Source organism: Bifidobacterium sp. 2450 (assembly GCF_041900695.1).
GTDB lineage: Bacteria > Actinomycetota > Actinomycetes > Actinomycetales > Bifidobacteriaceae > Bifidobacterium > Bifidobacterium longum.
Window position 1 is genome coordinate 1 of the sequence record NZ_JBHEEA010000015.1, and the last position, 57,671, is coordinate 57,671.

The window sequence follows — 57,671 nt, forward strand, 5'->3', positions numbered from 1 at the left end:
GGTAGTGCCCGAACTCTTGCGCACTTTGGTCTTCGCCCGTCCCTGTGGCGGTGATCAGTTCGCTGCTGGTACGGTCTCACCGAGCCTTGACATGTCGAGGTAGCGGCGCGTCGACCACTCGTCGGATGTCACGTAGCGGACCCTCGCGCAGACGAGCATCAACGCGCTGCGTCCGTCGGGGAACGAGCCGACCACGCGGGTCCTGCGCCTGATCTCGCGGTTGAGCCGTTCGATCATGTTGTTGGTGCGGATCCGACGCCTATGCTCGCGCGGGTAGTCGTCGAGCAGGTAGGTCGTGGTCTCGCCGATGCCCTCGCGCAGGCATTTGGCGGCCTCCTTGAGTTTCCTGGATTCCATGTCCCGGGCGACGGATTCGGCCTTCTCCAACGCCTTGTCGCGTGATTCCATGGAGAACACGGCCTTCAGTGCGTCGGCCGCCCAGTCGCGGTTCCCGGGGTTGACCCTGGCGAGTATGTTGCGCTCGAAATGCACCATGCACCGCTGGTAGCGGGCATCGGGCAGCAGCTCGCCCGCGGCGGCGACCAGCCCCGCGCACCGATCTCCCGTCACCAGTCTCACGCCCTTGAGGCCTCGTGCGAGCATGCCTTTGATGAATTCGCGCCAGCTTTCCGCGTCCTCCTTCATGCCCTCGGCCACCGAAAGCACCTCGCGCCGCCCGTCCATGCCGACGCCGATGGCCACCAGGATGCTCACGTTCTCCACGGACCCGCCCCAGCACCTTTTGTGCCACACGCCGTCCATGAACAGGTACGGGTAATCCTGTTCGAGGGGCCTGCCCCGCCATGCGTCGATATCCGCATAGACGCGCTTGAGCTTGTCGCTCAGGGTCTGCGAGGGCATGCGGTCGCCCCACAGGAGCCGGCTGACATCATCGACCTGGCGGGTGGAGACGCCGGCCAGGTACATGTCGATCAAGGCCTCCTCGACGCTCTCCTCACGCCGACGGTATCGTTCGATCACGGCCGACTCGAACACCGCGCCCTTGAGTTTCGGCACTTTCAGGCTCATTTTGCCGGCCTTGACGGTCAGGTCGCGCTCGTAGTGGCCGGCCCGGTACGCCTTGCGGTCCCCGCTGCGCTCGTAGCGCGCGGCGCCGGTGATCTCGTCGGCCTCGGCGTCGAGCATCGCGTTCAGGGTCTCCTCGACGCTTTTGCGGACCATCCGGTCCAGGGTGGTTTCCAACATGGCCTGGTCGACCTGTAGAATCTGCTGTGACATGGCTTCGTGCCCTCGTTTCCAATCGCGGTTTTCTAATGTCTGGCGACTGAAAATCGTACACAGGACACGGGCCATGCCCCTATCTCAAGCCCAAACCAAAGTGCGCAAAATCTCGGGCGTTATCTTCTCACAGCTTGCTTGGTACGTTACCTGCGGTTTATTGATATCTGGAGTATTCGCTGGCCTGTACAGTCCAGCGGTCACTGCTGTTCGGAGAACTGGAAGAACTGGTCTCCGATACGCACCGTGGCAGGCGCGCTGAGCTTGAGCGGTGTGCCCTTGGTGACTTGTGTCTCCTGGCCATTGGTGATGATGTAGGTACCGTTCAACGAGCCGTAGTCCTCGATCCACAGCGCGCCATCGGTGTCGATGCTGATGGCGGCATGGTTGCGGGACGTGGTGCGGGTCGGGTCTTCGATACGCTCCGCCTTGGCACCCTGCGGCACATCCATGGAAGGCTTGCGGCCCAGCAACGTGCTCTTGTCGATCACAATGGTCTGGCCGGTGACATCGTTATGCAGCAGGTACGTCTTCTTTGGTGCCTTGGACGTGAACGAGGAGGAGAGCACGGTGCTGTCCCAATCCTCGATGTCGTTTTCGGCGGCGTGCGGTGTGGTGTCTACCGGAGCGGCAGTGGGCTCAGCGGCGGCAGTGGCGGCGGGCTCTGCGGTAAAAGCGGCATTGGTTGCCGCTTCCGCGGTGCTGGGCTGCCCGTAGTCGTTCTGCGGTTCGGCTGTGCCAACTGCGGAATCCGGGGTGCCTTCCACCGGATCGTCAGAATACCAACCCAGTTCAGGTGCTGGAGGGTAGGGAAGTTTGGCCATGATGATGCCGTCCTTTCACTGACGGGAAGCCAAAGCGGCGTTGATCGCCGGGTCGCCGAGCTGGCCCAGCCATCCGATCAGTGCCGGATAGGTGTTGGGATTACGGGCGATGCAGGCGCGTAGTTCAGGCGCGTACTGGGCAATCTGGGCGATTTGCATCTGGTCGGTGGTGGTCAGGGCCTGTTCGGCGGTGAAGCCATAAGGATTGGTGGCCACAGGCTCCTCGAATGCCGCTTGAGCTGCGGGCTGCTGGGCTGCGTACTGGTTGGCCGCATACTGGTCAGTCGTGGGCTGGGCTGCGTACTGGTTGGCAGCGGGCTGAACTGCGGCGTACTGGTCGGCGGCGTAAGCGTCTGCAGGCTGCTGCTCGGCAGCCTGCAGGGCCGCCTGTGCCGGGGCTTCCTGATCCTGAACCGGGCCGCCGAATGTCTCGGCAGTGAACCCGTATTGCGCTAGGGTCTCGCGGGCACGCTCATCGCCGAACTCGGCAATCCAACGCTTCAAGCCGGGGTAGCAACGCGGATTTACTGCGACGTTTGCGCCGAATTCCGGATTCTCGTAGGCGATTTTTGCCAACAGAATCGGGTCCGCGTTCGGATCCTGTACGGCAGCGACCGCAGCATCATAATCAACCATGGGATTACCTCCTTATGTTCGCTCGGTTATGCCGAACGTATGGTCCGTAGTGTTTGTAGTGTTGCGTCTTCAATGGCGCCAATGTCCTCGCCCTCGTCCAGTTTAAAAGCGCTGAACGCGTGATGTTCGGGTTCGGTCAGTGGCATATCGGCCACAATCACAGTGATATTGTCGGTTCCGCCCGCATCGAGCGCGGCCGCCACCAAGGCGTCCACGGCTTCCTGCGGACTGGAATGCGCTGCGGCAATGGCCGCAATCTGTTCGTCTGACACTTCACCGTGCAACCCATCCGAACAGATGATGAAACGGCCGGTCAGATCGGCAACATATACGTCGGGCACTATGCCATCCGGGTCGCCCAGGCATTGGGTGATGATATTGCGTGGAATGGTCGCCTCCGCCTCTTCCGGCAGCATCTGACCGGAATCGATGGCTTCTTGGCGCTGGGAATGATCCCGCGTGATGCGGGTCAGCGAGGAGGCGTCCCACACGGGGATGGTATCCGTGGCGGGGGCATCGGCATCCGGCAGCGGGCTGAGATGGTAGGTTCGGGAATCGCCGACATTGACCACATAGGTCTGGTCCGAGAAGTCCTGATCATCGGCGTCGCCAAACAAAGCTGCGCTGTGGGCATTGATGGCATCTGCGTAAGGCTGGGGCAAAACCAGTCCGGAGCAGGTCGTACCGGCCACGCCGCCGAGACGGTCTCCCAAATCGAGAATGTCGTGCTGAGCCTGTGCCAGGGTGTCGTCGATGTCATGGCGGGTGCGCGAGGGCATGGAAGCCAGCTGCGCGAAATGCTGGGCAGCCAACTGGCTTGCTTGCTCGCCGCCTTTGCCGCCGCCCATGCCGTCGCAGACCATGAACACGCCCTGTTGGGCGAATCCGGTGTCTTGGTTGTTCTTGCGCCTAAGGCCCACGTCACTGGTCATCGCGATACGGATGGAGCCTGTGGTCATGACGCCTTCCCCTTCTTACGCGCGCGCTTGACATGCGTCGTGTGCGGCTTGGCTGCGTGTCTATTTGACAGTATAGCCACGCTTTTCAGGGAAAGTCGTGTACGTATCCTCCTGAAACGCGGCAAAGAAGCGAGCATTGCCTTGCGTAATTGGTCGACTCCTGTCCAATATGTGGTGGCTTGGCCCGATTCAATGTCTTGCCCCGAGAACGTGGCGTAGTCGGCTTCCCGGCCAAGCTGGATCAAAGCCTGGTCATCTGTGCCGAGTTGACGGGCGATGGCACCGGCCTGATCTCGACGAGTGCCCTTGGCTGTGATGCCGCTTTGCTCGGCAAGCATGCGTATGGCATTCCAACCTGCTGCCACACGGGCTTTCGGACTGCCATGCCGCCGCGCTCGCGCCAGCAGCATGGCCTTGAACATCAGAATCAGACCGCAGACGATGAGTAGGGTCCACAATGGGCTGCCGTACAGGGCCACCTTGCGGGTCACTCGCCAGAACCGCACCCAGAACAGGTTGGTCGGCGAATCATCGGCGTCGGCGCCGGCCAATGAGCTTTGGCCCCTGGCTTGCGTCTGATCGCGCAGCGGATCGGTCAACGGCACTGGTGGTTGCCGGACCAGCGTCTGCGGATTCGGCGGCGTCAGGTTCTGGTTTTCATCAGGCACCTTGGTCTCCTTGGGCGTCGGATAGAACGCCACCCATCCCAGGCCCTGCAATTTGATTTCCACCCAAGCGGTGACATCGTTGCCGGTGAATTCGATTTTGGTGCCATTGCCCGAGGTCTTCTCCGTGCGGGCATCGGTGATTTCGCCATCCTCGTTTTTCGGCAGGAAGCCCAGGACCACACGGGAGGGCAGTCCCAGCTCACGAGCCATCAGTGCCATGGCGGAGGCATATTGCTCGGAGTCGCCCACCATGGCTGTGCCTGCCAGCAGCTTGTTGATGCGGTAGTTGCCATGGCCGGCATCGGAGGGATAATCGCCTTCGAGTCCATGAGAGAACCATCCGGAGTCTTTCAATGTGTCGGCCAACGCCGTGGCTGCGGCACCGCCCGAGGACTGTCCGCCGGCAATGGACGTGGCCAGTTTGCTGGCCGAATCGGGAACATCCTGGGCTTCCGGTTGGGTGATGCGGGCCGCGGCCGCACTGCTGATCTGCTTATCGGTGGGCTTGCGGGCGATAATGCCGGATTCGGTATAGGTGAGGCTTTTACGCGTGCCGGCGGGAATAATGGCGGAATCGGTATCCGTGTTGTAGTAGAACGTGTCATTGCCGTTGTCGGCATCGTTGGCGGAGCTCACGCCAGTGGCCGCTCCCGCCAGCGGCAGCCAGGTGTCGGTCAATCCCTGATCGACGGTGAAGGTCGCAGTGAAGGATTCACCCTGCTCATCCGCCTTGATCGTGGTGCCCACGCGATGATAATTCGAGGAGTCCGTGGCTTCGGAAGAATCGGACAGGTTCCATACTGTGCCGTCGAATCGATCCATCACCGCAAGTTTGACCGGTGTTCCGGCCGGCAGATTATGGACGGTCAGCAACACGTCTTTTTTGTGGTCCTTGATATAGGATCGCATGCCGCTGAGCGGGCTGGTGTAATCGTAGGGGCTTAACGGCGGATCGTAGCGGTCACGCAGCACGAAACGGTCCTGCGGCACCAGCAACGCGCCTCCGAAAGCAAGGCCGGCAGCGAGCACGACGATGATCAGCGCGGATATCCAGCGCCCCCATTCCAGCAGTTCAAGACGCCAAGACAGCCAGATAATCAGCAACAAGGCAAAGGCAATGCCGCAGATGTCACGTTGCCAGCCGCTGTCCGTACCCAGCAAAGCACATACGGCCACGGCCGCCGCAAGGGGCAGCACTCCCACCAGCGACAACCAGGCGTTGGCATTAATGGCAAACACGCCGGTGAGGAACGTAAGCCACAGGCCGATGGTCCATACCGCCATCAGCACGCCGTCTTGCGTGCCCAGAGGCGGATCGACGGAAATAATGTACTTGAACGAGCCAAACGTCATTTCCCAACCTGAACTCAAGGTCTTCAAGGTGGGAATCACGTAATGGGACGTGGTGGAACTCAGCGTTACTACCGGGCCGATGATGAATTGGGCGAACGCCAGAAACACGATTTGCCACCACAACCGTAACGCCGGCAACATGCCCGCCAGAGCGATGATCGCGCCCAGCAAGGTGGCCGGTACGGCGGCAATCGCCCAAGTGGCCACGCCGCCGTACACGTCGATGAGATTGGCTTGCGCCAGCAACATCATCGCCGCTATGAGTACGAGGCTGGCGATTCGTTTGCCCCACGGCTGGCGACTGAGGCCCATGCCGCGAAGCACATTGCCTCTGGTCATCCAGATAACCGAATGTGTGGAGTCGGCCCAGGAGCCGGTGGTGGCGGAGGTTCCGGTGTGCGTGCCGGAGGAAGTGCCGGTGTATGTGCCGCTCGATCCGGCGTACGCAGCGGTATTGGTATTGGTGATACTGGACTGGTCGAAGGTCATGCGAGCACCCCCATGATCAGTGGGAGATCATCGAGTTCGCCGATGGTGGCCAATGTGAAGTTGGCGAATCTTCTGATGCCGCGATTGGCGCCGGCGCTGGCCTGCAATACCACGCAGCTGGCCGATCGGGGCAAGGCCAAGGTCATGCGCTTGATTTGCTCGATGTCTTTCAGCGATCCAACAGTGAAAAAATAGAACGAAGCATCAGGACTGTGCTTCAGCGTGCCCTCGGCGAGATTCGGATTGTCCTCACGATCAGGCTCTATGGCACTGGCGTTGTCGAGGAACTCCATGGCGTTGCGCGGCTGGCCGTGCGCGTTGCCCGCGTGACAGAACAGCGGGCGATCCTGCAGCAGGCATTTGACGCCGATGGAGGAGTGGATGGACACCGCCATCTCGAATTCCTCGCCGTTGACGTACTCATCCGGGTTCACGCTGATGGTCACCGAGGTGTCGGTGCGGCGCGTGGCTTCATATTGGCGAATCATCAACGTGCCGGTTTTCGCGGAGCTCAGCCAGTGGACGTTACGCACGTCGTCGCCCGGCTCGTATTCGCGCAATCCGTAGAAGTCGAGATCATCATCCACGATCTGGCCGGATGGTTGGCCTTCCAGATCGCGGGGCACGCCGGCATTCAGGGTATCGAGACGCACGGTACGAGGGTGGATGAATACGATGATGCGGTCGGCCAGCTCCTTTTCGTGACGCACCAGGCCGAACGGGTCTCCCTTGCGGATGCGCAATGGTCCGATGGGCAGTATTGCGCGCGATACCGTACGGAACTCCACATCGGTTTGCTTGGATTGCCCGGGAGCCAGCATGGGGATGTTGAATCGTTCATGCGCATCGCCGATTGGCAGATATCCGCGTGCCGTGGTTGTCGGCGTTCTGCCGGTGTTGTCGATGCCGACGATAACGGATATGTTGTCTCCCACGGTCACGCGATGATTGGATACGGCGATGGACGCGTGGAAGCGTGTGTTGCCGAGGGAAAGCGCGATTGCCGCGAGCATCATCACCATCGCCACGATGCCGAATACGAGCAGCTCATACCAGCCCAGAGGTAGGAACGCAATAAGACATGCGATGCCTGCGCCCGTTACCGCCCAGCCCAAGGGCGAGACGTAGGATGCGAAGAACCGTCTGATGCGTCTTACCGCGCGCTTGAACATGCGTTCAGCGCGCCGGCGACGGCGTAATGCGGCGGATGTAGATGCCATGGTCGGATACCTTTCCAGGCCCTATCAGGAACCGATGGTGGGGGAGGGAACGTCTTCGAGCACCTGTGCGATCAGGCTTTCCGGAGTCGCCCCATCGAAGGTGGCTTCCGGAGTCAGCGTGATACGGTGTGCGAGCACGGCCACTGCAAGGTCCTTGACGTCATCCGGCACCACGTAGGCACGGCCATCGGCCGCGGCCCAGATACGGGCGCATCGAGTCAGCGCCAAAGCGCCACGCATGGAGGAGCCGACTGTGATCTTCTCGTTGTGGCGGGTCGCCTCGACGAGCCTGACGATGTATTCACGAATCGCATCATCCACATAGATTTCGGTGGCCACCTGACGCAGCCGCATGACATCGTCACCGCTCAGCACCGGGGAAATGGTCTGCGCACGGTCGGTGATATCGACCTGCTTGAGGATATCGACGGACACATCATGGCCCGGGTGGCCGATTGACGTCTTGATAAGGAATCGGTCCATCTGCGCCTCAGGCAGCTTATAGGTACCGAGCTGCTCGATGGGGTTCTGGGTTGCAATCACGATAAACGGCTGTGGCACATCATGGGTGACGCCGTCAACGGTGACTTTCTGCTCTTCCATAACCTCCAGAAGTGCGGACTGCGTCTTCGGCGATGCACGGTTGATCTCATCGGCCAGCACGATGGAGGCGAAAATCGGGCCTTCGCGGAACTCAAATTCTCCGCGCTTCTGATCGTAGAAAGTCACACCCACCACATCCGAAGGCAGCAGATCGGGCGTGAACTGAATACGCTTGAAACCGGTGGAAATGGAATTGGCCAAGCCTCGGGCCAACTGGGTCTTACCGGTGCCGGGGTTGTCTTCAAGCAGAATATGGCCACCGACCATCAGTGCGGTGACGCATTGCTTGATAGGGATGGTCTTGCCGATAACCACCTTGGAGACATTTTCGACCAGCGCATTGAAGGACTGCTGGAAATCCAGGACCTGAGCCGTGGGCTGGGGCAGTAGTCCGGAATTGATGCTGGCGGGCAGTACCGATGCGGCTGCTTGCGCGGCTTTGCTCGACTGACGCTGCGGCTGGGATTGCGGCTGTGATTGCGCGGCGGCCTGCTGCGGGATGGCTGGCGTCGATCCCTTGCGCGGCTTGAGCACGGTGCTGTCATCGCCCGCAGGGATGGAGGCGGCGTCAGTAGTAGGAGACGGCTTTTCTGACGGCGCTTGTGACGGCCGCTGCGGCAGGTTAGGCGGCGCAACGGACTGCGGCGCCGACTCGGTGCTTGGGGTCGTGCCGGTGTGTGGTGCGGATGCCAGGTGCGTGGCGTCGGACAAGTGCGTGGCGTCGGATAGCTGCGTGCTGTCGGACAGACGGGTCGTGTCAGACAACTGCGTCGCGTCATCGATGTTCTCGCTCATGGATGTTCTCCTACTGCTTGTGAATGGTGGTTGACGATATTGGGGTATTGCCGAAACCAAGAATCCAAGGGTTCTTGGCCAAAGTAGTGACATCGGTACCGGATTTAAGCGACTCGGTCCTCTCCGAGGAGTCAGAGGGGCGTGCGCCCGCGACGCTGCCTCCGTCCGCAGTGTTGTCGAGACCGGAGTATCCCGGCCCGCCGGTGACTTTGACGCTCCACGCGTAGTTGCCATCGGCGGCCACGGCCAAGTCGGTGACGTCCAATGGCTGGCCGGAGTTCCACGTGAACGGTTGACCATTGATGATGATTTGTACAGTGGCCGACTTGCCATAGACATCAACCGAACCGCCGGTGACGTTAATGACGTGAGCGTTGACTGACCAGCGCAGCTCCTGCGGTTTGTTGATTACAGCCTTCTTCTCATAGGTGTAAGGAGCGCCATTGTGCGGGCCTCCGATGGCGGCATCGCTGGTAGCGCCGTTGAACACCTGTTGCACCGATGCGGTGTTGCATTTGGCCCAAGGACTCATTCGGAAGTCGAGTGAGTTCCGGTTAGTAGCTGTACCAGAATCGATGCCATCGGCAGTCACGCCGTAGGACTGCGCATGTCCCTGCTTGGTCCAATGCACGGTGCATGTACTGCCGGATCCGGTGGTGTAGACGTCAGTGGGCGGCTGGACCTTGTACTGCGGGACAAAGCTGCTCTTGCCCGTGCCGGCGGAAGCATCGCGCTGCGGCACCACGGTGGCTGTTACGGTGATTTCCCGGGTGTTCAAATCGTTCTCATTGATATCGAACGTAGCGCCACTGTCACTGCAATCGATGGTGTCCTTGACATCTCCTCCCAAGGAAATTCGCCGGCAGCCGGCATTGCGGTTGTTGCCGAGAGTGACTTTCGCCGTTACTGTGGTGTCGTTGTTCGACAACGCAATGTTCGGCGCATCCGGGTCTCCCCAGATCTTCTCTGACGGCGATGCGGCGGACTCGGCGCTCCAATTGATTTTGTTATGGGCTTTGACGGTCGCCGTAATGGCGGTGCCATCGGAAATGTCGTTGTTGTTGAACGTAAACGACAGCTCGGTGGCCGTATTGCCGGTTTCCTTGGTCTGCGGAGCACCTGCACCGGTGACGGTCACCGAATAGTTGTCGACGGCGCTGAAATCACCGCTCGGTGCCTTCCATGTCACCTTGGCGGTTTTATTGCCACCCGTGACCGTAACATCAGTGGGAGCGGACGGCACCTTGTCCGGTGTGGCTTCGACGGCGGTGGACGGCTTGGACCAACCGACGTCATTTCGCGCGGCGACGGTGAAGGAATAGGTTTTGCCGTTCTTCAGACCAGTGACCTGGCATGAGGTGACGGCACCGCAATCCTTCTCTCCGGTGGCGGCACCGGTCCAACTGACCTTGTAGTTGGTGATCGGGCTGCCATTGGCGGCACCGGGCGTCCATGTGAGGCTGACCGCGCTGTCCTGCGGTTCCCCGGCTACGGGGGAGAGCAGTGGCGGCTCGGGCTTGTCGATCACGGACACGGTAATCGATGCGGTGACCTCACGATCCTTGGACTTGGTGCCGTCTTGCACGGTGACGAGCACGGTGTTCGTGGAAGCACCCACATCGGATGCGACGGCGATGGCGACGTTTCCGGAGGCATCACATCCGGCGATGGTGAGTTTGGCGGCGTCATCCGCCTTGCAGCTGATGACGGTCAGCGAGGAATCGGGGAACGGATTGTACGCGCCGGTAAGCACGTTCACGGCATCGCTGGCACCGGCCTTGATCTTCAACGTCTTGTCGCCGACGCGTGCCAGCGGACGGGTCGAAGACACTACGCGCACGGTCACACCGGCATTCACGGTGCCCGCGCCGTATGCGATTTGCACGGGAATGGACGCGGTGGTGCCAGGAGCGGCATCCTTGGTGGCGGAAACCTGCAAGCTGCCGGAACGGGACAGGTTAGCGGTGATTCGCCCGGACGATGAGCTTCCGCCGGAATACGTGTATTGCTTCTCGTCGTCATACACGCCGGACGGTGCATGGGTGAGCGCCGTCAGATCAACGGTCTTGGGGTCCGCGCCCGCCTCGACATCAATAGTGGAGGACGAGAACGTGGGCGGCGGCACATCGCGGCCTATCACCGTGATCTGGAGAGTGATCACTGCGGAATTGATGATCTTGGTCTTATCCGATCCCTGCTTGCCATCCACAGCGGTAAAGGTAATGGAGGCGGGGCCTGCGTAGTCTTTTGCCGCAGTGAACTTCAGGGTCTTGTCGTTCACGTAGAAATCGGAGTTGGAAGCCTTGGTGGCGCTGACGGAATCAGCGCTTTCGATATACGGTTCTTTGCCGGCGCCGACGCGGACATAGTCATTGATGTTGATTTCAATGGTCTCACGCGAATTGACCTTCAATTCCGGTGCCTTGGGACGCAACGTGGGCGGAAAGACACCATAGGCCGGTACCTGGATGAACGCGGTGGAGGTGATGTTGTATTTCGTATTGGTCACCGTGTAAGGCACGGCTCGCGCCTGTGACGTCAGGTCGACGGTGATGGTGGTCGAATGCTCGCCGCCCTTGACGTGAGCGTGAGCGCTGGCGGAGGGATGCACGCCGACCTTGAGCTCATTGGCTGTGCCGGAAGGATTGGCGATCCACTGGGAAACATCCACATCCACGGACTTCTTATCGATGGTGGCGGCGGACGGCACACGATAGTCGTAGGCGGTAGGCGGCTCGATGGCGGCATTCGGATCCACGTTTACCGTGAGGGTGGCCGTATCGGACAAGCCGGCCTTGTCTTTGACCGTGTAGGCGATATAGGCGGTGGTGGCGCTGCCGGGCGTGGTGAAGGAGATCATGTTGTCTTTCACGCTCACCCCGTCGAGACCTTGGACCTCGACATGCTTGTCGACGGTCAGATTGGTGTTGTCGCCGGAGATGTCGTTCTGCGCGGCCGGCACGGTTGCGGCCGTATTGGGCCTCAACGTGATTTCGTCATCCCTGGCGTATACGCCGGAGTCGGACGATCCTTGGAATACGCCCACGCGGATCTGCGCCTGTGCGCGCTGACCGGTCCAATCCTCCACGGCATAGGAGAAGGTGTCGGTGCCGGACGAATCCGGATACGCTTCATAGACCAAGTAGTCGGAACCGACTTCGGATATGCGGCCCAGCGTGGGTGCCTTGTTGCCCAGACCCAACAGCTGATCGTCGTCGCCATCCGTGTCTATGCCGGTCAGTGTGATGGGGATGCGGACCTTCTGCCCAGCGGCAACCTGCGCTTCGGCGTCATGCGGGGTTGGCGCGGCCTTGCTCGCTGCGTCGCTCTTATGCACGGTAATGGTGATATTGGCGGAAGCCACATTGCCCAGATTGTCTTCAACCGTATAGGTGATGGGGAAGTTGCCGGTCTCGCTGGATGCTTGGTAGCGGACCGTGTCTCCAGAGACGAAGGCCAGACCCTTGAACGTCTCCTTGTCGTATTGCAGGTTGTTCTTGAGTTTGACCGTGGTGCCATCCGAGTAGGCCACATGGTCAAGCACATCCACGGACACGATGCCGCCGGTGCGCACTTGGGCATTGATATTGCTGGCCTTGGGCACTGAATTCGAGGTGGTCAGAGCCGGTGGCTGCAACACGATGGTGCCCTTGGCGGTTCCGGAGGCGTTGGCCACGGTGTAGGTAAGGGCGACGGGTTTCGTGGGCACCTGACGCGCGGTGATATACACGCGCTTATGGCTGACGAGACCAACCTTGATGCCGGAGTCGGCTGGTGCGCTCACCGTGGTGACGGATAGCACGCCGCCCATCGGATCGACGTCATTGGTGAGCGGCTCCACAATGGCGGTATTATCCGCGCCAAGCAGGGCGACATCGTTGGCGGCAACCGGTTTGGCGGCCTCGCCGGTGGCGGGCTGTACCTCGACGCGAGCCAATCCGGTGGCCGGAATCGAGCCTTGAGTAATGGTGTAGGGCACATAATAGGTGCCGGGATTGGTGGCCTTGAACGTCAACGACATATCCGCCGCATTGGTGGTCGTCGAAGCGCCGTTGGGCGTATCCACCTGAGTCAGTTGTGCCGGCTGCAAGGAAGTGCCATGCACGTAAGAGGACAGCTTGACGACGGTATCCGTGTTGGGAACGGTGGTTTTCGCTACCGGGTCGATGACTGCGGCCAAGGTGTTCGCGGGCTTGACCGAGAAATACACCATGCCGGTGCCGGTCGCCGTGCCGTCGGAGACGGTGACCTCGACGCCCACGCGTCCCGACGCCAGCGCACCGGTGTTGAACGTAAGCTGGCCGTCGGCTCGGGTGGACACCTGCACCTGGTCGGTGTTCTGGGCCACAGCGGAGACCAGAGTGAGCGGGTCTCCATCCGGATCGTTGAAGCTGCTCAGCGCATTGGCGGTATAACTGGCTCCCTGCTCCACATCGATCTCGGGAGGAGTGTCGAACTGTACGGGAGCGTGGTTGCCTCCATCATTCAGGGTTACGGTCACCGTGGCGGAAGAGGTCTGGCCGCGGCCATCGGAAATATCGTAAGTAAAGGTAACGGTGCCTGCGGATGCGGCGGAGGCATCGAGTTGCAGATACCGGCCGTCGTAAATCGGTGAAATGGTGACGTCTTTGTTGTTTGGTGCGCCAACCTTGGTGATTTTCAGTACGGAACAATCGGTCTGCTCGTCATTGCGCAGCACGTCGAGAATCTGTTCCGAACCGGCTCGTGCGCCGATTTCATCATCCTCGGCTTTGATTTGGCCGGATTGTGCGGAACAGGTCTTGGAGAAGTCGTGGTGGTTGTTGGCCGAGTCGTTGTTCTGCTGTTCTTTCTCGGTCTGCTCGGTCTGTATTTTGTTCCACTGTATTTTGATGACTTTGGTGGAATCCTCAGGTTTCCACACATTGCCGTTAACCGTGTCGTTGAGCACCACAAGGCGATGGTTGGTGCGGAACACCAATTCGGAAGTAGTATTGACGGATTCGAGGGTTTGCGGCTTGACGCTGGTATCCGCGGGGGAGCAGGCGCGAATGTAGTTGCTGGCCTTCTGGCTCCAAGCCGAGTACACGCAGCCCTTGGACGATACCGGTCGTGCCGGATTCGCCTTGCCCCCGTTGGCTATGAAATTCGCCTTGGCATTGGACTTCAACGGGATAAGCGCAAGGCCTCTCGGTGATGCCGCGGCCACCCAATCGGACTGTACGTCATCAGTGGGAGGCTCCTGAAGGGTGAGGGTGCCGGTCGTGTCGACATCGACGCGGCCGCCCTTGAATATGACGGTTTTGCCGGTTGCGATTACCGGCGTGCTCCCGATGACGGTAAAGCTTTCAACGGTCTGCTGCTTGCCGTCGGTCAGCGATTCGAGGGTTTTGGCCTTGGCGCTGCTGGGATTGTCAAGACGCAGCACCATACCGTCGGATGGACGGTATCCGTAGACCTTGCCATCGTGGGTTACTACGATGCGCCCGCCCTCGCCCAGCTTCATTTTCGGATCGGAAGTGGTGGGGGCCACGGAATCAAGGTTTTCCGACAAGCCGGTCCACACATTGCCGGTCTTCTCGTTGATCAGGGCTACGGTATCCCCGCCGACCACAGTGGTGGTGTTGGCTTTGATGTCGGTCTTGACTCCGGTGCTGACCGTGGATGCCTTGATGGTGGAGGCTTTGGTCGTTTCGGTCAGGATGGTGTCGCCATTATGCTGCGCGATGTCGAATCGTGGGGCGGAGGAGGAGACGCCGGCGTCGGCCTCCTTGTTCTTCACGTTGAATCGTGCGGCCTTCTGGTTCTTCAGCGAAGTGACCCATACGGTGCCATCGTCCAGTTGCACATGGCGGCGCGTGACGGTGCTCATGATCACCGCGCCGGCAACAAGTCCCAGAAGCAGCAGGAGCGTGATTACGGGAACCGTCCACGTATGCCCTCCGGAGGGCATAAGGCGGCGCAAAGCCGCGCTGATGCGTCGGCGACGATCGTATGACTGGGACGATGTGGCCATCTGAACTCCCTGAACCCTGGTTTCTCTGGTTGCTAGTGTAATGACAACGCTTTACGGTTCCAATACCTGCCGTTCCTGTTGTCCGTTTGGTGAATTCGCCACTGCCGAGCGCATGCCTGATGCGATACGCAATGCCAAGGTGGTATGCCCGGCAGTGGCGAGCGGATCACTCTTGCGGCTTGGCTGCACAGGCGATGGCGGGGCTGCCGGACATCTGGCGGTTCTTGCGCACAATGGACACCTGAATGCAGGTCTGCGAGCCTTCCTGCGCGTTGACGGTCACCGTGGGATCTGACGTTGTGACGGTTTGCGCGCTCTGGTCGGTATTGCTGCCCTGCACTATGGCCCACGCATAGGTATCACCGCTTTGCGGGTCTGGATTCGTCCAGGTGAACGTCACGGATGACCCATCCGCCGCATAGGTGCCGTTCAGATTCTCCGGGGAAGGAATCTGGGCGTTCGCGGTATCGGTGATCACGTCATCCTGATTATTGCGGTTGTTGTCATCATCCTTGGTGCCGGGCGTCGCCACCTGTTTGGTATCTGATCCGGTGGCGCTGTCCATGCGGGGAACGACCACGAAGGCGAATATCAGTGCCGCTGCGGTAATCGCCGCAAGTATACCGACGATAATACCCACCGGTTTGACCCATCGCCGTGACGAACGGGTGATCTGATCTCGCTGGTCCGTGGCCCGGCGCCGACGCTCGATGTCTTTGGGGTAGGCCGGCATCCCTTCCACGGTAACGAGAGTGGCATGCCCGAAATATGCGAATTGCACACGCTGCATGGCACGTGCGAACTCCAACGCGGAGTAGTACCGCTGGTCGGGGTCCTTGTTCAGGGCCCGGCGCAGCACCGCTTCCACATCGGCCGGTACGTCGGGGCGGTTGAGGCGAGGCAATGGCTGGTTGACGATCAGCGAAATCAGTTCCGATTGCGAACGTGGATGATATTCGTGCTGGAATGGCGAGCAGCCGACGAACATGGCGTACAGGGTGGCCGCCAGTGAATAGATGTCGGCGGCTTCCGAACCATTGGTCAGATGCTGAAGCACTTCAGGCGGTGCCCACGGCGGCGAGAATCCGGTTTCGGTACGGTCATACACATCGGTGGAGATACCGAAATCACCCAGAACAGGCAAGCCCTGCGAGGTGATGAGAATGTTGCTGGGCTTGATGTCGTGATGGATGATATTGCTGCGATGCGCGGTGAACAGCGCGCTTGACAGCTTGATGCCGAGGTCGAGTACCTGCTCGCAGGTCATGGACCGGGCCTTCATAATGCTGTTGTAGGTGCCGCCCGACGCATATTCGATGACAATGTAGCCATGGCCATCGGAGGTGACGCCGGCACCATATACCGGCAGAATGTACGGGTGGGATGACAGCTTGGCCATGAAGTTGGCCTCGCGGTTGAACAGGGCAGCGGCCCGTGGGTCAAGGGTTTTGGCGCTGACCTTTACCGCCACCGGGCGTGCGGGCATACGCTGGTTATATAGGTACACCGTGGCGGTGGCACCGCTTCCCAACATCTGGACGAAATCATATCCGGGCAGCTTCGGCGGCCTCATCGGAGTATTGGACATCTGTTCCCTCCCTCCTTGGAAATGCGCTCTCCCTGCATTCGTTCTACAGGATACCGTCAAGGGTACGATTCTTCGTCGGGTTCGGTAAAATTTTTCCCTCTGTGACGGTCGGGTTTAGGCTGGAGCCATGATGACGAGACTTGAACCTGGAACAGTGCTGGACGGCATCGACCGTGATGGAGCGGCGAGGCTGATTGTCGGCACGTCTGGAAGCGGCAAAACCGAATTCGCCTTATCGGTGTTGATGGCGGGGCTGCGCCGCTACGGTGGCACGCAGGCGGTGATGGCCGTATCCGGCCGTGTGGCCGCCGACGCATTGGGCAATCGGGTGATTCGTGAGCTCGGGTTTTCCGTGCAGGCCAGGCCGGTCACCACGCTGGGTGCCGTGGCATTCCGGGCCATATCAGCTTCGCGCGAGGGAACTGGATTGCCGTCGCCTCGATTGTTGAACGGTGCGGAACAGGATGCTTTGCTGCGTCAAGTCATGGCCGTGCATCTGCGCCATGCCGTAGCGGGAGATGATTGCGGCACCTGTGATCTGCTGCGCGTCTACTTTGCCCAGGATGACTGGGCGAAACTCATACGCGATGCCGGTACCGGCGAGATGCCCGGCTCGGCCGCTTCCGCACAATCAAGCCTCTCGCAACAAGGGTCGGATTCGCCGTCTCCGACGTCGGCAGGCGGCTCGACCAGCGCGGATAGGTTCACTCGAGGTATTTCAGATGCGTTTATCAGCCAGTTGCGCGATATGCTGGCCCGATTGGACGAGCTCGGTGTAGGCGTTCACGAAGAGCCACGTCTCTTGGACGCCGTGACGGAGGACGCGCGATTGTCTGTGCAATGGCGTTTGGCTTTCGCGTTGCGCCGTGAATATATCGCAGCCCAAAGCGCGGCATATCCGGGGCAATACCGTTTGGATGCCTCGTATTTGCTGGTGGCAGGCGCTCGTGTGGTGCATGAGGCATTCGCCGCCGATCACGCGGATGATTCCGGCCGGCCTATGCGTATGGAGGCGTTGGGCTTGCCCCGGCTGCTGGTTGTGGATGATGTTCAAGACACCACGCTGGCCGGCATGCGCTTCTTGGAGGAGTTGGGGAATGCCGGCGTCAAGTTGGTGCTGGTCGGCAACCCGGATGAATCGGTGCAGACCTTCCGTGGATCGTATCCGGAATATCTGATGCGCCGTTCCGTGGAAGGGCGGCTGAAAGCCAAGGAAGAACAGCTGGTTGGCGGCAGTACCGGCGCTGATCAGTCGCACATGACGATGGCTGATGTGATCGCGTCTCGTATTTCGCTGTCGATTCCCTCGCCGGAAGACGAGCCGCTGCCTCCGGCCGAGCGTCCCGGCAAGCTGACCGCCATACTGGGCGGAGTCGATGCAGCGAATTATCAGTCGGACGGCACAGTGACCGCCGGCCTGTACCGATCCTCACGTGAGGAGCTGGATGATGTGGTCTGGCGCATCAAGCGGGCGCATCTTGACCGGCATATTCGGTGGAACGACATGGCGGTCATCACCCACGACAATGCCGCCGTGCGGCTGTTCGGCGAACGACTGCGCCGAGATGGCGTGCCGGTGCGGTATTCGTCGGTCACCCGTCCTTTGAAGGACGAGACTTTCGTGCAGGGATTGTTCGCGCTTGTGGAGCTTGCCCGATTGCGTGCCGAGGGAATGGCGGAATGCCAGATGACGTTGGCTTCCTGCGCGGCATACATAAGGACTAGAGTGGCCACGTTGATGAACGGCCCGTTGGTGAGTGCCGGGGCCAGACCCGGTCAGGGGCGTCCCGCAAGGCTTGCGCCGATCGAGTCGGCCATGGGGTCGTTGGAGTCGCTGGCGCATCTCGCCACGGATGATGCCATGCTGACCTCTCTGACGACGGCATGGGAAACATTGCGTGAAACATACCATGAAACACGGCGTGAAACAGGTCGTGAAACATCCTCGTCAGTGGTTTCGACGTCAGCGGTTTCGTCGTCAGTGACTTCGTTGCCAGTGTCTGTCGAAATACTCGGTGAACCGTCCGGCGATGACTTGGCCTTTGGCGTTGACGCGCTGTACGTGATGCTTGCCGTTGATGATGCCGCCGCGCCAGCGCAGGCTGCGCTCGCATCCATCCACGCGGTGCTCGGCAACGACCCTCAGGCCCGCGCTTTTGCGAACCTGTGGCATCTGGTGGGCAGCGTTGCTTCCGGATTGGAGCGGCTGCCGGCAAGCCAGCGCGTACAGCCGCGCTATGCACTGTCTGTTGCATGGAACGCCACCGGTCTGGCACCGGTCTGGCAGCGTGCGGCATTATTCAACACGGCAGAGGGGCGCACGGCCAATGACCGGCTGGACGCGGCAATGCGTCTGTTCCAGTTCGCCGATGATTCCACCGCCAGCCGAGACATCACGTCATTCATGGCACAGGTGCGGGGCATGGAAGTGCAGGCCGATTCCTTGGCCCACATAGGGCCGGTGGAAGACGCGGTGACATTGACCACGCCGGCAGGCGCGGCCGGACGTCACTGGGAATATGCGTGGATACCGGTGGTCCAGCAAGACGTGTGGCCGAACCTCGCCGGGCGCAACACCATGTTCGGTGGTGAAGACCTTGCCGAGCTCGTGCTGAGGGGAGCGCTTGAAGAAAGCGACAAAACCGGTCATGATCCGCGGTTCGCGGCTGTGCTGTCGGGCGAGAAGAAGAGTTTCCTAGTCGCGCTGACCCGTGCACGGCGAATCATGATCAGCGCGGTGTGGAACGACAGCATGAGCCCCTCGGACTTTCTCTTCGGGTATCTGCCGGAATACTATCCGCGCAACCGGCAACAGGCGCCTTTCACCACAGTGGGGGCACATGCGGGATTCGCCGAATATGATCTGGCCGGATTGGACGCCGACCCACGTGGGTTGGTCAGCGCCGCCCGTGCGGTTCTGGCCACTGCTCAACCGCAGCAGGCTGCCGCAAAGGACGCCGCGATTGCGTTGACACTCCTGTTAGAGCATGGTGTGCGCGCCGCAAATCCGCAGAGCTGGGCGTTTGTGGAATCGCCGGCCCAATCGGATAGCGCGTCATCTGGCGGTGCGTCATCTGGCGATGCCTCATCTGACAGTGCCTCATCCGACAGCGCGTCATCTGGTGGTGTACAGTCTGACGGTATCCAAACAGGGAAAGACAAGACGGATGCGCAGGCCGCACCCATGGTCACCTTATCTCCATCGGCGGTCGACAGCCTATGGGCGTGCCCGGTGTGCTGGATGCTGGAGAACCGGTTCGCCGGTCCTCGCCCCAGCTCCGTGGCCACCAGTTTCGGAACCCTCATCCATGCGATTGCGCAGCAAGGCAGCGAGGAAGGGCTGGACCATCTTTCCCACAATGCCCAGGCGTTGGCCACACTGGGCTTGGACTCCACGGCCGGCACGGAACGCCGCATCGAGGCTGTCACGGCACGGCTTAATGCCATCTATCAGAGCAAACGTCCCGATCCGAATGCCATAGCCGACACCCGGAACCGCTATGAGGCCACCCGTAAGGACGAGTCCGCGGCGGATGCCCTGCGCAACATCGCCGATTACTTTGTGCGCAGCGACGCCGATCCGGAAACGTATCTTGGCAAGAACTCCAGCAACTTCAGCATTGGCACATTGGCCGGTGCCGAATGCGAACGGGAGTTTGCCGCACGATTCGATGTGCGTGACATACTCGACGCATACAATGCCGTGCCCGGCATGCACCCGATCGATCGGAACATGCTGGTCCGTCTGATGGGAGCACTGGTCGGAGGATGGCCGGAAGGCATGGACGAGCATCTGACCGTGAGACTGTCCGGGCGCATCGACCGTATGGAAACCCGCGTACTCGCAGACGGCGGCGAATGCATTCGCCTCATTGACTACAAAACAGGCAGAATGCCCACGGTCAAACAGATTTTCAATGATTTGCAGCTCGTGTGCTATCAGCTTGGCCTCGTGTTCCCCGAAGACGGGCCGCGCGGTGCCAAGGCACTTGCCGCAATGCCGCATATCAGCCAAAGCGCGCTGTTCCATGTCGGGCAGAATGCGGCACCAGCCAGAAGCTACGCCCCGGAAGGTGCCTTCCAGCCGCCGCTGTTCACTGATGGTTCGTTGAATGTCGAACCGTTCACGCCACGATACTGGTATAAAGACCCCAACCGTTTCTTCGACATACCCGCCATAGATCCGGCTACTCCTCCCGAAGGTGTGAGTGCCGAAGCGTGGGCGCAATTCGCCGCGCTCGCCGGTACGCAGACGTTATGGTCGCTGACCATGATCGCCCGCGTATTCTATGCCGCGGCGGCCAGCAGGTCGGCCATCATCGAGGCCCATCCGCAAGACACCCATATCGGATTCTGCCGTATGAAGAACGTCTGCCCTGCCTGTGCGGGCCAGATCGACACGATTTTCGAAACGAGGCAAGCATGAGCACGTTCACTCCCAGTGCGGAACAGGCCGCCATCATCGATGCGCCAGTCGATGCTGACGTACTGGTGGTTGCCGGTGCCGGTTCCGGCAAAACCTTTACGATGACCCAACGCATCATCGCGCTTATCAATCGAGGTGTGGCACCTGAACGCATCCTTGGCCTGACCTTCACACGCAAGGCCGCAGGCGAACTGCTGGAACGCGTCTCCGCCGCAGTGGCCGGTGATATGGCGGGCTCTACGACCGCCACGGTGTCTGATCGGGCATTCCTCAAGCCGGCCATTTTCACGTATGACGCCTTCTTCCAGACCATCGTGCGCCAATATGGGCTGCTTGTCGGATTCGATCAGAACACGCAACCATTGAGCGCAGCCGGAGCGCTTCAACTGGCCACCGAAGTCATCGACAGTCACATGGATCTGGCGTTCAGTGAGGATTTTGGCGCCTTCTCCAGTTTGGCGAACCGTGTTCTGGCGTTGTCGGATGCCATTGGCAGTGCCATGATCGGTGCCGGCTGCACCAGCTTCGATGATGCGATCAATCGAGTACGGCAATGGGATTCGGCATTCATCAATCGATTGCAGCAAGCCGTCGCAGACGAACCCATGCCCGAGGACGAGCCGAAAATCCCCAAGATCAAACGACTGAAGAAAGATACCGACGCCAGCTGGCGAGCCAAGCTCGATGACCGTGCCGAACATTTGCACGCCCGCTGCGCCTATCATTGCGGTGCGCTGCTGGAGGCCACACGCAAACGCGATATTCTGCTCCAGCTGGTGGAGGCCTATGCCCAAGCCAAGCGGGAACGCAATATGGCCGAATTCTCCGACTTCACCATTGCCGCGTATCAGCTTATCGAGCGCTTCCCCTCCATCGGAGAGCGCACGCGCCGCAGGTACAGCCATGTGCTGCTCGACGAATATCAGGACACCTCCACCACGCAGGCCGCTCTGCTGGCAGCACTGTTCCATGTGGATGCGTCACGGAGGTCCGCCGTCAACGCGGTGGGTGATCCGTTCCAGTCGATTTACGCATGGCGTGGTGCCAGCCCTGGTGCATTCCGTATGTTCCAGCAAGATTTCCACCTGCCTGCCGGATACAAGCCATTCCCGCTGTCCGTCACCAGGCGCAACAGCCGTATAGTGCTCGAAGCCGCCAATAATCTCACGCTGCCGTTGCGCTCCAATCCGTCGCGTCCCTCCAGCTCATTGATGCGTGAGGTCGATGTCTCATCGCTCGACCCCATGCCTGATGCCCCCGAAGGAACATTGGGAGTACTGGGCTTCGCCACGGCCGGGCAGGAGATCGACGCCGTAGTGCGTTTCTGCAAGACGGCCATCGCACGGCACCGTTCCGCGGCCGAACAACAGGAACAGATGCCAGGCGAACAGAAAGCGCCGGTCGCCGTGCTGTTTCGGTCCAAATCACATATGCCCGAATATCAGGCGGCATTGGAACAGGCCGGATTGACCACATTCGTGGTCGGCTATTCCGCGCTGCTGGAACGTCCGGAAATCCGCGATCTGATGGCGTTGCTGCGCGTGGCCGCCGACCACACCGATACGGGATCGCTGATGCGCTTGCTGGCCACGCCACGATTCACCATGTCCGCAGCGGATTTGACCATGTTGGCCCGTTTTGCTGAAGAACAGAACGCGGAACAACGCTTCCAAGCATTGGTGCAGGCCGGTCTTGCCCAACCGGATACACCAGCGAATGAATGGGCGACTGTGGTGCGTGAGTACCGCGATCAGGTGGCCAATGCGGTATTCCTGCCAGACGTATTGCTACGCAGTGACCTGGTAAAACTGCTTGAACGGTTGAGCGCACACGGGCGCAACGCCATAACCCGGGCCGCGGTGATGCTCCGTCAGGTGCATGATGCCGTCGGGAGGCCACTGGGCGACGTGATTCGCACCGGCATAGAAGCGTTGGATCTTGACATCGACACCGTATTGGCCGGTGTGCTGCATAGTCCGCAGCACCGCGCCAATCCCGCTTTGGCGCATATGCCTATGGATGCGATTGTGGATTTGGTGGATACGTACACGCAAGAGATTGCCACTGAGCAAACTCCCTCGTTGCATGGGTTCATCACATGGGTGGATCATCTGGCTTCGGTGGAGGATGAAGCCGCCAGTCTCCCCGACGCTCCGGTGGATGTGGAACTGATGACCGTACACCAGTCCAAAGGGTTGGAATGGGATGCCGTTGCGGTAGTGGGGCTTACCGCCGGCGGATTCCCCAGCAATCAGGGCGACCATCTCAAGATCGTGCTGGACGAACACCATACGGGAGGCACCGAGCAAGGTCACTGGACCGCACCCGAATATCATGAGACCGCCGACTCCTGGCTCACCAACCCCACCGCCGTACCCGTGCCTATGCGCGCCGATGCCGGCATTTTGCCGCGATTCCCCCATGATGCCGATGTGGAAGCCGACCCCATCGCATCATTGGCGGCTTTGGATGATGTGGAGCTTATCGATGATGAAGTGTTCGGCTCCATGCGCGAATTCGGCGATGGCGTGGAAGAAGTGGATGCATCCGGCTGGTATTTGACGCAGGCGGAGGAGTATGGGCGCCGGCTGCATGCCGACGAACGTCGATTGATGTATGTGGCGCTTACCCGTGCGCGAGAAGATGCCCTGATGACCTATTGCGCCTATACGGGCGAATCCGGGCGGGACCCGTCAGTGGTGCCCAAAGGCTCTCGCGCCGCTCAGCCATCCAATTTCTGGCTTGAAGTGCATGACGCGCTCCAAGCCCGTGAACATGCGATATCGGCTCAGGACTGTGTGGAGCGGCTGCAAGCCGCCAATGCCGGGAAGCCTATGCTGATCTCGGCGCAAGGCGAAGCGATTGCCCCTCCCGAAGGGTTCTTTATCGGAGAGCATGCCGCGGCATACGGTGACGCCGTGGTGGGGGAGGCATGGCAAACGCCGATTACGCAGACGGATGCCGCCGTTGAATTGCCGTGGCCGGCTACCCTCAGCGACGCGGTGCATGAGCAGCTGTCACGTGGCATCGATGTCATCGCCGCAGATTCCTCGTCACTTGAGCAGCACCAAGACGCCGGCCCACTGCTGCAACGGGCACAATTGCTGGTGGACGACGCCGATTTGATGGCCGATGCCGCCAACGGCAAGTCGCTTGATGAGGCAGTCAAAGCCAAGGCGCAACGCGTTCTGGCCGCAGGACGCCAAAACGTGACAAGCCTGCAAGCCCGCGTAGGTGGCATGAGCGAACGGGAGGAGCGCCTCTACTGGCGTAGCATTATCCGCCCGATTCCGCGCATATCGTCTCCGGCGGCCGAGGCCGGCACACAGTTCCATGCGTGGGCTGAGCAATTCATCAATGCCGGTAAGCCGGATGAAGCGGTACTGGCATATGAAGCCGAACCAAGCATGCCGCATACAGGTCAGGATGCGGGATTCGTTTCCCGGGAAGCCATGTTGGCCGATTTGGCCGAACGGGAGCGGCAATGCCGCAAGCCGTCCACACGGCAGCCCGCTGTCCCACAGCCCACGGCTCAACAATCCGTCTCCGCCGTATCCGCCACTTCCATAAGTAGCGACAATGCCACCGAGTCCAAGCTGGTGGCGTGGCAGCGCAGACTGGCCGAATCATCGTGGGCCAAGCGCATCCCGGCGTGGACGGAGCGTGCCATCGTCGTGGACGTACCGGGCGTGGGCCTAGTCAATGGCAAACTCGATGCGGTATTCATCGGTGGACTTGACCCGTCCAGCCCCACCGCACGCTTTACCGTGGTTGACTGGAAAACCGGTCGTCGGCCCACCAAGCCAGACGACATCACCCGCAAACTTGCCCAGCTCGACATGTACCGACTGCTGCTGGCAGCGGTCGAAGGTGTGGAATTGGACAGTATCGACGCCACTCTCTACTATGTCAGTGAGCCCGACGAGGGCTTGCGCGAGCTTCACGCCCGTGCGAAAACCAAACAGGAAATCCTTACCGAGTTGAGCTCCGGCATTCCCGAACAATCTGACAACGACTGAGCCCAAAGGCTCATGACCTGTACAGCATCGGACGGTCTTCACCGGTGGAGAGACCTTATGCATCGCAAGGCATCTCCGACGATGAAGACGACTGGCCACGTACCGGTCCGCGGTTGAAACGCACCGCGTGACGTTGCTAGGGAACCGCTACCCTCGGATGGCACGTGTGGGCGGGCGCACGTGCCGGACAACGCACCAGTAAGGAGTTATTGTGTCCACGACTCGCGCGGTTTCGAAGTCGTCCGTTGCCCACTCGCCCTATCAGCGCCTGTTCATGCTGCCCGGAGCCAAGGCGTTCTGCCTGTCCGGCGCGGTGGCACGATTGCCGATCTCCATGATGAGTCTCGGCATCGTTCTGGCGCTCAACCATCTCTACGACAATTGGACCATCGCCGGCACCATGAGCGCCGCCTATGTGCTGGCCATGAGCTGCGTCACCCCGTTCTACGCCCGCGCCTTCGACCGTTTCGGTCAAGCCCGCGTGGGCCGGCTTGCGCTCGCCATGCAGATCGTGGCCATGCTCGCCTTCGCCTTCGCGGCGTTGGTACGCGTGCCGATTCCGCTGCTGTTCACTCTGGCCATCATCATGGGTCTGACGCAGTTCTCATTCGGTGCATTGGTCCGAACCCGCTGGTCCTATGCGTTGCGCGGTGTGGAAGATGGTGAACAGCTGCTCAACACGGCCTACGCCATGGAAGCCGCCATTGACGAGATCGTCTTTATTCTGGGGCCGATTCTGGCGGCTTGGCTGGCCACCTCCGTGCATCCGGTATCCCAACTGTTCGTGCCCACCGTGGCATGCGGTATCGGCGGCACCATATTCTTCTCGCTGAAATCCACCCAGCCACCGGTTATCGTGGAACAGGTCACCGTGGCCGCGCACGATGACGGCAGCCCTGCTGCAAGCGAAGATGCCGACCAGCTGACCCTGCGCCAGCTCAAACGCAACGGTGCCAAGCCCAAGAGCGTATTGCTCTATGCCGGCGTACTGCCGTTGCTCGCCGTGTTCATCGTGTTCAATATGAGCTTCACGTCCTTCGACGTGTCCATTACCGCCACCATGAAATCCATGGGACTTGAGCCCTTCCTCGGTCTGCAATTGGCGATGTTCGCGGTCGGCTCGTGCATCGGCGCGCTGGTGTTCGGCTCTTGCCAACTCAAAGGCTCCCATTGGGCGCATATGGTGATGTTCCTGTCGCTGCTGACCGTCGGCTACGTGTTCTTCCGGCTGTCAATGGACAATCTCATCCTGCTGGGCGTCTTCGAAATCCTCGCCGGCCTGACCGTCTCGCCGACGTTCGCCACCGGCAACCTCATCGTCAAGGATCTGGTGCCGGCGGAATCCCTGACCGAAGGACTGAGCTGGGTAACCACCGCAGGCACGGTCGGCACATCGATCGGCTCGTCCGTGGCCGGCATTGTGCTTGACGCCTCCAACCCTCATGTGGGCATGATGCTGCCATTCATCTTCACGCTGGCGTCCGTGCCATTGGCGTTGGCCGGATGGGCCTTGGCCAAGCGGCGTGGATGAAACGGAATCAGGCTACGCCCGATGGATGGTTGGCGGCTTCGCCGGGGTCTCTCCCTCAGTCCGCTTCGCGGCCAGCTCCCTCATCAGAGGGAGCTCGACTTCACGGTTCGGCTCGTCAGAGGGAGCTTGATTCTGTGGACGGGATATTGGCGTGAGGGCTTGGCGGTGATAGGCTAATTGCCGATTGGAAAACGTTCCGGGTACATTGCCGGGCAGGTACGGGTAGACAGGGAAGAAGACATGATCAAGGTTTCGGTGGTCGGAGCAAAGGGCCGCATGGGCTCGCACGTGGTCGAAGCGGTGAACAACGCCGAGGATACGCAGCTGGCGCTCGCATTGGATGCCGGCGACGACCTGACCCAGGTCACCACCGACAACACTGATGTGGTCGTCGAATTCACCGTGCCGTCCGTCAGCCTGAACAACGTGCTGACCCTGATCGGCCAAGGCGTGGACGTGGTGGTCGGCACCACCGGTTGGACCGACGAGAAACTCGCCCAGGTCAAATCCGCCATCGCCAACGGCCCGAAGCCCGAAACCCAGAAGGTCTTCATCGCACCTAATTTCGCGATCTCCGCCGTACTGGCCGACTACTTTGCCACCAAGGCCGCGAAATACTTCGAATCCGCCGAAGTCATCGAACTGCACCACCCCACCAAGGTGGACGCCCCCTCCGGCACCGCCATCCACACCGCCCACGGCATCGCCGAAGCGCGCAAGGCCGCAGGACTCGTCCCCGTGCCGGACGCCACCGAAACCGATGACGGCTCACGCGGCCAGGTGGTCGACGGCATCCACGTGCACGCCGTGCGTCTGCGCGGCCTCAACGCCCACGAGGAAGTGCTCTTCGGCAACGCCGGCGAGCAGCTGACCATTCGGGCCGACAGCTTCGACCGCACCAGCTTCATGCCCGGCGTCCTGCTTGCCGTGCGTAAGCTCGCCGGCGACGCTCCAGCCGGCCTGACCATCGGCCTCGACCACTTCCTCGACCTGTAATCGACCCGCAGTCGACCCGCAGCCGACCCCGCAATTCAGTCAGGGAAGCGCGCCGGGACGCGCATCACGGCATTACCACCGGTTCCGGTCATAATGCCACGCATTCAGCAACAATCAAGGTACGTAATATAAGAGTCCACAATGGGAAGTACGGTGAACACTATGAGCGAGCATGACATGCACCTTCTTGAGCCAGCACCTTTCGGCCGCATTCTGCCGGCTATGGTCACCCCGATGAAATCCGACGGCAGCGTCGATTTCGCCGCCGCGCAGAAGCTCGCCAAATACCTCGTCGCCGATGGCGCGGATGGTCTGGTGGTCAACGGCACCACCGGTGAATCGCCCGTCACCCATATGGATGAGAAGGTCGAGCTGGTCAGGGCTGTCAAGGAGGTCGTCGACGTTCCGGTGATTTCCGGCGCCGGCTCCAACGACACCGCACACACCGTGCGTATGGTCGAACAGACTCAGGAAGCGGGCGCCGACGCGGTGCTCGTCGTCATGCCTTACTATTCCCGTCCCTCGCAGGACGGTATCGTCGGCCACTACAAGGCCGTCGACGAATCCGCCGAAAAGCCGATCATCGTCTACGATGTTCCCGGCCGTACCGGCTTGAAGGTCAAGGTCGAAACCTACGACCGACTGGCCGAACTTGAACACGTCAAGGCTGTCAAGGACGCCACCGGCGATCTTGCAGCCGCAGTGGAGAAGCAGCAGCGCACCGGCCTCGCCTGGTATTCCGGCGATGACGGCCTGTTCCTGCCGTTCCTCTCCATCGGCGCCGTCGGCATCATTTCGGTGATTGCCCACGTCGCCTCCAACCCCATGCAGCAGCTTGTCCAGGCATTCGATCGCGGCGATATCACCACCGCCCGTCGCCTCGCCAACCAGCTCGCCCCCCTTGTCCACGCGTTGAATGGCGACGGCTATCAGGCCGTCATGGCCAAGGCTGCGCTCAAGGTCAAGGGCGTTATCCCCTCCACCACCATGCGTCTGCCGAACATCGGTCCCGACGCCACTCAGCTTGACAAGGCTGAAGAGGGCATGCGCGCTGCCGGACTGCTGTAAGCCCGAAACGCTGCATACGGGTTGCCAGCCCGCCGCCCCTGCATGACAGAGCAGAGGCACCACAACAGAAATCCCAAAAAGGTTATGGCACAAGAACAAAAGAAAACAAGCAAGAACACGAATTCTCGCCGTCGCGGTTCCGCGCGCGGCCGCAATGCCAACGGATCCAACAGCCGTACGCCGTCCCGTAAGATCAACGCCACCCGGCAGGCCACCGCACCCCAGCAGGATGCCGTGCTGATCGCCCCGCCGAAGTACCGCAAGGGCTCCATGCGCATCACGCCGCTCGGCGGCTTGGGCGAAATCGGCCGCAACATGAACGTGATCGAATACAACGGTCACCTGCTGCTCATCGACTGCGGCGTGCTCTTCCCCGAGGAGGAGCAGCCGGGCGTGGATCTCATCCTGCCCGATTTCAGCTATATCAAGAACCGTCTCGACAAGGTCGACGCCCTGGTGCTCACCCACGGTCACGAGGACCACATCGGCGGCGTGCCCTACCTGCTCAAGCTGCGCCCGGACATCCCGCTGATCGGCTCCAAGCTGACCCTCGCCTTCGTGGACGCCAAGTGCAAGGAACACCACCAGAACCCCACCAAGGTTGAGGTTGCCGGCCGTGAGAAGCTCAAGGTGGGCCCCTTCGACCTCGAATTCGTCAACGTCACCCACTCCATCCCGGACGCCCTGGCCGTCTACGTCAAGACCCCGGCCGGCTCCCTGATCGACACGGGCGATATCAAGCTCGACCAGCTGCCGCTCGACCACCGCATCACCGACCTCGTCGAATTCGGCAAGATCGGCGAAAAGGGCGTGGACCTGCTGATGATGGACTCCACCAACGCCGAGGTGCCCGGCTTCGTCAAGCCCGAGACCTCCATCGGCCCGGCCCTTGACCAAGCGTTCGCCCAGGCCACCCGCAAGATCATCGTCGCCAGCTTCTCCTCCCACGTGCACCGTGTGCAGCAGGTGGTGGACGCCGCCCACAAGTACGGCCGTAAGGTCGTGTTCGTCGGCCGTTCGATGGTGCGCAACATGTCCATCGCCGCCGACCTCGGCTACCTGCACATCCCCGAAGGCACCGTCGTGGACCTGAAGCAGGCCAACGACATTCAGGACGACAAGCTCGTCTTCATGTGCACCGGCTCCCAGGGCGAACCGATGGCCGCACTCGGCCGCATCGCCGACGGCAACCACCGAGACATCCACATCAACGAGTTCGACACCGTGATCCTCGCCAGCTCCCTGATCCCGGGCAACGAGCACGGCGTCTACAAGGTGATCAACAAGCTCGTGCAGCTCGGCGCCAAGGTCGTCAACCGCGACAACGCGGCTGTGCATGTGTCCGGCCACTGCAACGAGGGCGAGCTGCTGTACATGTACAACATCGTCAAGCCCAAGTGCGCCATGCCGATCCACGGCGAGAACCGTCACCTGGTGGCCAACGGCCTGATCGCCGTCAAGACCGGCGTGGACCCGCAGAACGTGGTCTTGGCCGAAGACGGCGATGTGGTCGACCTGTACCACGGCAAGGCCGCGGTCGTCGGCTCCGTGCCGTGCGGTTACGTGTACGTCGATGGCGATTCCGTTGGCGAGCTGACCGATGACGAGCTGGAAAAGCGCCGCATTCTCGGCACCGAGGGCTTCGTCTCCGCGTTCGTGGTGGTCGACACCGACAACCACGAGGTCGTCACCGGCCCGAAGATCTACCTGAACGCCGTGGCCGAGGACGAAAGCGAGTTCGACAAGGTTCGTCACCAGATCGTCGAACAGCTCAACGACCAGATGGTGCAGGGCACGCGTGACACCTACAAGCTGCAGCAGACCATGCGCCGCACGCTCGGCAGCTGGGTTGCGCGCCAGCTGCACCGCAAGCCGATGATCGTGCCCGTCGTGGCCGACATCGCCCAGGACGTCGAAACCGTAGAAACCAAGTAGTCCGGATTATCCAGGGACGACCGTAAGGAGTAATTGAAGTCATGCCCGGTTCTAATCTCACTCGTATTGAAGCCGAAGAACGTAAGGCCGTTATCGAAGCGCCGATTCACTATCACGTCGACCTTGACCTGACGGTCGGCGCGAAGAACTTCGGTTCCAAGTCGCTCATCTGCTTCAACGCGAAGCCTGGTTCATCGACATTCCTTGACCTGATTGCCGATGAGGTCACCGCCATCGAGCTCAATGGCAAGTCTTTGGACCCGGCTACGGCGTTCCAGGACAACCGCATCGAGTTGACGGATTTGAAGGAGAAGAACGAGGTCACCGTCGAGGCGCTGTGTCGCTACTCCAACACCGGCGAAGGCCTGCACCGTTCGGTCGACCCGTCCGATGGCAACATCTACCTGTACTCCCAGTTCGAGGTGCCGGATGCCCGCCGCGTGTACGCCGTGTTCGACCAGCCTGATTTGAAGGCCACCTTCGATTTCAAGGTCCTGGCCCCTAAGAGCTGGATTGTCACCTCCAACATGCCGGTCGCCACCATCGAGGACGATCCGCGCGAAACTCTGGACGGCACACTCGGCGATAAGCCGAACGAAAGCACCCGCCTCTGGGACTTCGAGCCGACCCCGGTGATGAGCTCCTACTTGACCGCCATCTGCGCCGGCCCGTACGCCGAATGGCACACCGAATACCTGAACGAAGACGGTCGCACCGTGCCGATGGCCCAGTACTGCCGACAGTCGTTGGCCAAGGCCTTCGCGAAGGACGTCGACTACCTGTTCGACATCACCAAGAAGGGCTTCGCGTTCTACGCCAAGACCTGGGGCGTGCCCTACCCGTACGCCAAGTTCGACCAGATCTACGTTCCCGAATACAACGCGGGCGCTATGGAGAACATCGGCATGGTCACCATCCGCGACTCCTACGTGTTCGAGTCCAAGGTGACCGACGCGCTGGCCGAGCGCCGCGTGGTCACCGTGCTGCACGAGCTGGCCCACATGTGGTTCGGCGACTACGTGACCATGAAGTGGTGGAATGACCTGTGGCTCAACGAGTCCTTCGCGGAGTTCACCTCCACGCTGGCCACCGCCGAAGCCACCGAATGGCATGACGCCTGGGCCACCTTCTGCTCCGGTGAGAAGAGCTGGGCGTTGCGCCAGGATCAGCTGCCCACCACGCACCCGATCGTCGCCCCGATCAACGACCTCAACGACACCTACGTCAACTTCGACGGCATCACCTACGCCAAGGGCGCCTCCGTGCTGAAGCAGCTGGCATTCTACGTGGGCCGCACGCAGTTCTTCGAAGGTATCCACAACTACCTGAACCGCCACGCCTACTCCAACGCCACCCTGGCCGACCTGCTGAGCGAACTGGAGAAGACCTCCGGCCGCGATCTCAAGGCCTGGAGCGCCAAGTGGCTGGAGGAATCCGGCATCAACACGATCGCCACCGGCCTGACCGTAAACGCGGACGGCACCATCGCCGAACTGAAGCTCACCCAGAGCGCGCCGGCCGAGCACCCGGTGCTGCGCCCGCATCGCCTGGCCGTCGGCTTCTACAACGAAGACGCCGCAACTGGCAAGATCGTGCGCACCGAGCAGTTCGAACTCGACGTGGATGGCGAAACCACCATCGTCGAGGCCGCGGCAGGCAAGCCGCGCCCGACATTCGTGCTGATCAACGACGATGACCTGACCTACACCAAGATTCGTTTCGACGCCGAATCCCAGGCATTCGCCGAAGCCAACCTGCATCGTTTCGACGATGCCCTGGCCCGCGCCGTGACCTGGCTCGCCTTCTGGGATATGACCCGTGACGGCGAATTCCCGGCCGAACGCTTCGTGGACATGACCCTGCGTCTTCTGGCCACGGAAACCGAATCCACCACCTTCCGTTACGCGCTGGCCTGCATGAGCACCACCGCCCACCACTACGTGGCGCCCGCCCGCCGCGACAACGTGCTGCGCCACGTGGCCGCCGAACTGTGGACCCTGGCCAACGCCGCCGAAGCTGGCTCGGACACCCAGTTCCAGCTCGCCACCGCCTACCTGGGCTATGGCGAGGAGGGCGATGCCGCATTCGCCGCCAACGCACACGGTCTGCTGGACGGCACCGTGCGTCTTGAAGGCCTCGAAATCGACAACAACTTCACGTGGACCATCGTCCAGGCGCTCACCTCCGTCAACGAGATGACCAACGACGACGTGGACGCGCAGCTCGCCAAGAAGGAGACCACGGAAAACCGCGAGTTCGCCTACGGCGCCCGCGCCTCCATGGCCACGACGCAAGCCAAGGAATGGGCTTGGGATCAGGCGCTCCACAACGACGAGCTGACCAACTCCCAGCTCGAAGCCGTGGCCCGTGGCTTCTCCGCCACCCCGCGCCCCGATCTGGCCGAGCCGTTCGCCGCCAAGTACTTCGAGACTGTGGACTGGATCTGGGCCAACAAGACCTACCACATGGCCGACGCCCTGCTCAACGGCCTGTACCCGGGTTACGCCGATCCCGCCACGCTGGTCAAGCTCGGTGACGCCTGGCTGGACGAGCACATTGCCGCCGACAATGCCCTGAAGCGTCTGATCGTCGAAAACGTGGCATCCTCCCACCGCACCCTCAAGGTTCGCGAATACAACGAAGCGCTCTGATTTCCTTCTGGCTCCCCTCGGGTGCGAGGGGAGCTGTCGCCTCAGGCGACTGAGGGAATCGCTTCCGCGAGGAGCTACGTCCACATTCCAACATAAAACCCGCAACCAATCCTTAACAGCGTATTCTCGCTCAAGGCCGGCAATGTGCCGGTCGATGAGCGACAAGGATACGGGGAATGATTGCGGGCTTTTCCATAACTTCATTACTACTGATTCTGTTGGCCGGAATCGGCGCAGGATTCGTGGGCTATGCGGTAGGCGCATCGTCACTGGTCTCATACCCGGCCTTGCTCGCGTTCGGCATTCCGCCTGTATTGGCAAACGCTTCTAACACCGTTGGCGTGGTCGGCACGGGCATCGGTGGCGTGATGGGCGCGCGCAAAGAACTCAAAGGCCAAGCGGTACGCTCCATTACGTATGTGGTCATCGGCGCGTTCGGCGGGGTGGCCGGTGCGTTTCTGTTGCTCAAACTCGACCCGAGTGTCTTTGAATTCGCCGCACCAGTGCTGATTTTGCTGAGCTCGCTGATCATCGCCATCAATCCGCGCGGCCGCATGCAGGCCAAGCAGGCTGCCGCGGATGCCACCGCGCAACTCAAGCACATCGAAGCCACTGAAGCCACCGATGCCACTGATGCCACTGATGCCGCCAAGCGCGCAACCACCCCTACCGCACCTCACCGCCCGCCGGAACAACTCGTGCAGCCCATGAGTCAGGATTCCTGGTGGGTATGGCTGGGCGTGGTGGCAGTCGCCATCTACTCCGGCTACTTCGGCGCGGGCGCCGGCACCCTGGCTCTCGCCGTGCTTGATGCCGCCAAAATCGGCCCATTCCACAAGATTAATGCATTGAAAACCCTGATCGGCACAGGCGCGAACATCAGCGCCTCAGTGGTATTCATCATCCAAGGCGCGGTCGATTGGCCGGCCGCCATCATGCTGTGTATCGGCTGCTTCATCGGCGGGTACATCGCCCCGCCCATCACCCGCAAGATTCCCGCAAACATCATGCGCGCCGCCGCCGTAATCGCCGGCATCATTCTCACCATCGATCTGGGGCTCAAAACCTATTGATTCGTGCCTTACACTGATGCAGTGAAGCATACAGCATGGCCGCCAACCGCAGCGTGGCCGCAGACCCCGATAAGGTGGCCAATGTCTGGCATTTGGCGACTGCGGAACCTGAGCGCCTAGAAGCCAGCGCGGCAGGCGAAGCGGTGAGTGACTTCCTCGATCCGCCAGACACGTCGCAGATTCACGGCGTTGCGTGCCATGCTGATTGGTGGTTCGCGGCGCGAGCAGGTGCTGTTCGCCGGCGTTATGAAGGGGCTACTCGCGCCCATCAACAATCCGCGATATGTCATCATCGGCAAGGAATGGGGCGTGCGCACGTACGGTGTAAGCTTCCCATGCCCGTCCGTATTTGCCCGCCGCCAGCAGGACGCCGAAATACTGCGCCGGCAGTTGGACCGCTGCCTGACGCATTGCACCATGGTGTACACCCGCACTGAGGAAGGCCGGCGTACGCTACTTCGTTGCCAAACGCGTTCTTTCCTCAACCGTGACGAGCAACTGCCGCGCATACTGACCACAACATCGGAGTGATAGATCGTTGCATGCATAGCCGAGACCACTCCGGTAGAGGAGATGCCGTTGGACATGTTCACCGCATGGCTCAGCGTGTTCCTCGCCGTCGTGTTGTATACGATCACGTTTGCCGGCCCATTCGTGCTGGTACGCCGTCTTCGTTCCCGCGCCAGAGCCCATCGACCTGCCCGGCATGCCCGTTAACCGATACTTCTCATTGTTCGTCTATCGAGCAAGGTGGCACGTACGATACTTGGTATAGGGGAGAGTTTCTCGCTGTTTGTGGTGGAAAATCCGAGTTTTATTATCTGAGTCAGTGCTTTGGGTTTGCGTTTTGGGCTCGATTTACTGTTGGGCGGCGATATCCGGGGCGGGCGGCTAGCTGTTGGGGTTCTTGTCGCGGCTGTAGATGTGTGTTCGGTCTATCGGTGATGCTTGTCCTGTTCGTGGACCGGGCGAAGTGCGGGACGACGCGCGGATTTCGCGGTTTTTCGTCTGCCGTCCCGCAGAGAGCCCGGGGGATGATTATGGTCCGTAACGGGGATTGGCGTGATTGCGCGGTTCTGGCGGTTGATAGTGTGGAACGCCACGAACGTCAAACGATTGATTTCTCTACCATCCCACGTTCCTGCGGGACGCCGCGCGGAAACCGGCCAAATCCGCGTGCCGTCCCACAGGCATGAGGCTGTATTCGGCCGGCCACTGTCCATGGCGGACGGACGAACAGACCCCACTGGCCATCGTCTGCGCTTCTGCAGCGCTCACCCCGGCCTTCCACAGAAATCATGACAGCATGAAGGTGACGAATGGCCTGGCTTGCCTGTGGACGTCGATCAATGTGTGCGACAATGATTCGCGGTACATGGCCCCTGGCGCTGGAGTCGCAGATGCTGCTTGTGTGGCACAGGAGCTGTGCCGGTACGTGTGATAGCCGGCTTGTTGTCCGTACTGCTGACTGTATGGTTGCCTTACGAAGCGGTTTTTGATGAGAGAAGGTTGATGATGTGGGATCGTGTGGATGCTGTTGCCGGTGCGGTTGTTCGTCGGCAGTTGGATTGGCCGTGGTACATGCTGGAGGCCGTGGTGTTCGTCGGCGTGCTGTGGCTGCTGAATGCTGATAAATCTGGTTTTCCTTTCTGGGTGGGTAGGGTTTTTCGGTACGGCATTGTTGTCTGGTGCGTGTTCGTGGTGGCTGGTTCGTTGCTCGGCTGGCGTATGGTCCGTGTCAGGCAGCGCATGTGGCCGACGTGGCGGTATTGGTATCGCAACGGCGTCATCGCGTCGTTCGTGGTGGCGTGCGTTTGCATTGCGATGATGTGTTGGGCTTTTTTCCGTGGTTTCGGGGTTCCTGTGCTGGTTGAGATCCGTTATGAGCCGGCTCCCGGGGTTTCTTCGGTCACGTATTCGGTCCATGCGCGTGATTGGCAGGCCAAACGGACCGTCGATGCTGGAAGCACGGTGGTGCTTCGTGGCGAAGCCGTGCGTAATATGCGGGTGAACAGGTTCTACAGCAAGGGACCGTGGCTGACGTTCACGCTGAATGTGTATGACAATAATGGCTTTTTGAGTAATTACGCCACGCGGTATATGCAGGTGGTGGTGTTGCCTGTGCCGGCTCGTTCGCAGGGGGTATGCGTGGTGCTCGGTAAGCGATTTGTTGGGGCATGCGGTTCGGCCACAGTTGGTGGGGCCGCCGCAGAATGTGTTGCAGGTATTGTCCGCTCATCCGTTGCGCCCCAATGTGATTGTTGCTTCGGGGCGGGCGTATCTGTGGGTGTCCTGCGATAGGTGGAATATCTACGACCGTTTCATGAACCCCGGTTTGGAGTCGCAGATGCTGCCGTTGGGCAGCGAGTTGTGCGGTCTTCTTGCCGGCCGCGTGTGATGTGTATTGCGTACGCGGCGATGCTGGTCGTATGGTGGTGTCATGCCGTTCTTTGAGAGGCCGTCAGGGCCCACGCGTCATATTTTCAAGTATGGTCCATCTCGTATTTATTGCTACGATCGGCCGGATTCGCTGTTAATGCCGGTGGGTGCCCGGCGCACGTACAGGTCATTGCTGAAGTGGGAGCGGAAGTTGCCCTGTGCCACGCCGTTGGATGGGATCGCGCGTGATCTGGGTGCTTTCTGGCTGTTGGACCAGTGGTTCACGGTCGGTCTGCATGGGTGGGCCGAATCGATGATTAGTTCCAGTCTGTCGGATCGTAATCGTACGTTCTGCCAGTCCGTGTTCCGTGCGTCCGATGCCGCGAACCCCAAGTATGTGCCGTTATTGAAGGAGCATCGCGATATGCTGTTCGACCGGGTGCGCGGTGGTGTGGCGGGGTTGGATTCGGCCGCGATGGATTATGTCGGACTTCGCGCGGCCTGTTGCCGTGCGGGGCTTGCGGATTGGCTGTTCGGCCCGGATCGGGGGATATTGCTCAATGATGTTCCGGGCACTGGCGCGTGGAACACGGACTCGTTCCCGCCTGATGGCTGGCGCGAGCAGCTGGGCTGGACGCCGCCGGTTTAGTATGCCGCACGCCATCTGTACAGCCTGTACGGCATCGTTGGGGGCCTCGTCATGTCCGGTCCGGTATCTGGTTTGCCGGGCCTGGGCATCTGCTGCTCGTCCTTGTTCCCTTTCTTGACAATGACAGAGGCTTTTGTTGAACAGAATGTGGGAGTATGCTTAGTTTCTCGTAGGGGGTTCTTTTTTATTGAAGCTCCTCGGCGTAATTGACCAATGACGGCGTGAGCCGGGAAGAGTTAAGGAGATGGGCCATGGCAGAACATATTTCCGCTGAAGCTGGCGCGCTTGCGAAGGGCCAGCAGGCCGTTGCGGAAGCGAGGCAGGGCATCCAGCAGGAGATCACCAGGGTTCGTGGCGAGATCGAGCAGATGGGATCGTACTGGTCCGGCGATGCGGCGACCGCTTTCACCCGCATGGTGAATGCTTGGGATGAGAAGACTTCCAGCATCAACAACCAGCTGAACCAGCTGGAGCAGTCCCTGCGGTCCACGGAGCAGGAGCAGGAGCGTTACGAGCAGGAGACCCAGCAGTCCACCTCGAAGATCGCCAGCATGCTGAGCTGATTGGTTCGAGAAACAAGTATCAGGCAGATAAGGAAAGCAAGGAAATATTATGGCTATTGGTTCTTTTGCCGTGAATCCGGCTCAGGTGCAGGCCCTGTCCGAGAGCATTCGTAATGGCGCTAACGGCATTCAGCAGAAGCTGGATGATCTGGACGCCAAGGTCAGCCAGCTGAAGCAGAACTGGGATGGTTCCGCGCAGCAGGCGTATGCTCAGGCGCAGAGCAAGTGGAACGCCGATTTGAACGATGTGCGCAACATTCTTGCGCAGATCGCTTCGGCCACTGCTGAGATTTCGAGTGGCTACACCGCCAGCGACCACAAGGCCGCCGGTTTCTTCGGCTGATTGAGCCGATTCTTTGAAGTGCTGTGTTTGCCGTTCCATTGCGGTGTTGGTATGGAACGGCAAACGCGTGTATATGCAGTGAATGCGTTGATGTGAGTGAACGGGGGAGAACCATGGCGGAAGAGATTCGTTACGATGCCGATGAGGCCAATCGACTGGCGGCACGCTTGGAAACGGCATCGGAGTCAGTCAACGATTCCGCGAGTGAGACTTATTGCGTGAAGGTGACTGGAGGATGGAAAGATCCACACACCAAGCGAATCAATGAGGCATTGGCCCGCAGCGTCGCAGTAATTCGTGAAGACCGGACGCGCTATTCGCAGAATATGGCTGATTATGGTAAGCGTTTGACGGATGCTACTGCCCATACCTCGAGATTCGAAGAAAGCATTCAGACTCAATTGCAAAACAAGCAAAATGAGATTGAGTCATTTGAAGTACATGAGATTTAAATAATTGCCGTTATCTTGACGTTGTGCAGCGCTGCGAAAAGAGGAGTAATGACCACAGATAGACCTGTCTTCTCCGTGTGTTCGGGGGTGTTGGCGGCTTCCTTGTTGTTGGTGTTGTCGCCGTCCGCGTATGCGGATGATATGGGTGGCTTGTGGCCGGTGAAGAACAGTGCGGTTGTCTCGGCGCATGAGGCTGGTCTGGATGGTTCCGGGGTGAAGATCGGTGTGCTGGACACTCGTGCTGTTTCGGATTATCCCGGGTTGTCGGACGCGAACATCGAATACCGGTTGGGATCGTTTGTTAATACGACTACCGACAAACCAGATGAGTGCCTGATAAAAGATGTACCGCTTCAGAAAACAGTCACTTCCAAAGAGGGGGATGCCTATTCGTCGCATGGCACTTACATGCTCACATGGCTGGTGGGCAATGGCAAGAGTTGGGATGCCAGCCAAGGGGTGACGGGTTTGGTGCCGAAGTCCGATGTTCTGTTTCTCACGGGAGGGCAAGATGGTGCGGGCGGGTTAACCATTACTTGTGATGGCATGGCTGTTGGGTCGGATATCGACAAGGACGTTAGTACCGCGGTCGACTGGGGCGCACGCATTATCAACATGTCAAATGGCGGTGGCGTAGGAGATTATGGTTATGATGGGATGCTCAAGGCACTACGTCATGGCGTGATTATTGTTTCGGGTCGTTCGAATGACAAGGAGACGGATGCTGTTGTCAATGGCAGTAGCACGGGTGTGATGACCGGCGACCCTAGAGAGCGGAGCTCGTTTCCTGGTGTGATCCGTAACAACGAGGTCGGTCCTGACGGGCAGATCGCCGGCATTTCGGATGTTGCTGATGCGAACGTGAACATTCTTGCCCCGGGCGATCAGGTGCTTCGTCCGTCCGATAATTCGACACGCATTTCGGTGGATACGGGTGGTACGTCGACTGGTTCGGCTGTGTTGTCTGGGTATTTGGCGTTGGCGGTGCAGAAGTGGCCGGATGCGACGGGTAATCAGATTCTGCAGTCTTTGGTGCGTAACACGAAGGGCAATGATTCGGGTGAGGCGAAGCTTGACCCGGGGCATAAACGGGGTTATGGCCAGGTCGATCCGGGCAGGCTGCTGAGTGTGGATCCCGTCCAGTATCCGGATGTGAATCCGATTTTGGAGGCGCAGGTGACCGCGGCGGCGAAGCTGTCGGATGATCGTGCGAAGTGGTATGCGCAGGATTGCTCCAAGAACCCCGACGGCATCGGCGATCTGCTCGACGCCGACTCGTATCCCGTTCCCTGCCAGGCGGGTGAGGTCGGCAGGGAGTATGAGCGTCAGAAGGCGGCGTGGAAGAAGGTGGAGCAGTGCAGGTCTGATGGCGGTTCGGATTGCATGAGGTATTCCGCCACGGCAACCGCGGATGAGACTGAAGGCAAGTCTGATGGCAAGTCTGACGGCAAGTCTGACGGCAAGTCTGACGGCAGGACCGTGCTGCCGGATACCGGTGACGGGAAGGATGTTGTGAAGTCGTCCGGTGTGCCGGTGTGGGTGTGGCTGGCCGCCGGTGGCGTGGGTGTCGCCGTGGTGGCTGGTGGCATCGTGTTGGCGGTGGTGCTGTCGAAGCGCAGCAAGAAAGGCCGTTCACGGCATGGCGGCCCTGCGTCGGGCAGGGGGCCGTTGCCGCCGGTGAACCCGTATTCTCCTCAGGTGCCCGGTACCGGCAATGGCATGGTCCCGCCGCCGGCCGCAGGCCAATACGCGCCGCAACAGCAGGCACCATACCCTTCAGCGTTCCCGCAACAAACACCGTATCCGGCAGTACCATATCCGGTGCCTCCGCAGCAGGCGGCCCAACCGCCCGTAACACCAGGCAATACACAAAACCCGTATACCAACAACAACCGTAATAACCGTTGAGCTGCGTTGGCACAGATGATAGAGGGACATCCTGATGGCGAAGGTTCGTGTTGGTGGCCCATTCAGTTTCCGTAAGGTGGAGGATCCCTTCGATTTCAGGGAGCGTGGATGGGAAGTGTTAGATCCATTCGTTGCTGATGGCACTACGATGTCTTTGCCGTCGTGGTTGACGTTCATGTGTGCGTCGGGGCTACCGTGTTTGAGAAAACGCCAATGTCGGACGGTCCTATGTCCACGGTGCGGTGGGTGGATATGGCGGTCGCGCCGAGCGGCAATGTGCAGCTCATTCTCGATATCTTCAACAAGACCGGGGTCCCGGCGTATGTGAGCAGGCTGTGCTCGGGGGCATACTGTCGTTACGCAACCACGTGGCCGTGGACGTGGTACAGTTCGTCTCGCCTGTGGCCAGCGTGGCCACGCGCGGCCGATGGTCGCAGGCGCTGAACGAATCATTACCGGCCAATGAGCCTTCGGCCGTTGCTCCGGGCGTGCGGGAACGGCGCGTTCTGAAGTTCGCCGACCGGCTCAACCCGTGCGTGGCGCGTACAGTGCGTGTGCTGTCCGCGCCGAGACCGGGGGAGACCCCATACGTGTACATCAGCGAGGATGGCGGCGTCAACCAGCTTCAGGTGCGGTTCGCCGCAGCCGGTGCCGCAATGTGGATGGTGAACATCTACCCACGCATGCTGGTGCAGCAGGTGGTTCCCGACGCGATGTGCGGAGCGCCCCAGCGATTCATGTAATTCATATAAACCGAATAAGCCGGTATCAGAAGACATCGATTCGTTTGACTGATGGATTTCGTTGTTATACCGAAGTCCGTTGCCTTTTCCCACGCAAACCAACAATCCATGCGATGCTCCACAAGCACAGTACGCAGATTGCAGCAATGGCCACGATCTGTTTGGTCCGGGCATTGCGGTCCTGAGTGGGATGCAACACGATGGTGTCTTGGTAGGAGCTGGATTGGAAGGGCTTGGATAAGCCATCCAACTGCGGGCCGCGCAAATTGCCTGACAGGGTGACAGATACAGCGTTCATAGGGTCCATGATGCCCCAGCCGGTCAGCTGGTCGCGATTGTCTGGGTCGGCACGGTTGGCGGTGGCAAGAATACGTTGCCGCCATTGTACCGGCAACTCATTAGGATACATCGAGGCCACCAGCGCGGCTTCTCCGCTCACGTATGCTGTGGCGAAGCTTGAGGAGGCTGCATCGGTGGCGAACACACAGTCCACTCCTCCCGGAATCGTTCCGGCCGTCTGCATACCAGGAGCTGCGATATCGACTTGATCTCCATGTACGGAGTCGTTGGTGGGCTGTAGGTCAGTGTTCAACGCCGTCACGCCGATGACCTCAGGATAGGCGGCTGGGTATCGTTCGCCATCTTTGGTACTGGCCGAGGTGAGGCGATTGCCGGCACTGGCGATGATGAGACTGCCGTGCGTTTCGGCATAGGACACTGCCTGCTGCATCTCGGGAATATTGCGGGTGTCGCTCAGGGAGATGTTGATGATTTTCGCACCGTGATCGACTGCATAAGTGACTGCTGCCCCGATTGTTTCCATGGAGGGGGCACCCACTTGTCTGCCGTTCTCCTCCCGAATGGTATCGAACACGCGAATCGGCATGATGGTGGCACCGGGGGCAATGCCCTGAACGGATGAACCGTCTACTGGACGCGCGGCGATGATGCCGGCAACCGCGGTGCCATGATTGTAGGTATCGATGGTTCCGTTGGATGGGTCGCCCTTAACCATGCTGGTGCCCGGTATCACGGCACCGCTCAGATGCGGGTTGTCAGTGTCCACGCCGGAATCGATGACGGCGACAATCACGTTTTGCCCGGTGGCATGCTGATGCAGAGTATCGAGCTCGAATAGATTATTGGTCCAGGGCTGCTGTGTGACGTAATTCTCGATGCCTGCCTGGCATTGTGCTTGCCCCGATGAGGTTTGGGATGATGAGTCAGAAGAGTCAGATGAGTCGGCGTATGCGGCTTGTGGCGCCGCCGCGCATATACCCGCCATACTTGTGGCCAGACCAACTGCAAGCATGGCGCTCAGAGTTTTGGCTACGGTGGCGCGTGCTGCTGAACGCAGACGCGGCATAGCGGGAAACGGCATACGATTCATAATCAGTTCTTCCCGGTCTGTTCGAGCACAGCTTGCGGGTTGGGCGCATTGCCTGCGGCTTCGGTGGTGAGCTGCACTCCTGAGGGGAAGATGTCTACCCATGAACGCGGCACGGAACGAACATCCTGACCGGTGTAGCCTAAACGGTTCAGTATCTCTTGTGTTGCGTGGGGAATCGGATATGCGGTACCGGTGGAATCGATGGCGAATACCGTTCCCTTGTCGGTATCTCCGATCGCCGAACGCAACAGCGCCCCGGTGCCACCAGTAATCGTGGTGGAAACAGTGCTTTTTTCGCTGGCATCGGCTCCCGATGCAGTATCCGCCCCTGACTCGGCGGAGGATCTGACCGCAAGCCGCACGCGTGAAGTAAGTCGTTCGTGGCCCGATGCAGACAGGGGGAATGTGGCGCATATGGTCGGCGTGCCGCTCACCTGCTGCAACGCACTGGTGGGCCAATTCGTCGGAATAACTGATGATGTGGCGTTGGCTAGGCTTTGGAAGTCGTGGGCAGACAGCGCTGTGGGGCGTGCGATGGATTCTGGTTTGCCGATGATGTACAGGTTGTAGGAGAAGTCATCTAGTGCGGTGATCTTGCCGCCCTCCTGCACAAGGTATTTTGTTGACTTCGTCTCGCCCTGCTGGGTGACGATGCCGCCGACCGCCACTTCGGTGCCATTAACGTTGACGAACGAGCCCGCTCCGGGAACAGTGATGGGTTTGATTGGGCTTCCGGCTTCGAACAGGTTGATCCACTGTGCGGTTGCCTTGATGGTTCTGGTCTGTGGTACTCCGAACACACGCAGGAAACTGTCTCGAATTGAAGATTCCGATGGCAGTTCGTAACGCTTGGAACCGGAAACAAGGTAACTGGTGTTGTCCACAGTGGCGACGATGGCCGTACGACTATCGGCACCAGTAGCTAAGGCGGTATTGCTAATGGTGTTGCTGAGCTTCATATTGTCCATGCAGCTGGTCAGCGAACCGGATATCAGCTGGTTTTGTGCAGGGAGTGAATCGGGGGCTCCCAGAATGCCAAGAGTCGAACCGATGGGAATTCCCGCCAACTGGTCGTCGTCCACGGTCAATACGTCGAAATCCGAGGAGGGGATGAGCAGTCGCGCACTGATGGCATTGATAACCGGGTGAAGCGTGCCGTTGACACTGACATATCGTGCTGCGGAATTCTTGGCCACGATGAGCTTGTTGTTTTTCCAATCCGAGGGCAGAGACGGGCTCATGATGCCGTAGAACACGCTGATGAGTATGGTGATGACCACCAATCCCAGTCCCACAATCACCGGCGTCTGGTTCTTCTTCGGCGTGAGCTCCACGCCGGAAGGAATGCCGCTGGTAAATGCAGTGACCAGTCTCCTACGTGAGTAGCTTTGCGCTTCGGAAAGATCCTTTTTATCAGCCATGGCCTATGTTTTCCGTTTCCCTGAAAAGTTCTTGTGACGATTCCCCATCGGATTTATCTGGCAACCATCCACGCTCACATGGTGATGGCGAGATAGGCAAGTGGCGGCAGCAGCACGAGGCACAGCATCTCGGCGGCGTCCGCCATTCTGGTGGCAAACAATGACTGCTGACGTGTAACGTTCGTGAGAATGATGGTCGCCAAAGCGCTCGCCAGCATGATGAGAATAAGCGGTATGTTCAGTTCGGGGTGAGCCTGGCTGGCGAGCAGGCCGGTGGCGATAATGCCGATTCCGGCGGCTCCCACGGTGACGATCATCTCCCTAAGCGTATAGATTTGGCGGGAATCGAGCAGCATGCCCATGAATGCCAACAGGCAGATGGCCGCTCCCAACGGTGTGCTCAGCGAAACCAGCAGCGGCGTGGCAATGAGCAGCAGGGAGGCGACGGCGATACGCCCGATGAACAACATGGTGGAACCGAAAATATACCGCTGTTTGATGTCTTCATAATCAATGTCTTCAGGCAGTTTGAAGATATCAGATTCGCTGTGTGGGCTGTTCACGCTGATACGTGCCAGCGATAGGCACATAGAGGGCAGTGCGTTGGCGGCGAGTGCAACGGCTGTGGCGGTGAAAATCCATATCTGGGGCTCATTGATGGGGAACATGAATGCCAATCCGCTGGGTATCACCGCAATCACGCCGATGACGATGGGGATGAGAGAGTACGGCCTGGTTCGTGATGCGGCAGCGGCCATCAGTCCGCCATCGACGATAAGCCCTGCCGCAGCTCCCAGCAGAGGCAACCCATGGAAAGGATGCCCCGGGAACAGCGTGGAGATGAGCTGGTAGCCGCCGATCGCGGCGAACACGCTAGAGATGAGTCCCATGGCCAATGCCTGCGGAATCATATTCTTGCCGCTTAATACCGAGCAGAGTGCAATCAGCACCAATGCGAAGCCGAATCCCAATGCCGCATTGACAATGGATGGTGGGAATACCGCGAGCAAGCCGGCGCTGATGGCAAGCATTCCGGCGCTGATGATAAGGGAGGTCAGCGTGGTGTGGTCGTTGGTCCATGGTTTGTACACACGCTGCACGCTTGCGCCCACCGCTTCAACGACATCGTCATACATGATGTCCGTTTCGTTCAACGCCCCGGGTTCGAGAGTAAGGGTGCTGCCTTCTTCCACGTGTTGTTCGTCAAGCGTTTGGGAAGGGGAGAGGGTCTCGCCCTCGCTGTTGAGCAGACGGTAACCGCCATAGACTATTGCCGGGTCAAGCACGCCCAGTCGGCGGGCTATGTCGGGTAGCAGATCGGCCACAATCGGTGTGGGGCCAACGGAGAGTTCGATGGTTCTTGCCTTGTATGCAATGGTGATATGGAGCTGCCGGGTTGCTTCCGGGTCCAATGGCGCGGCCTGCGATGCCGTAGGCGCTGCGGGAGCCGCAGGTGCCGTAGACATGGGTGCCGGAACGGCACCCGGCTGGAATGGTGCGGAAGGTGCAGCGATGCCTTGATAGGGGGTATGGGCAAGGGGCGCGGGGCCTGGTGTGGGGAGCGGCGGCTTGTTCTGGCTCGAATGCATGCGTCGTGGTGGTATGGGGGTTCTCGCTGCCATAGACTTCCCTTCATGTGAGCATGCGGCGCTGCCGCGCGCACTCTTCTCTGATGGAGACTCACCGGCCCCAAGTGCTCCGGCGTGCTCTCCGTCTCCATTCATCATACGGTCTTAATCGCCGTGTTCACAGTGTTGCTTGCGAATACCGGAAAATGTTGGACAAGAGCTGAATGCCGGGTATGATGGGCCGTGCTGTTGTATATGGTGAAGAGAGTCAAGGGTGATGTACTCGTTGGCGGGAAAATCAAAGTTGTACCTTCCCGGTGGGCCGATATCATCCGGCTTGATCATCAGCAGTCGCAACGCGATATAAGCAAGCACTCATAAGAAGGGATGCGAAATGGCTGAGAAGATCAGGGCAGGCGAAGGCGCGCTTGAGAAGGGCGCCACGGCTGTAGAAAACGCCAGGACCGGCATTGATAGCCGAATCAAGGACATCGATAGCAAGATGGCCGAGTTGGGGTCGTTCTGGAGCGGCGACGCTGCCACCTCCTACAACACGTTGATGGCGAACTGGCAGGAGAAGGCCAATAAGCTGAACAACATCCTTAACGATTTGCGTGACAACCTGCGCGGAACCGCCAAGGACCAGGCCGCGAACGAGGAAGATAACCAGTCTCGCACTTCCCGACTCCAGTCGTTGCTGGGCTGAGCCGGATTCGATAACCAATATAGGAACGCTTAGAGTTTAAGGATTATCATCATGTCTTCTATTTCCGTTCGTCCGCAAATGGTGGACTCGCTGTCCACCGACATTGCCAACGATGCCAAGGCATCGGCCAGGAGCTGGAGAACCTCGACGCCGAGGTCCGCACCCTTATCGACCAGTGGGATGGTGCCGCGCAAGAGGCATACCACCGCGCCCAGAACGATTGGACCACCAAGCTGCAGGAGATGAACCAGATTCTTGGCCAGATTTCTCAGGCCACCGCTGAAATCGCCCAGCAGTATGTGGAGTCCGACAACCGTTCGGCTGCACGCTTCTGACTCTCTCCGGTTCGGGTGCCGCATGGGTATTCCACGCGGCACCCGAACATATTGGGGTTGTATCGTTTGCATCGGCCGGATTGGCCGATGGTTGTATATGGTGTGAAATTGGTGTGAGGGGAAACACATGGCGAATGACATTCATGTCGATGGCGATCGGGTGCGTGCCGAGGCCGCTAACCTGTTGACTGCCGGCAAAGACATCAAGGATGGTGTCGGCGCACATTGGGACGGCAGCACGCGCAGCAACCCTAATGATTTCGAGAAGGGTATGGAGAAGTATCTTCAGCAGGCGGCCAAGGTGTTCCAGGAATCGCGCGCGAATCTTGAGGCTTCCATTCGTCAGTATTCCGATTCGCTAGTGCGATCCGTTGCCGAAATCGAAAAGGGCGAGCAGTCCCAAGAAGAGACTATGGCCGGTGTGAAGGCACAAGTCGAAGCCGCTTCGGATGTGCAATTCGCGGATGAGAAAACCAAGGATATGTTGCGTGAGGTACTGCAGCCGCTTGACGACTTGCTTGGCACGGATTTGGCAGGCACGGTGCCGGATACCATGCCACTCACCGAGGTGCCGATGCCGCCTCAGCAGTCGGGGTCGGTCCCGTTGCCTCCGGCACGAGTCTAATTTTCCTGCGGCTGGGAGATGTTTTTATGGTGAAGGGCTGGTCTGTGAAGCGGTACACGCGGCGTTTGATTGGTGCTGCCGTGACTGTGGTGATGGCTGGTACGGTGTGTACGCCGGTTGCGATGGCCGATGATGCTGATTCGTCTGCCAGCTATTGGTATGTGGATAACATGGGCGTGCGTGACGCATGGAAGCAAGATATCACCGGCAAAGGTGTGAAGGTCGCGGTTATTGACAGCCAGGTGGTGTCCGATTATCCGGGGTTCGCCGATGCGAACATCTCGTATAAAGCGGTGCTGAAAAACGGGCTTGCATCGTGCACTGCTCAGACTAAACGGGGAACAGGCATCTTGAAGGCGTCGGATTCTTCGCTGAAGGCGGGGGAGCGTGGTATATATGCGACCCATGGCACCGAGATGGTGGCTCGTATTGTGGGTAATGAAGCTGGCTATGACGGTTCGCCAGGAATTATAGGCGTTGCTCCGGGAGCTGAGATCACCGCATACGCGGATGGTGTGGATAGCGGTCTCGGCGGTTCCGCAATGGATAAGAAGTGTAAGGATGACGAGGGCAACATAGCAGCAAACTCACTTTTGACGTTATCTGAAGTGATTCGGCATGATTATCGAATCATCAACATGTCATTTGGTACCACTATTGATATCACAGCCGATTTTGTGGCTGCGTATGTGTCCGCGTTGCGCAAGGGCATTATCCTTGTGTCGGGTCGTGACAACGACACCGATCCGGGAACCAATGATTTTGTGGGCATGCCTTTGAATAATTCGTATTTCCCGGGAGAGATAACGGTGAATTCGATTAATCCCGATGGGTCGCTGAGCTCCACTTCGGATGTGATGGATGGTAATGTGGCCATTCTTTCTCCGGGTACGAACATGCCGGTTTATCCTTGGGGGGACAGCAAGGATGCTGAAGTCGGTGATGGTGGCACGTCTTCCGCGACCGCCATTCTGTCTGGGTATTTGGCGTTGGTGTTGCAGAAGTGGCCCAAGGCTACCGGCAATCAGGTGCTCCAGTCGTTGATTCGTAACACGAAGGGCAATGAGTCGGGTGAGCCCCGGTTGGATCCTGAGCATAAGCGTGGGTTCGGCGAGGTGGATGTGGCCAAGCTGCTGAGTGTGGATCCCACCCAGTACCCGGATATCAATCCTCTGCTTGCCTGGGCGTATGAGACCAGTGAGAAGCATGAGGAGACCCGCGGCATGTACACCGACCACTCCGATTGGAAAGACGGTGCATATGGGGAGTCTGACCCATTCTCGCCTGACGGAGAAAAGATTTCCGTAACTAAAAACACCGATTTGGTGGGTCGGGAGTATGAGCGTCAGCAGGCCGCGTGGAAGAAAGTCGAGCGGTGCAAGGCTGACGGTGGTTCGGATTGCATGAAGTATTCCGCCACGAACACGGCTGATAAGGCTGACGGCAAGGACGGCGGCAGGACCGTGCTGCCCGATACGGGCGGTTCGAAGCTGCTCGGCGTGCCACTGTGGGTGTGGCTGGCCGCTGGCGGCGTGGGCGTCGCCGTGGTGGTCGGCGGCATCGTGTTGGCGGTGGTGTTGTCGAAGCGCGGCAGACGCCGTTCGCGGCATGGCGGCCACGCTTCAGGCAGGGGGCCGTTGCCGCCGGCGAACCCGTATCCGCCTCAAGTGCCTGGCGCTAATAATGGCATGGTCCCTCCACCGGCCGCGGGCCAGTACGTGCCGCAACAACAGGCACCACACTCTTCAGCGTTTCCGCGACAAACACCGTATCCGGCAGTACCATATCCGGTGCCTCCGCAGCAGGCGGCTCAACCGCCCGTGATGCCGGGCAATACACAAAACCCGTATACCAACAACAACCGCAACAACCGTTGAGCTAGAGACAGGAGCTGAGAATATGGGAGTGCATGTAGTCGCTTCTAAAAGCGCTGAACAGCAATTGGAGGAAATCGCTCGTTCTGAACGGTGGGATATGCCACGAGCGGTGACGCAATACAAGGATGCGCTTGATGAAACCGTACGTGGATTGCAGAAAATAGCCGATCGTCTGGAAGAACCCTCTGTTTATGAATGCAGGGCGCGCGGACAAGCATCACAATATTGTCGGGATATTGTAGGGAAAATTCAAGAAAGCAACGTAAATCATCAAATCGAAATGATTCAGGATCGTATCGATGACTATAACGAGGCGATTCGAGCTGCTCAATCGGTGTCTCTACCGGGCGATGCCTTGGACGAGTCGTCTCAGCGGGCCATCATGAAAACCACTGAGCCGATGAACTGGGTGGTTCCAGGTCTTGGAACGCTAACAGGTATTGCTGGAATTGCGGGAGTCAATGCCATTAATCGGCTATTGGCAACTAATCGCAATGATGTCGCACAAGAAAAATTAGTCTTTATACTTAACGGCATAAGGAAAGATTCTTTCCCCAAGAACACTATCCCCGTCGTTGATCCTCCTGCCCCTGACGACGATGATAATTCCATTTCTGGTGGCGGTTCGGGCAGTGGCGCGGGAGGTGGCTCGCTGACCTCTCTCGGCAATCTGCCGGCGAGCGTAACTTCGGCGGCGGCATTGGCCGGTGCCGGTGGTGCGGGTGCCTATGCGTTGTCTCGTGCCGGAGCATCTGCAGGCAGTGGCTCTGGTGGCTCTTCCATACTGTCCTCTTCGGGGCAGTCGGGCTCCTCCCATGGGAGTGGTTCGTCTTCCCAAGGTGGTAGTTCCTCGCCGCAATACCAGCGTGTACCTGCGGGTTCCGGTGGCAATGGAAGCGGTTCCGGTAATGGTGGCAACGGTACAATCAACTCCGGAAACCACGGCTCCTCAACCAACGGCGGCCGGGATGAATACGGGGACTACTACTATGATCCAGTCAAGAAGCAGTGGGTTCACAAGGATAACGACTACGTTTCCGTGGACAGTGGCTCCGGTGGTCTAAACGGCAGCTCCACGTTCGGCAAGGTCGCTGGTACGGCCGGTGTCGCCGGCCTAGGCGCTGGCGTTGGTGCTGGTGGCGCGTTTGCAGCTGGCAAGCTTGCTGGTGGTGCGGCTGGCGGTGCCGGTCTGACGGCGGTCGGTGGCGCGGGCGGCTTGGCCGCAGTCAGCGGTGCCGGTGGCGTGGGCTCGTATTACGCGAACACGCCGGTGCACGCGGTTCCCGCGTCCTCATCCATCAAGGGTGCAACGGGCATGGCGGCTGGATTGTCCTCATCCTCTGCAGCATCGTCCGCTGCTTCGGGTGCCGGAGCGCGCACTGGTGCTCCAGGCATGATGGGTGGCCAGGGCGGTGCCGGCAACGGCAAGAAGCAGAAGCGCCGTGGGCTGGGATACATCGCCCCAACACTTGAGGATGATGAACAGTTCGAAGCGAAGCCTCTCGCCGCCATGGCGGGCCGCAGGAAGCGTCCGAACGAGTAACGATCGGCACGGTTAGCGGCTGGCAGGTTCCTTACCCTGAAACAGGGAACCTCCAGCTGCCAGTCTGGGCGTTTGCAGTGTGTGAGCATCCGCATCCCGTAATTCGCATGTACGCATTACGGGATGCAGCTGTATTTGGGCGCTTAACTTGCGGCGAACACACGTATGGCAGCGTACTCTCCCAGAATGCATCCGTGACTTGTAATGGTGTCTGTTCCTTGGACCGTGCGCGGTGTGGCGTTGACTTTGTTATGTGCGGGGCCAGAATAGAGTGTTGCTATGGCTAGAGTTTATACGAGCAGACATTTCACTAGGCGCTATGTAGAAGACCCGTTTGATGACAGTGAGCGTGGTTGGAAAAGTCTAGCCGACTATGATCGGCCGTTGTCCATGAAACCGAGTTTCAGCATGCCTTTATGGTTGCTGTATATGTGTGTGTCCGGGCGCGATGAGCCATGGCGCAATTGGCGAGGAACGACCAAGCATGGACCTGTTCGGGTCATGACACTTACAGAACGGGATGATTGGCTTATTGCTGGGGCACCGAATACCACTTTTAGCTGGGACAGTAGAGATTATTCTGCAGGATATCAGCCGGTGAAGCCCCTGGGGTCATACTTTTGTGCGAATATGTTGAAGGCACCGTTTCCGGTGACGTTGGATGAGGGTTTGATTGCGTATGCTGCGTGCAGCATCGGTGAGACGGAGTGGGTGCCTTTTGCCCCGCTGATTAACGGCCGGTGCTCGTCTGAGATGCTGCATTTGATGAATTCCTTCCCGCATAAGCCGGCGTATATCGTGTATGAGGGTCATCTGTTCGTATGGATTAATATTGAGCATTGGGAGCATGTTGAGCCAAAGGTGTCTTATATTTATCCGCAGCCGTATATTGAGCTTGAGTTGTTCCGTGCGTATCGTGCGTATTATGAGCTGTTGGTTCGTGAGTTGCCCATGCCGTATAGGGGTCCGGTGACATGGCCGGATCAGTGTGATCCTCGTTTTCCTTTGTCGACTGATCCTCGTGGTGCGCATTACGGCATGTGGCTGTATTCGGGCGGCCTGACCTACGGCGAACATGCCCATGGTGGGGGACTTTCTCAGAATTCAGTTAGGAATCGCCGATTGAATCTGTAAGAAACATTGACGAACGCTGTACATATGGCACAATGGAGAACACAATGGGGTAACCAATTGTGAAGAGTACAGGGAACTAGGGGAAAGGCAATGATGCATCATGTCTGCATCGCTTATGCAGGTAGACCCTGACGATTTGGGCACAGTATCTGATTCCTTCAATCAGGCGGCCTCTCAATTCGCCAGCGCGAAAAGCCAATTTGTCAGTTCAGGAAGTCCGAATTTCGGAATTCTGTTGAGTTTTGTTAAGCCGTTTTATGGCATTGCCAAAGACTCCACCGTCAGCTATTTGGGCAATATCGAATCGATGTTGAATTTGATTTCCAGTGCGGTAGAAGGCACCGCCAAAGACACCAAAGCCACGGAACAGTCGAATCAGGAACTGCTCAACAAAATCATCCAGCTGCTGGAAGAAATTCGAGACAACCAGAACAAGAACAATGAAGCATCTGTTGATTCTGGAATGCCCGGAGGCGCCGGCGGCGGGGACGGGGGTCTCGGCGGTGGCTCCGGTTCTGGCGGCGGTGCCAGTTCTGGCGGTGGCTCAGGTTCGGGTGGGGGAGCCGGTTCCAGTATGGATGCCGGCCAATACCAGCCTGCGCAACAGGCCGCTCAATCGTCAGTGACTCCACAGACTCCATCAGCAACGCAGCCAAGTCACGATCAGGATACGAATGCGGGGCAGAATACTGGTTCTGCTGACGGTACCGGTGATGATCAGAACACCACCGTACCGGTCACTCCGGGGAATCTTGGAACGTCTACGCCCGGCGCGGGAAACACCAATCCCGGAACTGGAACTCATCAGCCAGATGTTCCTGGAGTCACCCGCCCGGATACCACGAATACCGTTGGTCTGGACACCGATGGCGATGCGACCGACGACTATTCCGTGAATCTCACCGAAGGCGGTACGCACGCTTCTATAAACGACGATGGTTCGGTCACCCTGTCCAAACAGGACTCGTCCACCGTACCGTTGTCCCCGGGCAGTGGCAACAACTCTGCGAATAAGGGCAACTCGTTTACGGTCGACGCCGACAATGACGGTCGTGACGACATTGCCCTCACTCCGGACAGTGGGGATGATTCCCGCGTGAGCGTATTCGAAGATGGAGATTCCCAGTACGCCGCTATCGACTTCGACAACGACGGCGATTATGACGCCTCCGTACGCATCGGAGACTCGGCGGCCGCTTATGAGAAGATGCAGCAGGAGGCCGAGGCGAGCGTCTGGGCGGAAATCTCCCGCAATGATCCTCTCGGACGTTCGGTGGAAGAACTACAGGCGCTCTACGCCGACAGGGATGTCATGACATTGCCCGAGCAAACTGAAATCAATACCGGTAACGTAAGGAGCATCGCATAATGGCTGACAGCAACGACGATAACTCGGGCAACGATCTTCAGTTCGGTCCCATTGGCATTGACTTTCCTGACAATTTGGATGATGTAGAGCGTGATTTACGGTTTTACCAGCATGTAGGTGAGTTCGCCGACACCAAGCAGTTGGGGAAACTGGCTGATGCGCTGGGCCAAGATAAAGGTCTTACCTCCACAGGAGATATCGCCAATGAAGTGATGAAACACTATAAATATACGGATGCTAGGGGAGTGGCACACACTCTAGATGAATTCCCAATTGGGGATGTCGCGCAACGTTTCTCTAAAGCAGCGTCGGACCTTGACGCCGAAATAAGAAATAGTCCACTACGTTCTGCAGCGCGCGACTTAAGCGAGACATTCAGCACAGGTATATCTCGTGCACGCATGGCTTTGAGTGTTGTGGATTTCGTCTCCAAACATCTCTTCGGAGTGAGCATCGTCGATGAATGGCTGAAGAAGCCATTCTTTGGCGACTGGGACGAGCTCCAGGAAACCGCCGCCAAATGGGATGCCATGTCGGCTGCGCTATCCGGTGTACAAGGAGCCATCCAAGAGATGTCCGGCAGCGTGAATGAAACGTCGTGATCTGGTGCCTCCGCCGATAAATTCGTTGCGCGCAACAACGCAGTAGGTGAAGTAGCAGGTCAAGGTTGCCAGCCTTGTTCCGAAATGTCGCAGGCATTGAATGCGCTTGCCCAGAACGCAGAGGATGCCTTCGATCTTATTCTCGACACTATCGATGAAATCATATCCTTGCTTAAGCTCATCGCCGGTGAGCTGATTATTCCCGGCGCGGGCCCGGTGCTGGTTGCAGTGACGGCTGCCGCCGAAGTCACGCAAGCCATCCAATGGGGCATGGAAATCGTCACCTGCCTGAACAACCTGTACACCGCATTCAGCGGATTCGCGAACTGCATTGGCACTATGCAGCAGCTGGTGAACGTCTCCGAAGGTGTGAAGATGACCTTTGGCAATGGATCCGGAAACAACAATGGTGGCGGTGATACTGGGACGGTCGTCTTGGCTGGCAGTGGCAGTTCTTCCGCTGCTGGTGGCGGCGGTGGCGGTGCTTGGTAAGCCGATTTGGCACAACTGATACGTTAAGCAAAAGGAGCAACCATGGCATCCCCAGAATTTGAAGCGTTCATGAAGCAGATGGACGACTTATCCAACCAGATCAAGGAACAACGTGCCCGATTCGAAAAGGAGAAGGCAAAGGTCGACGCCACCATCGCCGAAAAAAGCAAGGATATCGAAGAGAAGCGGCGTAAAGGTGAATACGGCCGTGCCTGGCAGGTGTTGCAACAGCGCATCGATATGGGCAAGACCTGCGAAAACGACATCTACGCCGGTATCGACAAGTCTCCCGAGGCTCGTGAAGTGCGCGGTTATCTTGAAGCCAACATGGTATATGTGCGTGACTATGTTACGGACACCGACGATGAGGACAACGAGGCTGCCAAAGGTCGTAGCGAACTCGACGCCGGTATGCGCAAGCTGCATGATTTGGAGGCTCAAGCCGGCCGCAATTAGACGGAAAAGCACATACTGGGCCGCAACCCATATAATGGCGTCTTGAGAGAAGCGGCGGCAGAAGGAGCAGCACATGCGCAGCGAACATGAGGGGGTAACTCGACGCGACCTGAACCGGGTGGCGTTGATTATCGCTGTGTTGTTCGCGGCGATGACCTCGCTACTGTTCATGCGTTTGGTGCCGGCGATGCACTCTACAGGCTCGTCTTGGTGGATGACGTTCATTCTCGTTGCCGTGTTCATTATGGCGGCATTGGTATGCAATAGGCGTTGCCGCCGCCAAATCGTATGGCATAACCGTGTGATGGCGGTGTGGTTGGTAGTAGCCGGAGCATGTTTTTCCATATGCGCGGGCGCTACCGTCTCCACATTGCTTGAGTCGGGTAATCCGGCAACCGTGGCCGTGTTCTGCTCATCAGGCATCGTGGTGGCGGATATGGCGTTGATGTCCGTATGCGTGCGCGAGCCAATGGTGCGTGGTGTAGTGAGCGCGGTGTCGTTCGTGGCATTGCCATTGGCCTTGGCCAGCGCGGCAACCGTACTGTTTGATCTGTCAGTGCAGTTGCTTGCCGGCATGGTGGTTGCTGCGAGCGTCTGCGGTATCCAGATGATGCCGAACATTGTGGTACATGTGCCTGACCGCTATCTGGTGGAATGGCGAACCTACATGACCCGGCGATGGACGGTACGTGGAAACATTCCCGAGGAAGCGCGAGTGCTGACCCGCAAGGACGTTCGGCGGGATATGGACTCGTTTCTGGCCCAATACTCCACGGGGTTCACGCTGTGCGTGGTGCTGAGTGTACTGGGGTATGCCGCGCTGACGCAGTGGACTGACTACCACAGCCTGTATGACCGTATAGGCTTTCTGGTGCTGAGCGTGCTGTTGATGTTGTTCTTCGAACTGAAACCGCGTCAATCTGGACGGCCATTCGAACGATATGTGATGCGTGCGGCCGGTATTGCAATCCCCCTGCTCTGGGTTGGGCATGCCACTCAGTCAATTCCCGAAGGAGAAGCGATGCTTCCCTTGATGTGCATGATTACGTTTGCCGTGCTGGGACTGGTGCTGGGTTTCAGCATGATTGTGCAGCACAATGGTTTCCATTCTTTGGCGTTATCCCGAATCGGCGACGCGCTGTGCTTCATCTCCATGATGCTGATACCGGCAGCTTCGTTTCTTGCAGGTGGCGCACTTGAGTTTCTCAGGAGTATGTCATGGTAACGGCCGCAGCAACATCAGTCGTTTCGCATCAGGAACGTACCATCACCGGATATGGCGCAGCTTCAGCCGGCAAACAATGCGCCGCTTCATTGATTGACGTGTGCTGTGTGGCGTTAGGTACCGTCGTGGCCATGGTATTGTCTCGCAATCCGGTGGTATGCGTGATGATAGCCGTGGAAATGGTTCTCGTATTTGCCGTATGGGAGGCTGTGCGTGGCGAAACCCCGGGCAAGGTGGTGCTTGGTGTGCGCACGGTGCGCGTGGAATGCCAACGAGATCACCGCAACGGAATACTGCCTGCGGGACTCAGCAGAGCCTTCGTCAAATATCTGGTGCTTCTGGCCTCTTCAATGGTGTTCGGCATCGGATTGCTGATTATGATATGTTCGCCGATGTTCTCGCGCTCTGAGCTCAGACAAGGATGGGCGGATAAGATCGCCAGACTTGCTGAAGCGGATATCCACAAGCAGGTCACAGCCGCGCTGCCGGTGCAGAAGCTCCAGTTCCATACTGTTTCCTCCTCCACAATGCACGAGTCGACGACCTCCGGCTCTGCATTATCTGTCCCGGCACCAGAACCCGCGCCCGCGCCGGTAATTCCCAAGACTCCTGTGTCTCCCGCAGTGCCTTCTGTGCCACTCTCGGCTCCTGCACCGGCATTGGCTCCCGTCCCCATCGTTCGCGCGACCCCCGCTGCTCCGCTGGTTCCTGCCGTTTCTACGCCTTCCGTGCCTTCTGCGCCCACGGCAAAATCCATGCCGCTCCCCGTGGCACAACCATCCGTGAGGAAGGTAAAACATACTGCATTGCCCAGTCCGGCTGGGAATGCCTTACCTTCACGCCCCGGCAACGTGCCGCCTGTACCTCCCAAGCAAATCACCATTTACTTCGAAGACGGTTCCCGCGAACCACTGGTCATTCCTTCCAATGTGGTGCTTGGACGTAACCCATCACCGCAACAGAATGGTGACGTGGTGTTGGCTGTTCCCGATCGTACTGGCACGGTATCACGTAATCACGTGCGTTTGGAGATTACCGCCGGACATATGTGGATTACCGACCTCAATAGCACTAATGGCACCCGCGTCGTCAATGAAGACGGCGAGGAAATCGATCTCGTTGCCCAGCAACGACATGCCATCCAATCGGGTGCGCGAATTTCACTCGGCGATATGGGCTGTAGCATCATCATGGCGAAAAGCAGGGGGCGGCGTTCATGACTTCCGAAACCCAACAGAACAGGCTTGAAGGGCCTAAGGCTCCAAAAGGTCGGGTCGTGCTCCAACAGCCACCTGAGCTTGAGCCCAGCGACGGCGTCAATACGCTGCTGACCTCGCTGGTACCGTTGCTGGGTACCGCCAGCGCCATGGTGATGATGCTCATGACCAATTCCGGTCTGACCGGCATGCTCACCGGTGGCATGTTCATGGTCTCCTCGCTGGGATTCGTGGTAGTCAACGGCTTCCGTCAACGCTCCCAGCGCATGGCGAACCTCACTTCGTCACGCCGCGAATACCTTACCTATTTGTCAGGTCTACGCAAAACAGTGCGCACAGCCGGGCGCAAACAGCGTAACGCGGCGTTGTGGAATGCTCCGGCACCGCAATCGCTTACCGCCATCTCGCAAGAACCAGCACGCCGATGGGAGCGTATCCAATCCGATGGGGACTTCATGCAACTGCGCTTCGGCGTGCATGATGAGCCTCTGTGCATCACGCTCGAAGCGCCTGAGCTGCCGCCATTGGCACAACTAGACCCGGTTTCGGCGTCGGCCGCTCACCGATTCATGTTGGCGCACGAATCATTACGTAACATGCCATATG

The 57,671-nt window shown here is 59.3% G+C and carries 41 protein-coding genes (1 of these 41 running past the window's edge); 29 read left to right on the forward strand and 12 right to left on the reverse strand.

Annotation, left to right across the window (positions count from 1 at the left end):
* Positions 1-54: 54 nt before the first annotated feature.
* The 9 genes from ACEUKI_RS08680 to ACEUKI_RS08720 form a co-directional block, all read right to left on the reverse strand.
* Positions 55-1,239, reverse strand: coding sequence for an IS256 family transposase (locus tag ACEUKI_RS08680; protein ID WP_131218582.1), 1,185 nt, complete (start codon positions 1,237-1,239; stop codon positions 55-57).
* A 200-nt stretch (positions 1,240-1,439) separates the two neighbouring features.
* Positions 1,440-2,063 (reverse strand): FHA domain-containing protein, encoded by a 624-nt coding sequence (locus ACEUKI_RS08685; RefSeq protein ID WP_065437281.1) that lies wholly within the window; start codon positions 2,061-2,063, stop codon positions 1,440-1,442.
* Between the two features lie 15 nt (positions 2,064-2,078).
* A complete protein-coding gene (locus ACEUKI_RS08690; RefSeq protein ID WP_115770672.1) occupies positions 2,079-2,699 on the reverse strand; it encodes a hypothetical protein in 621 nt (206 codons plus the stop codon).
* A gap of 26 nt (positions 2,700-2,725) precedes the next feature.
* Positions 2,726-3,658, reverse strand: a complete 933-nt coding sequence (locus tag ACEUKI_RS08695) for a PP2C family serine/threonine-protein phosphatase (protein WP_080785282.1) — start codon at positions 3,656-3,658, stop codon at positions 2,726-2,728.
* Entirely contained in the window at positions 3,655-6,168 is a 2,514-nt protein-coding gene (locus tag ACEUKI_RS08700; RefSeq protein ID WP_144169338.1) for a transglutaminase-like domain-containing protein, read from the reverse strand. Before ACEUKI_RS08700 ends, ACEUKI_RS08695 begins: the two co-directional genes overlap by 4 nt.
* Positions 6,165-7,388: a DUF58 domain-containing protein gene (locus ACEUKI_RS08705; RefSeq protein WP_374156732.1), complete on the reverse strand. Its 1,224-nt coding sequence runs from the start codon at positions 7,386-7,388 to the stop codon at positions 6,165-6,167. Before ACEUKI_RS08705 ends, ACEUKI_RS08700 begins: the two co-directional genes overlap by 4 nt.
* A 24-nt stretch (positions 7,389-7,412) precedes the next feature.
* Positions 7,413-8,786: an AAA family ATPase gene (locus ACEUKI_RS08710; protein ID WP_374156733.1), complete on the reverse strand. Its 1,374-nt coding sequence runs from the start codon at positions 8,784-8,786 to the stop codon at positions 7,413-7,415.
* Between the two features lie 10 nt (positions 8,787-8,796).
* Entirely contained in the window at positions 8,797-14,781 is a 5,985-nt protein-coding gene (locus tag ACEUKI_RS08715) for an Ig-like domain-containing protein (protein WP_374156734.1), read from the reverse strand.
* Positions 14,782-14,947: 166 nt separating this feature from the next.
* A complete protein-coding gene (locus tag ACEUKI_RS08720) occupies positions 14,948-16,369 on the reverse strand; it encodes a serine/threonine-protein kinase (RefSeq protein ID WP_080785277.1) in 1,422 nt (473 codons plus the stop codon).
* Positions 16,370-16,499: 130 nt separating this feature from the next.
* Here ACEUKI_RS08720 and ACEUKI_RS08725 point away from each other — a divergent pair, with 130 nt between their 5' ends.
* From ACEUKI_RS08725 to ACEUKI_RS08800, 16 genes are all read left to right on the forward strand, one after another.
* Entirely contained in the window at positions 16,500-20,795 is a 4,296-nt protein-coding gene (locus ACEUKI_RS08725) for a PD-(D/E)XK nuclease family protein (RefSeq protein WP_374156753.1), read from the forward strand.
* Entirely contained in the window at positions 20,792-24,814 is a 4,023-nt protein-coding gene (locus ACEUKI_RS08730; protein ID WP_374156735.1) for an ATP-dependent DNA helicase, read from the forward strand. Before ACEUKI_RS08725 ends, ACEUKI_RS08730 begins: the two co-directional genes overlap by 4 nt.
* A gap of 211 nt (positions 24,815-25,025) precedes the next feature.
* Positions 25,026-26,345, forward strand: coding sequence for an MFS transporter (locus ACEUKI_RS08735; RefSeq protein ID WP_374156736.1), 1,320 nt, complete (start codon positions 25,026-25,028; stop codon positions 26,343-26,345).
* A 240-nt stretch (positions 26,346-26,585) separates the two neighbouring features.
* The gene (gene dapB, locus ACEUKI_RS08740) at positions 26,586-27,341 is read left to right on the forward strand and encodes a 4-hydroxy-tetrahydrodipicolinate reductase (RefSeq protein WP_374156737.1); all 756 of its coding nucleotides are present in this window, start codon (positions 26,586-26,588) and stop codon (positions 27,339-27,341) included.
* 162 nt (positions 27,342-27,503) lie between these two features.
* Entirely contained in the window at positions 27,504-28,409 is a 906-nt protein-coding gene (gene dapA / locus ACEUKI_RS08745; protein WP_007051306.1) for a 4-hydroxy-tetrahydrodipicolinate synthase, read from the forward strand.
* Positions 28,410-28,493: 84 nt separating this feature from the next.
* Positions 28,494-30,344 carry a ribonuclease J gene (locus tag ACEUKI_RS08750; protein WP_115770691.1) on the forward strand — a complete coding sequence of 617 codons (1,851 nt, stop codon included), beginning with the start codon at positions 28,494-28,496 and terminating at the stop codon, positions 30,342-30,344.
* Positions 30,345-30,385: 41 nt separating this feature from the next.
* Positions 30,386-32,995, forward strand: a complete 2,610-nt coding sequence (gene pepN, locus ACEUKI_RS08755) for an aminopeptidase N (protein ID WP_374156738.1) — start codon at positions 30,386-30,388, stop codon at positions 32,993-32,995.
* 176 nt (positions 32,996-33,171) lie between these two features.
* Positions 33,172-34,068, forward strand: a complete 897-nt coding sequence (locus tag ACEUKI_RS08760) for a sulfite exporter TauE/SafE family protein (protein WP_080785270.1) — start codon at positions 33,172-33,174, stop codon at positions 34,066-34,068.
* 198 nt (positions 34,069-34,266) lie between these two features.
* A complete protein-coding gene (locus ACEUKI_RS08765) occupies positions 34,267-34,599 on the forward strand; it encodes a hypothetical protein (protein WP_179133479.1) in 333 nt (110 codons plus the stop codon).
* 894 nt (positions 34,600-35,493) lie between these two features.
* A complete protein-coding gene (locus ACEUKI_RS08770) occupies positions 35,494-36,369 on the forward strand; it encodes a hypothetical protein (protein WP_147295290.1) in 876 nt (291 codons plus the stop codon).
* Between the two features lie 235 nt (positions 36,370-36,604).
* Positions 36,605-37,096: a hypothetical protein gene (locus ACEUKI_RS08775; RefSeq protein WP_374156739.1), complete on the forward strand. Its 492-nt coding sequence runs from the start codon at positions 36,605-36,607 to the stop codon at positions 37,094-37,096.
* 251 nt (positions 37,097-37,347) lie between these two features.
* Complete coding sequence (locus ACEUKI_RS08780; RefSeq protein ID WP_032683420.1) at positions 37,348-37,659, forward strand: WXG100 family type VII secretion target; 312 nt, start codon at positions 37,348-37,350, stop codon at positions 37,657-37,659.
* A 49-nt stretch (positions 37,660-37,708) separates the two neighbouring features.
* A complete protein-coding gene (locus ACEUKI_RS08785) occupies positions 37,709-38,002 on the forward strand; it encodes a WXG100 family type VII secretion target (RefSeq protein ID WP_032683413.1) in 294 nt (97 codons plus the stop codon).
* A 113-nt stretch (positions 38,003-38,115) separates the two neighbouring features.
* Entirely contained in the window at positions 38,116-38,454 is a 339-nt protein-coding gene (locus tag ACEUKI_RS08790) for a hypothetical protein (RefSeq protein ID WP_374156740.1), read from the forward strand.
* Positions 38,455-38,502: 48 nt separating this feature from the next.
* Positions 38,503-40,362, forward strand: a complete 1,860-nt coding sequence (locus ACEUKI_RS08795; protein WP_374156741.1) for a S8 family serine peptidase — start codon at positions 38,503-38,505, stop codon at positions 40,360-40,362.
* A gap of 335 nt (positions 40,363-40,697) precedes the next feature.
* Positions 40,698-41,105 (forward strand): hypothetical protein, encoded by a 408-nt coding sequence (locus ACEUKI_RS08800; protein ID WP_374156742.1) that lies wholly within the window; start codon positions 40,698-40,700, stop codon positions 41,103-41,105.
* Between the two features lie 64 nt (positions 41,106-41,169).
* Here ACEUKI_RS08800 and ACEUKI_RS08805 read toward each other — a convergent pair whose 3' ends face one another.
* The 3 genes from ACEUKI_RS08805 to ACEUKI_RS08815 form a co-directional block, all read right to left on the reverse strand.
* Positions 41,170-42,486 carry a S8 family serine peptidase gene (locus ACEUKI_RS08805; RefSeq protein WP_374156743.1) on the reverse strand — a complete coding sequence of 439 codons (1,317 nt, stop codon included), beginning with the start codon at positions 42,484-42,486 and terminating at the stop codon, positions 41,170-41,172.
* Positions 42,487-42,497: 11 nt separating this feature from the next.
* Positions 42,498-43,916 (reverse strand): type VII secretion protein EccB, encoded by a 1,419-nt coding sequence (gene eccB / locus ACEUKI_RS08810; RefSeq protein ID WP_144169348.1) that lies wholly within the window; start codon positions 43,914-43,916, stop codon positions 42,498-42,500.
* 74 nt (positions 43,917-43,990) lie between these two features.
* Complete coding sequence (locus tag ACEUKI_RS08815) at positions 43,991-45,382, reverse strand: EsaB/YukD family protein (protein ID WP_115770836.1); 1,392 nt, start codon at positions 45,380-45,382, stop codon at positions 43,991-43,993.
* Between the two features lie 496 nt (positions 45,383-45,878).
* Here ACEUKI_RS08815 and ACEUKI_RS08820 point away from each other — a divergent pair, with 496 nt between their 5' ends.
* The 13 genes from ACEUKI_RS08820 to eccCb all read left to right on the forward strand — a co-directional run.
* On the forward strand, positions 45,879-46,190 hold the full coding sequence (locus ACEUKI_RS08820) for a WXG100 family type VII secretion target (protein ID WP_374156744.1): 312 nt from the start codon (positions 45,879-45,881) through the stop codon (positions 46,188-46,190).
* 167 nt (positions 46,191-46,357) lie between these two features.
* Positions 46,358-46,525: a WXG100 family type VII secretion target gene (locus ACEUKI_RS08825; protein ID WP_374156754.1), complete on the forward strand. Its 168-nt coding sequence runs from the start codon at positions 46,358-46,360 to the stop codon at positions 46,523-46,525.
* A gap of 127 nt (positions 46,526-46,652) precedes the next feature.
* Complete coding sequence (locus ACEUKI_RS08830) at positions 46,653-47,150, forward strand: malate synthase (RefSeq protein ID WP_143882035.1); 498 nt, start codon at positions 46,653-46,655, stop codon at positions 47,148-47,150.
* 26 nt (positions 47,151-47,176) lie between these two features.
* Positions 47,177-49,027: a S8 family serine peptidase gene (locus ACEUKI_RS08835; protein WP_374156745.1), complete on the forward strand. Its 1,851-nt coding sequence runs from the start codon at positions 47,177-47,179 to the stop codon at positions 49,025-49,027.
* 22 nt (positions 49,028-49,049) lie between these two features.
* Positions 49,050-50,570 carry a hypothetical protein gene (locus ACEUKI_RS08840; protein ID WP_144169350.1) on the forward strand — a complete coding sequence of 507 codons (1,521 nt, stop codon included), beginning with the start codon at positions 49,050-49,052 and terminating at the stop codon, positions 50,568-50,570.
* A gap of 501 nt (positions 50,571-51,071) precedes the next feature.
* Entirely contained in the window at positions 51,072-51,704 is a 633-nt protein-coding gene (locus ACEUKI_RS08845) for a hypothetical protein (RefSeq protein ID WP_144169351.1), read from the forward strand.
* A 235-nt stretch (positions 51,705-51,939) separates the two neighbouring features.
* Positions 51,940-53,073: a hypothetical protein gene (locus ACEUKI_RS08850; protein ID WP_374156746.1), complete on the forward strand. Its 1,134-nt coding sequence runs from the start codon at positions 51,940-51,942 to the stop codon at positions 53,071-53,073.
* The gene (locus ACEUKI_RS08855) at positions 53,073-53,675 is read left to right on the forward strand and encodes a hypothetical protein (protein ID WP_374156747.1); all 603 of its coding nucleotides are present in this window, start codon (positions 53,073-53,075) and stop codon (positions 53,673-53,675) included. Before ACEUKI_RS08850 ends, ACEUKI_RS08855 begins: the two co-directional genes overlap by 1 nt.
* An 84-nt stretch (positions 53,676-53,759) precedes the next feature.
* Positions 53,760-54,167, forward strand: a complete 408-nt coding sequence (locus ACEUKI_RS08860) for a hypothetical protein (protein WP_374156748.1) — start codon at positions 53,760-53,762, stop codon at positions 54,165-54,167.
* 42 nt (positions 54,168-54,209) lie between these two features.
* Positions 54,210-54,623, forward strand: a complete 414-nt coding sequence (locus tag ACEUKI_RS08865) for a hypothetical protein (protein WP_115770413.1) — start codon at positions 54,210-54,212, stop codon at positions 54,621-54,623.
* Positions 54,624-54,927: 304 nt separating this feature from the next.
* Positions 54,928-55,848 carry a hypothetical protein gene (locus tag ACEUKI_RS08870; RefSeq protein ID WP_156603984.1) on the forward strand — a complete coding sequence of 307 codons (921 nt, stop codon included), beginning with the start codon at positions 54,928-54,930 and terminating at the stop codon, positions 55,846-55,848.
* Positions 55,842-57,068 carry an FHA domain-containing protein gene (locus tag ACEUKI_RS08875; protein ID WP_144169354.1) on the forward strand — a complete coding sequence of 409 codons (1,227 nt, stop codon included), beginning with the start codon at positions 55,842-55,844 and terminating at the stop codon, positions 57,066-57,068. The genes ACEUKI_RS08870 and ACEUKI_RS08875 overlap by 7 nt, the downstream gene beginning before the upstream one ends.
* A 56-nt stretch (positions 57,069-57,124) precedes the next feature.
* Positions 57,125-57,671: the 5' portion of a type VII secretion protein EccCb gene (eccCb, locus tag ACEUKI_RS08880; RefSeq protein WP_374156749.1), read on the forward strand. The gene runs 3,347 nt beyond the window's last position; only the first 547 of its 3,894 coding nucleotides appear in the window; it begins with the start codon at positions 57,125-57,127; its stop codon lies beyond the right edge, outside the window.

Bases quoted from the DNA above. Each gene is read 5' to 3' on its own strand.
- ACEUKI_RS08680 (WP_131218582.1), bottom strand. From the start codon at position 1,239: ATGTCACAGCAGATTCTACAGGTCGACCAGGCCATGTTGGAAACCACC.
- ACEUKI_RS08685 (WP_065437281.1), bottom strand. From the start codon at position 2,063: ATGGCCAAACTTCCCTACCCTCCAGCACCTGAACTGGGTTGGTATTCT.
- ACEUKI_RS08690 (WP_115770672.1), bottom strand. From the start codon at position 2,699: ATGGTTGATTATGATGCTGCGGTCGCTGCCGTACAGGATCCGAACGCG.
- ACEUKI_RS08695 (WP_080785282.1), bottom strand. From the start codon at position 3,658: ATGACCACAGGCTCCATCCGTATCGCGATGACCAGTGACGTGGGCCTT.
- ACEUKI_RS08700 (WP_144169338.1), bottom strand. From the start codon at position 6,168: ATGACCTTCGACCAGTCCAGTATCACCAATACCAATACCGCTGCGTAC.
- ACEUKI_RS08705 (WP_374156732.1), bottom strand. From the start codon at position 7,388: ATGGCATCTACATCCGCCGCATTACGCCGTCGCCGGCGCGCTGAACGC.
- ACEUKI_RS08710 (WP_374156733.1), bottom strand. From the start codon at position 8,786: ATGAGCGAGAACATCGATGACGCGACGCAGTTGTCTGACACGACCCGT.
- ACEUKI_RS08715 (WP_374156734.1), bottom strand. From the start codon at position 14,781: ATGGCCACATCGTCCCAGTCATACGATCGTCGCCGACGCATCAGCGCG.
- ACEUKI_RS08720 (WP_080785277.1), bottom strand. From the start codon at position 16,369: ATGTCCAATACTCCGATGAGGCCGCCGAAGCTGCCCGGATATGATTTC.
- ACEUKI_RS08725 (WP_374156753.1), top strand. From the start codon at position 16,500: ATGACGAGACTTGAACCTGGAACAGTGCTGGACGGCATCGACCGTGAT.
- ACEUKI_RS08730 (WP_374156735.1), top strand. From the start codon at position 20,792: ATGAGCACGTTCACTCCCAGTGCGGAACAGGCCGCCATCATCGATGCG.
- dapB (WP_374156737.1), top strand. From the start codon at position 26,586: ATGATCAAGGTTTCGGTGGTCGGAGCAAAGGGCCGCATGGGCTCGCAC.
- dapA (WP_007051306.1), top strand. From the start codon at position 27,504: ATGAGCGAGCATGACATGCACCTTCTTGAGCCAGCACCTTTCGGCCGC.
- ACEUKI_RS08750 (WP_115770691.1), top strand. From the start codon at position 28,494: ATGGCACAAGAACAAAAGAAAACAAGCAAGAACACGAATTCTCGCCGT.
- pepN (WP_374156738.1), top strand. From the start codon at position 30,386: ATGCCCGGTTCTAATCTCACTCGTATTGAAGCCGAAGAACGTAAGGCC.
- ACEUKI_RS08760 (WP_080785270.1), top strand. From the start codon at position 33,172: ATGATTGCGGGCTTTTCCATAACTTCATTACTACTGATTCTGTTGGCC.
- ACEUKI_RS08765 (WP_179133479.1), top strand. From the start codon at position 34,267: ATGCTGATTGGTGGTTCGCGGCGCGAGCAGGTGCTGTTCGCCGGCGTT.
- ACEUKI_RS08775 (WP_374156739.1), top strand. From the start codon at position 36,605: ATGCCGGTGGGTGCCCGGCGCACGTACAGGTCATTGCTGAAGTGGGAG.
- ACEUKI_RS08780 (WP_032683420.1), top strand. From the start codon at position 37,348: ATGGCAGAACATATTTCCGCTGAAGCTGGCGCGCTTGCGAAGGGCCAG.
- ACEUKI_RS08785 (WP_032683413.1), top strand. From the start codon at position 37,709: ATGGCTATTGGTTCTTTTGCCGTGAATCCGGCTCAGGTGCAGGCCCTG.
- ACEUKI_RS08790 (WP_374156740.1), top strand. From the start codon at position 38,116: ATGGCGGAAGAGATTCGTTACGATGCCGATGAGGCCAATCGACTGGCG.
- ACEUKI_RS08795 (WP_374156741.1), top strand. From the start codon at position 38,503: ATGACCACAGATAGACCTGTCTTCTCCGTGTGTTCGGGGGTGTTGGCG.
- ACEUKI_RS08805 (WP_374156743.1), bottom strand. From the start codon at position 42,486: ATGCCGTTTCCCGCTATGCCGCGTCTGCGTTCAGCAGCACGCGCCACC.
- eccB (WP_144169348.1), bottom strand. From the start codon at position 43,916: ATGGCTGATAAAAAGGATCTTTCCGAAGCGCAAAGCTACTCACGTAGG.
- ACEUKI_RS08815 (WP_115770836.1), bottom strand. From the start codon at position 45,382: ATGTCTACGGCACCTGCGGCTCCCGCAGCGCCTACGGCATCGCAGGCC.
- ACEUKI_RS08820 (WP_374156744.1), top strand. From the start codon at position 45,879: ATGGCTGAGAAGATCAGGGCAGGCGAAGGCGCGCTTGAGAAGGGCGCC.
- ACEUKI_RS08830 (WP_143882035.1), top strand. From the start codon at position 46,653: ATGGCGAATGACATTCATGTCGATGGCGATCGGGTGCGTGCCGAGGCC.
- ACEUKI_RS08835 (WP_374156745.1), top strand. From the start codon at position 47,177: ATGGTGAAGGGCTGGTCTGTGAAGCGGTACACGCGGCGTTTGATTGGT.
- ACEUKI_RS08840 (WP_144169350.1), top strand. From the start codon at position 49,050: ATGGGAGTGCATGTAGTCGCTTCTAAAAGCGCTGAACAGCAATTGGAG.
- ACEUKI_RS08845 (WP_144169351.1), top strand. From the start codon at position 51,072: ATGACACTTACAGAACGGGATGATTGGCTTATTGCTGGGGCACCGAAT.
- ACEUKI_RS08855 (WP_374156747.1), top strand. From the start codon at position 53,073: ATGGCTGACAGCAACGACGATAACTCGGGCAACGATCTTCAGTTCGGT.
- ACEUKI_RS08860 (WP_374156748.1), top strand. From the start codon at position 53,760: ATGTCGCAGGCATTGAATGCGCTTGCCCAGAACGCAGAGGATGCCTTC.
- ACEUKI_RS08865 (WP_115770413.1), top strand. From the start codon at position 54,210: ATGGCATCCCCAGAATTTGAAGCGTTCATGAAGCAGATGGACGACTTA.
- ACEUKI_RS08870 (WP_156603984.1), top strand. From the start codon at position 54,928: ATGGCGGTGTGGTTGGTAGTAGCCGGAGCATGTTTTTCCATATGCGCG.
- ACEUKI_RS08875 (WP_144169354.1), top strand. From the start codon at position 55,842: ATGGTAACGGCCGCAGCAACATCAGTCGTTTCGCATCAGGAACGTACC.